The following is a 53,701-nucleotide window of genomic DNA, read 5'->3' as shown; positions in this document are numbered from 1 at the left end:
TGGGGCGCGACCAGCGGTATAGTACCATTTGATAATCTTGTATTTATTTCAATCCACGCGCCCATGAAGGGCGCGACGTTAATCTTCTTCTCATCGTGATTGCTCTCAATATTTCAATCCACGCGCCCATGAAGGGCGCGACTTGTTATTTTCTTCCTTAACTTTTTTCATGGTTGTTTTATTTCAATCCACGCGCCCATGAAGGGCGCGACAGCGTGAACACTTTCTATCCACTTCATTTACATATATTTCAATCCACGCGCCCATGAAGGGCGCGACTACTACTCTATTATCTTTTGAGCTTATGTGTCCATATTTCAATCCACGCGCCCATGAAGGGCGCGACTTGAAATACATAGTAGTTACATCATCAAGATGTAATATTTCAATCCACGCGCCCATGAAGGGCGCGACAAACATATTATTTGATGACCTTAGCAAGATAACAATTTCAATCCACGCGCCCATGAAGGGCGCGACTAAATTTTATGTTATGCCAGCCAACACAATCAAGGCTATTTCAATCCACGCGCCCATGAAGGGCGCGACGGGCAAGAACCTACCTAATGTTATAGACACAGATGATTTCAATCCACGCGCCCATGAAGGGCGCGACTACAGTCTCAATCGAGCACGAAGGATTTAGCTACAAAATTTCAATCCACGCGCCCATGAAGGGCGCGACCAAAGAAATATACAGATTTGGGATGCTATTTATAAATATTTCAATCCACGCGCCCATGAAGGGCGCGACATAGACCAAACCTGCGCAAGTATGCCAAGCAGAGATTTCAATCCACGCGCCCATGAAGGGCGCGACGTTTGTTTCGCTGTTCCGTTTTTTCAGCCACGGAAATTTCAATCCACGCGCCCATGAAGGGCGCGACATATTAAATTATAAGCTTACAAAACCGGTTACATTTATTTCAATCCACGCGCCCATGAAGGGCGCGACTAGAAGGTTAAAAAAGGGGGCGATAAAATGAATAAAATTTCAATCCACGCGCCCATGAAGGGCGCGACTGGCTGAGCAGATTTGCCAAGGGCGATGTAAATGATGAATTTCAATCCACGCGCCCATGAAGGGCGCGACTGAAAATGATAAACTTGTGCCAGCTTTAAAAGAAATTTCAATCCACGCGCCCATGAAGGGCGCGACAGAGCAAGCAAAGGCGACAGACAATGCTAAGGCCATTATTTCAATCCACGCGCCCATGAAGGGCGCGACTTCTAAAAGGCACAATGCAACAAGGCTGGTTTGGCATTTCAATCCACGCGCCCATGAAGGGCGCGACAGCTAAATGTACTAAAAATTTTTATCATTGTCATACATTTAGTGTTTATATGTGCATAAATTTTATTTTACGCACTTTTTTTGCTTATTTTTAAGCGTTTTTTCTGCGAATCCTCTAGAATTTTTATGTTCATATGAGGTTCGCACTAATTTATTATAAATGGAGGATAGGCCTCTAGGTCTCCTCTGATGGTTCTAGCCAAAAGCATTGCTTGAACATATGGTAGCAATCCGACTTCTATTTTTTCTTCTAAGAATGGATGTGTAATTGTATCTTGTAATCTTTTATTCCATATATCCAGATACTTTCTTTTTCCTTCTTCTGTAAATTCATATGAAGCATTATCTTTTGCGATAAAATCTTTCTCTTCGATTTGAAATCTGTTTATTAAGCTTAATACAAATCTATCTGCCATATATGCTCTCATCTCTTCTGATAGGTCTAGTGCTAATGATTGTCTCCCTGGTCTGTCTTTATGATAAAAACCGACATATGGATCAAGGCCTACTGTTTCAAGAGCGTTTTGCACAAGCACTCTAAGCATTCCGTATGAGAATGAAAGCATTGCATTTACAGGGTCTTTCGGTGGTCTTCTATTTCTATCTGTAAACTTAAAGTATTCTTTATTGTTTAATATTAGGTAGTCAAAATTTTTAAAGTATTCTCTTGCTGCATCTCCCTCTATGCCCAAGAGCTCTGTATAGTCTTTTGCATTAAATGCATTTATTTTGCTTTCTTTTAATTTGATTATAGATTCTTCTACTTCTTCTTTGTATATTGTATCTTTATAATCTCTTAGGTATCTGTCTAGCACTTTTATTGAATTATATAGCTTTGCTATTACAAATGATTTTGCATATGAAAGTGCTCTGTCTTGATTTTCAGATATTCTAAACTGTTCTTTTCTTAATAATACGTTTCCGTTGATTCTTCCTGAGACTCTTGCGCAAAAATACCCTTCTGGCGTTAAAAAGCTTATACCAACATTGTTTTTCATGCACATGTCTAATAGTTTTGGGCTCGCTCCAACATAATTAAAACAAACTATGTTTTCAAAATTTTGTATTGGTGATTGGAAGACTTTGCTATTTACCTCATCTTTAACTACTATATTGCTTCCATCTTTTGCTAAGTAGATGTTTTCATTTGTAATATATAATGTATTCAACAGCTTTCTCATTCTTCAATCACCATCCTATTGATATAGTTTATAACGCTTTTTTTCTTTTTTGTGAGTTTGGGCATGCAGTAATCAACTAAGGAACAGTTTTTACAGTTAATGTTTTTACTCGCTTTAGGTATCTTGTTTTGATTGTATATCTCATACATTTGTGTCACTATGTCTCTTACTTCCTGCCTTAATTCATCTGTAATATCTAGTTCTAATCTTTTGTTTGGACTTTTATAATAAAGCGCTGACTTTTTTACTTTAATATTATGCATCTCTTCTAAACACATTACTTCTGCAACTAGTTGATATATATCTGCCTTTGTCTTTTTTGCTCTGCCTTTTTTATATTCTACGACATAAGGTAACCACAGTCCATCATAGTTTTCTATATCGACTCCGTTATCATTTTTCTCATATATAACTAGGTCACAGACGCCCACTATCTTAAGTTCATCTGATTTAACACGCAGTGATCTTTCATATATTCTGTCTTTTCTTTTTTCGTAAAAATATGGGTCATCTACATTTTCATGTATAAGTTTGCCAAGTGTTGTGTCTTTATTTTCAAACCAAATTTGCTCTAGCTCTAAAAGTGCCCACTGTCTCTTACAAAACACAAAATGCTGTATTCTACTTATGCTTAAATAATCTTCTTCGTCCATGTATCTTGCTTTATATACCTGTTAAGTATTCTACTTTTAATCCTTTTTCTTCGTACTCTTTTAATTTTTCTTCATTTAATCCTATATTGTATGACTTATAATCTTGATCTTCTAGTTCTGGTACGTCATATTCAAGTAGTTCTTTAATCTTGCCGCTTGATACATTACCTATCTCACAGTCATGAACAAACCAGAATATATCTCTTACTATCATTGATCCGTCTGGTCTAGCTGATGAAGAATCATTAATGAATAGTTCTTGTAAACACTCTTTTAATACCGCTAAGTCATCATCGGTAAATTTGTTTTTCTTTGCAAAGTTTACGTTTACCGCACCATTAACTACGTAGATGGCATGGTTAACATAATGCTTTGAGCCCATTGTATCTGAGGATTTGCCGCCGCCTTCTTTTTCCATACTATTAACGCTCTTTGTAATTTGCATAGTTGTTATATCAACTGGAGTTAGTGATTTTGCGATTGATATACTAACTGGCCCTCTAATACCAACAGCCTTCTTGTCATATGTTATTACTTGGCCAAAGCTTCTAACGTCTAGCCATGTTTCACAGCATAAATTATATGCTTCTTCATCTGTGGCTTTTTTATCTACAACGCTGCTATATCTTTTTTCAAGTGAAGTAAATCCATCATCTGACTTTTCATTGCTCTTTACAAAGATATTATATCCTTTGTCTTGCATTCTGTTTCTTATCTTTCTTTTTATACAAACGTCAGAAATTTCTCCATAACCAAAAGAGTCAGTTCTTGGCATATTGCCCGCAAGTGGGTCTCCATTTGGATTTGCATTATTTACTTCAATTGTCATTATGAAGTCGACCTTTTTTTCAATTACCTTACTCATTATTTTTCCTCCTTATTACTTTCTTTATTTTTTAAACCATCGCGTTTTTCTGTGTAGTAGCCATACAAGAATTTGTAATTTAAAGCTTGGTTTGCTTCTTTATCTGATAAATTAAGTTTATTTAACTTTATAAATATATCTTCTTTTTCTCTATCTAATAATATTGCAAAGCCTGGACTTGTAGCCTTTAATTTATTCATATATGTTTTTGTCTTATCCTCTAAAACTTCTGTTATCTTTGCTGGATATTTTGTAAATGATGTCCAATACCTATCTGCATTAGTAAGTCTTATTGCTTCTTTCTTTTTTTCTCCGTCAGCATTCTTTGCTGAGTCAAAAGTAAGTCTTTCCGTCATTTCATACACGGCTAGTAGTCTACCATATAAGTAGGACCTATCTAAATTGTCTCTGTCAAGCATATCTTCGTTCTCCTCCTTTGATGTATCTCTTAAAACCGCAAGGGCTATCGACTGTAAAATATTCCATGTGTTTTTATAGTTTAATTTTTTCCTAATGTTCATATCGATTGCTTTCACTATATTTTTAGGCATTTCTTTGCCTTCTATGATTGAAATAATCATTTTTTGCAATTGATCTTTTTTAAAGCTATCGTTATCATTAACAAGTTTTTTTTCTCTTTCTGTTCCGTAAGCAGCATCTAATATTGAAAATATACTAGGCGTCTTCTTAATCAAGTTATCATTACTGTTAAATGTATAATAATAGTAAGTATTTGACCACTTTTCGAGATTTTCATAAAGCTGTGATGTCTGAAGCTCTTTAAAGTATCTAATAGACGACCTACCATCATTTACTTTTTCGACAATTAATGCACTATAGATTGAATCTTTTGGAACTTTGTCTACACCGGTAATAAAAGAATTAGCAACTTTTTCATTTTCGCTATAAACTGCTCTATAAGTATCTTTTGTATCACTTTTTGTTTCAATATTATCGATATCGAACTCATCTGCCTCGTCTACACCGGCTAAATTTGGATTCGCAGATGTAATAAAGAGCTTCTTCTCATTTTTAACATCATCTGAAAACCAGTTAACTATATATTGCTGACCACCAAGCCATTTGGATGAATTTTTATTATCCATTAAATACTTCAACATCAGATGAGCTTTTTCGGATGTTTCATAACCTATGCTAATTACATCGCTACCTTCTTTAAATCTTCCTATATACGATTGTTTAACCGAAGAAATCAATTTGGAATTACCTAAAATGCCACGGTGTTTATCAACAATATAATCTTCTTTTCCTGTTATATTGCAAACTCCATTCTTTGTCATAAACTTTCTTACATTATTAATATGAACTTGATGAAGCTTGGTATAATTTGTTACTGAATAGTCTTTATGGTTTTTGAAATCTATAATTTCAAACTCTAAATATATCTTATCTAGTTCAAGTTTCTTTCTTGTCTCTTTGTTTTTATCATTAAGAAATGTATATTCTAAGATAGAGGCTTTATCAGTCAAATTTAAAACATCAACACCTAATGCATATCTCAAAGCTTCGTATATAAAGTTTTCTTTCTTTATATAATTGTAAATAATTCTTATAAATTCTTTTATTTCTTCCTCTTTTTCATCACTAAGCCAATTCTCTAGCGCATCCATATAATCTTTATGTCTTTTTTCATTATAAGAAGCAATATATGAGCAATTATCTACTAGCATATGTGGCATAGAATTGCTTGTTCTATTGACTGAATCTAAGCTAACTGGAAAAATTATTTTATCATCTTTAGCTAAGAATGAACTCATAACAAAATTAGAATCTTTATCGATACTTATCTTTAATATATTTTCACCTGTAGATACTATTGAGTTGTGATATAAAGGAAGGATTACTGAGTCTTTGCCGTTATAATTATCAACTAAACCTGCCTCTAGAGATTTATCATATGTTTTTACAAGCGAATTAATCAGTGTCATTTAATCATCTCCCTTCTAATTTTGCATATTCTTCGTCAACTGAAAGCTCTTGCTCTGGATACTTAAAGTCATATGTTGAAAGCTCATTTTTAACTTCGCAGTCTTCTTGATCTTTAAAATTAATTATGCCATCCTTCATAATTACATTTCCAAAGTAAGAATAAAGTTTTTCTCCAGGCTTATTTGGATACTTAAAACTGTTAAACATTAAGCCAAAGGATAATGTTTGTCCTTCGTAGTAACTTATTTTGCTTTCGTATTCCTCTTTAGTAATCGCATTAACGTAGCCTTGGCACTCACTTGCTCCAATAAAGATAGATCTCCTTCCACCTCTTTCAATAGAGCGCTGCATAATTGCCTCATGTTTTTTCATGTTTCTGTCTTTTTTCAAGTCGTCTCTAAATAAATTCCATTCAAAATGGTACTTAATTAAATACTCTGGATTGACTAAGTATGTTATGTTGCTTCTGTCTTGCTTGTAATCATCTTTCGGCACTCTAACTCCCATAGTATGAGTCCTTATTGGATTAATTACTTTTACTTCGTCTACGACATTTTTTAAAACAGGTTTAAAGTAGCATGCATCAAGTATACCTAAGACAGCTTGCTTAGTTATAACTGGATATGTTGCTTTTTCTCCGCCGCCCTTTGTTTCAGGTGATGTTATTAAACCATAATCTCCTGTCAATCTAATGTAAAAATATTTAGATTTTTCATTTGGACCATCCATATTATTACCTCCTTCTTTTTATTCTTCACTTATTATTATATTATTCAAATTTACTTTGTCAAGTTCTTTTTTAAAATATTTTTAATTTAAATAAATTATATGACTATCTTTGTGGTATAATATGTTTATCGTAGTATTAACTACGCGGATTGAAAAACTTACTATTACATTATAATAAAGGGCATTAGCTCTTTATTTTTTTCTTGATCAATGTTAAAACCATTAGCACTGTAATATTCTTTTTTAAGTAAAAGTATATCTCCATCCATATAAGAATAAACAAAATCATTGAGCTTATCATTTTCATATACATTTATAGTGTAACTTTGCATTTCTCTCAATAGGCTTTTTATCTTTGATAAATTATAAATTATATTATCTTCATTTTCTAAAAGTTTTTTTAGTGTATCATATTTTTTCTCATTTGATTTGCCTGTCTTAGGGTTTTTGTAGCATACTATCATTGCCTTTGTATCATTTTTAATTAAATTAATATTATCAGCAGCCGTTTTGAAGCTTTGCCTTATAACTGGAAATTCTTTTGTTTTTATACTAATACTATCAAGATTATCACTTAACAAATCAAAAGCACTTGGCATATCTTTTCCAAGAGGATATGTCATTAAGCTTTCGTACTTTGTGTAATAACGTGCAAAGAATTCATCATTTAGTTCATCTATATCAATTTCTCCAGATTTATTATTGAGTATAATCTCGGTGATGTCTTTTTTATATCCAATCGATTCCAAGTAATTAAGATTTTCTTCAAAACCCACGTTGACTAAATTAACTATACCTTCTTTCTGTAAGCCATATCTATTGCATCTTCCAATTGCTTGTATAATGGAGTCAATGCCTGCATAAGACCTAATAAGTCTCTTAAAATCAACATTAACTCCCGCCTCTATAAGCTGTGTAGCTACTAGCTTCACAGCAGTTCCTTCTGAAAGTTTTAATTTTATTTCATCAAGTATATCTTTTCTATGCTCTGGGCAAAAATCTGTATTTAATAAATATATGTCCTCTGCATTTCCTGTATCTTCGATTAGCATTTCGTATAATTTTCTTGCTGCTTTTTTCGTATTTAATATTGTAAGAAATGAATCATTCTTATATGATAATATTTCTAATTTAATATCTTTTAAACTACTTTTTTTACCTTCATTAAAATTATATACCTTAGTTCTTTTAAAAGGTTTTGCTTGATTCTGACTAAGTTTTACAAGATTGGCTTTATCTGCATAGTTAATTCTATATTTTATGTTGTTTTCATCATATTTAGGTTGAGTAGCTGTTGATAAAACTATGTTAGCCTTCATTACAGATGATATAAAATTCATCGCAAGATTAAATAAATAAGTCATCTCTATAGGAAGAGACTGAACCTCATCAAGAATAATTACAGAATTAATTAACGAAGAGAATCTCCTTATATTTGCAGACTTGCCTTTAAATAAAGTGTTTACGAATTGTACTAAAGTTGTCAAAACTACAGGCGCATCAAAACTCTGTATTAAGTATTCTCTACACATCTTATCTTTACTCTCATCAGTGCTCTCATTGTTAGCATTGTTAAATGATGATTGATCAAGTATATTTGAGTGGTATTCTAGTATACTTTTATCTTTTAGTACCTCCTTGACCTCATTTGCATTTTGTTCTAAGACGGATAAAAATGCAGTTATGTAGAAAAATCTCTTTTTCGATTTATACTTCATTTGATTTGTAGCATATAGCATACTTAATAAAGTTTTTCCAGCTCCTGTCGCAAGATCAAGCTTATATATACCGCTTTCATCCACGCGTCCCCTATCATCAATAACAAGCTTCAACTCGTTTTTTACTCTATCTAAATCATTTTTCGGCTCAGGAAAACTAGAATATTTTTCTTTTAAATTTTTGCTATATAATACAGCCTTTTTATGAGCATCATAAGTAACGTTGTCATCTATGATTAAATCATATGCATTTACAGTATCAACAATGTCTGCATTTTTTAGAATCGATAAGAAAAGTCTCATATATAAATATAAATAATAGTAATTAGCTTTATTATCAATATATTTTAATCTATCTTTAGAAGTCTTATATTCAAAATATCCTTCCATAAATATATCTAATAAATCTATATTTAGTTTTTCTTCGAGCTCTTCAATATAAGGTACTACTTCATTTTTGAAACAACTCTTTTCATCTTCATCAAATCTAAGCCTATCTTTTAATCTGTTAGATAAATTATTATCAATATCATAATAAGGAACGTCATAAATACCGTGATGAGCGCTTATAACGTATACCATGATATAAAAGTACTCTTGCAGTATATTTATATCGACTGAGCTTTTCTTAGCGCATTTATTATATAATGATAATAAATACATTGCTCCTGCTGATGAGTGATTTACTCTCTCATCTGTGTTATTTATTATTTTGTGCTGAAACGCTTTACTAGCTTTGCCGGCATCATGAAGTATACCTAAAAGGTACGATGTATTTTCAAAATCTATCTCACTCGCTAAAGATTTAGCTTTATCAGCTGTATTTTTTAAATGAGTTATAAGCTCTTGCTTTTTAATTTTACCTTCAGCATGGTCAATATGCGCGTATTTCATTGCTTCCTCCTAAAATATAAAAGTATCTTCTTCTGGGTTAAAGCTTGTACTTCTGCCCATCATTTCTACTTTTGTTTTCCATTTACTTCCAAGATGATAAAATCTTATGCTGTCTTTTTCTTCATCTATCTCTTTCTTTAATTTATACTTAAGTTCTTCAAACTCTGCAGGTGTCACTATACACTCAAAAACAGAATTTTGCACTCTTTGTCCATAGTCTTTACATACATTAGCTACTCTTCTTAATCTCGTTCTTCCTTCACTATCCATAGTCTCAACATCATATGTCGCAAGTATCAACATAAAATCACCTCTATATATTAATGCAAATATTATATCTTTAATAATATTATACCACATTAATACGCATCTAGCACATTAAAGCTGTTTATACAAAGACTATTAGCTATAGATAAAAACATAAGCTTCTCTTAATCAAGAGTAAGGATTAATTCTCTTATGCTTTCAGCAATATAAAAGGCTATAATATAGAAAATAACTATATTATAGCCTTTATTTTTTATTTAATTGATATAAATTATTTATATGCTAGGCAGAATTTTCTCTATTTTTATATCTGTGAAATCGTTTGGAATGCCTAATGCAAGTAAAAATTGTTTATAGTTTTGTGCTTGTACCGATTTATAGAAGTTTAATATTTGAACTACCTGCTCTCTAAGTAAAAGATAATTGTTTTTATCTAGATAATATATGCTTGCTATAAATGCAAAAGCGTTTGTACGGCATATATTATTTTTGTGTGCTGCTTTGTCTATATTGAAAGGCATGTAAAATGCCTCACTATATGGCAAGAAACTATTTGATGCTTTTATTTCAAAATTATATGTTCGATTAGCGTGTGCGGTTCTATTCCTAAATTGTAATATTAATAGTATTATATCAGAAAAAACTTGTTTACTTAAATTATCTATACAATCTGGACTTACTTTTAACATGCTTGAAATGACTTTCGTCTTTATGTCTCCTTTACACAATTTATATAAATAGTAAACGTTGCTCTTGTAAATAATATCCAAGGTGGTACGTTATTATATTTTTTCCTATAATGGGTTATTGGTTCTATGTTTTCGGATATTAAATTTTTGAATATATCTATAGTTTTATCAATTTGCCATACGTTTTTTTCAATATTTCTTCCTGTTATATAGTTTTTTGTATTTAAATATTCCTCTTCTTTTTCTCCAAATTTTTCTGATAAAAAGTAAGCTAAATTAGTCTTAAACATCCTTTCTATATCTAGTGATGATGAAAAAAATGCTTTGCTAAGAAGTTTATCTACTTGAAACAATGTGTCAAGATCATAAAATCTTGTTCCTGATATAAATTTATTATCATCTTCCAAAAAGAAATCTTTATAACCATTGATTACATTATAGTAACCGTTTCTCATTAAAGAATCTTTTGCTTTGTCATGGTCTACTATCATTCCTCTAGACTCAAGAATATTAATTTGTTCATCAATTGTTTTAAAAGGTTTGCTATTCATATTAACTCCTATAAAATAAAAAAGCTCCACCATAAAATGACAGAGCTCCTTTATAAGCGAAAACCTCGCTTGCTTTCCTTGTACATAAATTATACCCCATTTTATGATATATTGTCAAGTTTTTTATATATTCTTTTATATTTTATAAAATATTTTACTTCTTATTATTTAATTTAAAACTTAGCTCTTAGTTCAACTGCTTTTCTTATGACTTGAACGCATAAATTAACTATAGCACATACTGAAATGAATTGCAATGTATTCTTTTTGCAACATCCCCCATCCATTCCCCAAAATTATTTCGTTTGACTAAGTAATTTTTTTATTATATAATATTAATTAATACTTACTCATCTATATATAAGTAAAGTTTATACTTATGAATTGAGTGATTTATAAATTGATATTTTTTACTTAGAAGGAAGCAGATTGGAGGTATCATGGATTTTATTATTCATATTAAAGACTTCTTGTGGGACTATGTAATCATTTTCCTGCTTGTCTTTGCGGGATTATTTTTTACGATTAAATTAAAATTTCCGCAATTCACTAAGCTTGGTCTTGCTGTGAAGTCTACTTTAGGAAATGTTTTTAAAAAGGATGCTGGGCCTAAGAAGGAGGGCGAGGTTAGCTCGTTTCAAGCGCTTGCAACGGCTGTTGCAGCTCAGCTTGGTACTGGATCGGTTGGCGGTGTGGCTTCGGCTATCATGGCTGGTGGACCGGGTGCTGTATTTTGGATGTGGATCTCGGGTCTACTTGGCATGTCGACAATCTTTGCTGAGGCGATTTTGGCTCAAGTCTTCAGACAAAAGAAGGACGGCGAAGTTTATGGTGGTCCCGCGTACTACATAAGTCAAGGCGTGAAGAACAAGCGCTTTGCGAAGGTCTTGTCTATAGTTTTTGCTATATTTTTAATTCTAGCTCTAGGTTTTGCGGGCAACATGGTCCAATCGAACTCTATCGCTCTATCGATGCAAGAGGGCTTCGGCATCAAACCTGCTTACACTGGCATTATCCTTGCGGTTCTTGTCAGTATGATAGTTATGGGTGGTGTGCAAAGAATTTCTAAGATCGCTGAGATGATAGTGCCTGTCATGGCTGCTGTCTTTATCTTATCTGGTCTTGTTATTCTTGTTATGTTTAGACAAAATATCATCCCTGTATTTAAACTAATATTTAAAAGTGCTTTTAGTACCTCGGCTGTATTTGGCGGCGCTGTTGGGATCAGTGTTCAGCATGCGATCAAGATGGGTCTTGCGCGCGGGCTATTCGCGAATGAAGCTGGGATGGGCTCTACGCCTCATGCTCACGCTGTAGCAACTGTTGATAAACCAGCGGACCAAGGTCTATCTGCCATCTTCGGTGTTTTAACTGGTATCATCATATGTACTGTAACTGCTATGATTATCTTGTTAACTAACGCTCATATATATTCTTTTGAAAATGGTCTTGACTCGGTTGCTGTTACGCAAAAGGGTTTCGAGATTGCTTTTGGCAAGCCGGGCGTAATATTCTTAGCGATAAGTCTCTTCTTCTTCGCTTTTTCAACCATTGTCGGTTGGTACTACTTTGGTGAGTCGAACATTGTTTACTTGTTTGGGCAAAAGGCTGTTTTGGTTTATAGACTTCTTGTCGTAATCGCTGTAATCGTAGGTACTGTCGTATCTGTTGACTTCGTTTGGGTGCTTTCAGACACGTTTAACGCACTCATGGTTATACCGAATGTTATAGGTCTAGTTTTACTATCGAATATAGTTTCGAAGGAAGCTCGCAGCTTGAACGAGCCAAAGCTTAAGTAAGGAGGAAATATGGATACAATATTATTGATCAAAGATTTTATATGGGACTATTTATTAGTTTTCTTACTTGTCTTTGCTGGTCTTTACTTAACTGTAAAGCTTGGCTTTATTCAATTTACTAAGCTTGGACAAGGTTTTAAAGAGCTTAAGAAGTCTAAAAGAGATGCTGCGAGTGGCCTAGTAACACCTCTTGAAGCGTTCTACACTTCGCTTGCCGCACAAATAGGTACTGGTAACATCGCAGGTGTTGCTGCTGCCATCATGCTTGGCGGCTCTGGAAGTATATTTTGGATGTGGGTTTCGGGCTTTTTAGGTATGGCAATCATTTATTCGGAAACAGTTTTAGCTATTCTATATAGAGAGAAAAAAGGTGACGACTACTTCGGCGGACCTGCCTACTATTTATCAAGAGGCATCAAGAACAAGGCTCTCGGCAAATTTTTAGCAGCTGTCTTTGCCATATTCATCATCATTGCACTAGCCTTCGCTGGCAACATGGTTCAATCAAACTCGGTTGCGAGCGTTATTGAAAGCTCATTTAATATCGCGCCTGTATATACTGGTGCCTTCATCGCAGTACTTTTGTCATTTATAATTATAGGTGGAGCAAAATCCATCGCAAAGGTAGCGACTAAAGTCGTTCCATTCATGATAGCGATGTTCCTGATTCATGGTCTAGTAATTTTACTAAAGTACTCGGCAAATATTGGACCGGTATTTAAAAGTATATTCGCAAATGCATTCACATGGAAGGCGGCGGCTGGCGGTGCTGTCGGTTTCAGCATCAAAGAGGCTCTTAAGCATGGTATGGCGCGCGGACTATTCTCAAATGAAGCGGGCATGGGCTCAACTCCTCATGCAAATGCCATCGCTGACGTGGATCACGCGTCTAAGCAAGGCTACATCTCGATGATAACTGTTATAATCGACACTTTCGTCGTATGCACTGTATCGGCGCTAATCATCTTAGTGACTGGCGCAAATGAGATTGAGGGAGCGCACTTCGCAGGCGTTTTGCAAAACGGCTTTGACATCGCTCTAGGCGGATCGGGCTCGGTCTTCTACGCGATATCGGTCTTCTTCTTCGGCTTCACAACTATACTTGGCTGGTACTACTACGGCGAATCGAACGTTATGTACCTATTCGGTGAGGACGCAATCAACTACTACAAAATCTTCGCCATCATCGCTGTGGTTGGAGGAACTATAGTAAGTGTCGACGCTATATACAATGTAAGTGACCTTTTGAATGGTCTTATGGTTATACCGAACATAATTGGTATCTTGATCTTAAGTACTGTGGTTAAGAAGAATAAAAACGAAATTAATAAATTGTAACACTTTCTTTACATTTAATTAATAATTATATGATATAATAAATTCATAGGAGTGATGCTATATGAATAAAAGTTCAAAGAGCAAAATTTTCATAATTCTATCTTTAATTGTTTTAGTTTTGCTAGCATTTTACTTAATGAATTCTAAACATGAAGAACTTATTACACTTACAATCAAAAATGAAAGTACAGAAAAAGTAAATGATTTAAATTTATTTTTATCAAATGAAGAGACATTTTATGAAGTTAGTTTAGAAGCTAATGAAAAGAAAACTATAAAGATAAGCTATAATGATACATTTCATGAGGGAAGTTTAATGATGAAATACAATGACTTTGATGGCAACGAACATGAGGAAACAATTATTGGATATGTAGAAAAGGGTCAAAGTATTAAGACTACGCTTATAATTAAAGCCGTTGATGCTCAAGGCGTCATTGAATTTGAAGTAAAGTAAATAAAGCAATAAAAAAGTTTTAGCCTCGGGTCAATTGATCTAAGGCTAAAACTTTTTTTATTGCAAATGTATTATATATATATTTCTTTTATAAATCATACAAAAAAGAAGTAGAGTCCCCTACTTCTTTTTTGTATGATTTACTTCCAAGTCATTTTTAAGCTTTTATTATTTGTGACACAATCTTCAAGATATAAATTGATTAAAGTTTGATATGGTATGCCCGTACTTTTCGCTTGGTCTTTAAAATAACTTATAACTGTTTCATTTAGATTGATCGTTATTTGTTTTTTTGCAATTTGTTCAGCATAAATGTTTTCTCTTGGATTTAATTTTTTTATATCGTATTCTTCTCTCATTCTATACCTCCTAAATACCATTGATATATATCATTCGTTCATTCTTTGTAGCTTTTCTTGCGGATATAATTATATTATAATTGTTTTATATTTATTTATCAAGCCCACCACCATAAAAATGGGCTCTGCATCGCGCAAAGCCCATCATAATTTTCCTAATAATTTATTTAAATTTATCTAGTCTCTTGAATATCTTTTCCTTACCTAATAAGTAAAGTATCCTATCCATTTCTGGTCCGTGTACTGAGAAGGAAATCATCGCTCTAACTGGCATATAAAGGTTTTTGCCTTTGATGCCTGTCTTCTTTTGTATGCTCTTCATGAATGTCTTTGCGTAATCAAGTGTAATTTCGTCTACTGATGAAAGCTCTTCTTCGATAGCGTTTGCAAGCACTTTAGCGTTTTCCGCATTGTCGCCTTCTAAGAATTCTTTTGTTTCGTCTGCAAGTGGAAGCTCTTCGAAGATGAATCTTGCCTTTTCTGGCAATTCTGTCATTAAAGATATATTATCCTTAAGTGTGTCGATTAAAACTTCCATGTACTCTTTATTATCTTTTGCAAAATCTTCTGTGATTAGTCCTGCCTTAATTAGTTCTTCGCTTGCTTCTTCTCTTAATACATTTATATCTTGATTTCTTAAGAATTGTGCGTTTACCCAATCAAGTTTGTCTTTGTCGAAGATGCCGCCTGTCTTAGAAACTCTTTCAAAGGAGAATTCTTTGATTAGCTCATCCATGGTAAATATTTCTTTATTATCTTCTGGTGACCAGCCAACTAGTGCTAAGTAGTTATTTAACGCTTCTGGCAAATAGCCTTTGTCTTTGAAGTCTTCTACTGATACGTCGCCTTGTCTCTTTGATAATTTCTTTCTATCTTTGTTAAGTACTGTTGGTAAGTGAACGTACTCTGGTTTTTCCCAGCCAAGTGCTTCGTATAAAAATACGTGCTTTGGTGTAGATGGTAGCCACTCTTCCCCTCTAACGATGTGTGTGATGCCCATTAGGTGGTCGTCGACTACGACTGCCATGTGATATGTTGGGAAGCCGTCAGACTTTAGTAGTACTTGATCATCGATATCTTCTGTGTTGATGGTGATGTCGCCTCTAACTACGTCGTGGAATGTTATGTCTGTATCCTTTGGTAATTTTAGTCTAACTACGTATGGCTCGCCATTTGCAACTCTTTTCTTTGCTTCGTCAAGAGGAATATTTCTACAGAAGCCATCATACTTTGGTATAAGGCCCTTGATTTGTCTTTCTTCTCTGATTCTGTCAAGTCTTTCCTTGTCGCAGAAGCAGTAGTATGCCTTGCCTTCTTCGATTAGCTGATCAACATATTTTCTATATATATCAAGTCTTTCTGATTGTATATATGGGCCGTAGTCACCTTTTTGAACTACCTTGCCATCTTCAATGAAAACGCCTTCGCTGTAGTGTATGCCAGCCCAGTGAAGTGAGTTTATCAAGTTTTCTATAGCGCCTTCGACAAAACGTGTTCTGTCTGTGTCTTCGATTCTTAAGATGAAGTCGCCGCCCATCTTTTCAGCGAATAAGTAGTTATATAGCGCTGTTCTTAATGAGCCTATGTGCACAAAACCTGTTGGCGATGGTGCAAATCTTACTCTAACTTTTTTATCCACGATTATTCTTCCTTTCCTTTATATAAGCAATTATCTTGTTAATAGCTTCGCTAGCATCTATCTCTTCATTTTCCATCTCACGACGAGTCGAGTACTCAACTTTGCCTTCGCTAGCAAGCTTACCTACTGTAATTCTAAGAGGTATACCGATTAAGTCTCTGTCATTGAATTTAACGCCGGCTCTTTCCGCTCTGTCATCAAGAAGCACTTCGACCTTCTCTGCCAATAGCTTTTGGTAAATTTCTTCAGCAAGCTTATTTTGCTCTTCGTCTTTTACATTGACTATTGTTACGATGGCTTCGTATGGACATGATGATATTGGCCAGATGATACCCTTTTCATCGTTGTTTTGCTCAACTATGGCAGATACTGTTCTTGATATACCAACGCCGTAGCAGCCCATCCAGAAGTATTCGTCCTTGCCATTTTCATCCAAGAATGTTGCCTTCATTGATTTTGAGTACTTTTGACCAAGTTGGAAGATGTTTCCGACTTCGATGCCTCTCTTGAACTCAAGTTTGCCACCGCACTTAGGGCAAACATCGCCCTCAGCTATCATTAGTAAATCGTCTACGAATTCAAATTTTTCGTCTTCACTTATATTATAGTTCATATAGTGATAATTTTCTTCGTTAGCGCCTATGACCATGTTTTTGATATTCTTAACTCTTTCATCAGCGATAAGTCTATCAGCCTTTAAGCCGATAGGACCAGTATAGCCTGGGAAGGAGCCCATAGCCTTGATGTCTTCGTCGCCCATCATCTCAATCTCATGCTCTGCGCAGCCAAGATGCTTTATTAATTTTGTTAGGTTTAGCTCTCTTGATCCTGGTATGAAGACAACGATCTTTTGTCCCTTAACCATTAGGTCAACTGCCTTAAGGCATCTATCTTTATCTACTTTTAACAGTTCTGCTAGGTCGTCAATAGTTTTAACGCCCTTAGTCTCAACTTTTTCAAGCTCTTTTATATCTTCGCTACTATTGTCATATTTATAAGCTACTTCTGCTTTTTCATCAGTCGCAGAAAAATCGCAGCTATCGCAATATGTGATCACGCCTTCACCAACATCTGAAAGTGCAGTGAACTCGTGTGACTCGTTACCACCGATGGCTCCAGAGTCGCCTCTAACTATCCTGTAATCAAGTTCAAGTCTATCGTAGATGTTTTCGTACGCTTCCCACATGTTCTTGTAGCTGGCTACCATGTCCTCTTGAGTCTTGTCAAAAGAGTAAGCGTCCTTCATCAAAAACTCTCTCGCTCTATTGATACCAAATCTTGGTCTCTTCTCGTCTCTGTACTTAGTTTTGATTTGGTAGATATTTATTGGCAGCTTCTTATATGAGTTCACATCGCTTCTTACAAGGTCTGTGAAAAACTCTTCGGCTGTTGGCGCAAGACAAAATTCTCTGTCGTTTCTGTCCTTTAACTTAAACATCTCTGGTCCGAAGGTATCCCATCTACCCGACTCTTCCCAAAGCTCTCTTGGCTGAACAGCACTCATGTTGATCTCTTGAGCGTCGTGTGAGTCCATCTCTTCTCTAACTATAGCCTCGATCTTTCTGATTACTCTGTAGCCAAGGTTCATGTATGAATAAATTCCTGAGGCGCTCTTCTTGATAAAGCCGCCTCTTAATAGTAGTTTATGTGATGCAATCTCTGCTTCGCTAGGATCCTCTCTCAATGTTTTAAAAAACATTTTACTCATTCTCATAGCTTTCTTCCTCCTCTTGGTACTCGTAGTTTTCTTTTTGCGCGTTGAACATCTTGTAGTAAAGGCTGTCAGTCTTTTGCATTAGATTGTGATGCGTGTCAAAGTCCTCTACAGTACCGTTATTTATTAACAAAATTCTATCGCAGAATATCGACGAACTCATTCTGTGTGAGATGTATATCGATGTCTTCTCTTTAACAAGATAGTTGAAGTTCTCGTAAATCTCTGCCTCGCTCTTCGGATCAAGAGCCGATGTTGGCTCGTCAAGTATAACAAGCTCGCTGTCCTTGTACAAGCTTCTTGCAATTGCTAGCTTTTGGAACTGTCCTTGCGATAGTTTTTCTCCCGTTTCAGAGTAGCCCATGGAAACCTTTGTGTCCATGCCGCTGCTTAACGAATTTATTTTATCATATATATCAATATCTTTCAATACTTTAGTAACTTTTTCTCTGTCGTAGTCAGTCGTTGATGCAACAGTCTCTGCCACAGGGAAGTTATATATATTGTAGTCTTGGAAAACAACCGAGATAAATTTTTGGTACTCGTCCATCTTTATCTTGGATATGTCAAGACCGTTAAGAAGTATCTCGCCCTTTGTTGGCTCGTATAGCCTTGTCATTAACTTGATGATGGTAGTCTTACCAGCTCCATTCAGACCTACTATAGAAATTTTTTCGCCCTTATTGATCTTAAAGGATAAATTCTTTAGTACATAATCTTCAGAGCTTGGGTACTTGAACCAAACGTCTTTAAACTCAATCGTGTCAATGGACTTAGGCATATCGTACTCGTATGCTTTTGCTTTTTCTTCAGGTAACATCATAAATCTATAGTACGGCTCTGTCATGTTTCTCATCATAATCATGTTGACATAGTTTTGCGAGATGATTCTAACTCTTTGGTTGAAGTTAACAAAGGCCGATGTGTATAGAGCGAAGGAACCGATTGAAATTTGCGGGCCAAAAACGCTCGATACAGCTCTTACTGATATATAGATGTAACTTAAAGCTCTTGATACACCGTCTAAGATACCGCTAAAGAAAAATGAAAGTGAGTTTATGGTATACATATTCGCTATACCTGCGCTTATGTCCTTCATCAGCTTATATATTGAGCCATTGACCAAGTCATGCATGGAGAATAGCTTTACATCCATCATCTTACTATTGTCATAAATAATATTCATGTAAGCAGAGAATTTTCTGTTTATATCTTCAAGTGAAGCTAAGAAGTCTCCCATCTTCTTGTTCGCCCAAGCGCCTATGACAAAGTTTAGGCACGCTACTAAAAGAAGTATTACACCTAAAACCCAGGAGAAGCTAAAAGCGATTACCGCTAAAAATATTACTACTACAAATGAAACAAATACTTCCGCAGCTATTTGAACGAAGTTTGCTAGAGGTGATTGAGTGCTCATGATGAAGTCTGCTTGGTCCTTAAGATTCATGTAATCTTTGTTCTCAAGCATAGAGTAATCAAGTTTCATAGTCTTTTCGCATATATTATAACGAATTCTTTGTTGCACGCCAGGAAGGTCTACGTTGTTGATGTAGTTGTTGACATAGCCAGGTATCTTAGCTAAGACAACGTTTGCAAGCACCATAAGTACTACATAAGTCACTATCTCGAAACCTCCGCCATTCATTATTGAGTCAATAACTAGTTTTGGCAAGAATACATTTATTAGTAAAAGTCCTGCTGATGACAGTGAGGCTAGTAAGATTAAAAATACTGTTTTCTTGGAGTATTCCCAAATTGATTTGATCATGAAGCCATATATCTTCATGTGTTCTTTAAAGTTCTTCATATTTAGGCCTCCTTAGTATAGTACTTACCTTGTATAGTGAACATTTCGTAATATTCACCCTTCTTCTTCATAAGATCATCGTGAGTACCCTCTTCGAAGATCTTTCCGCCCTTAAGAAGTATAATTCTATCGCAGAACTTTGTCGATGAAAGTCTGTGTGAGATGTATATCGAGGTTCTATCCTCTCTTAAGTCATTTAGCTTAGAATATATCTCGTGCTCAGCAAGTGCATCTAAGTTTGCTGTCGGCTCATCAAGTATAAGTATAGGTGAGTCCTTGTACACAGCTCTCGAGATGGCAAGTTTTTGTTCTTGTCCGCCCGATAGTTCAAGAGCGTCCTTAGCAACTTCATGAGACATGTTTCTTTCGTAAGCGTTTTTCTCTTCTTCGATACGCTCCTTAAGTCCCACGTCCTCTATGGCTCTCTTGGCTCTTTCCAAGTCATAAGTTTCATGCATAGAAATATTATTACCAAGTGTATATGGATATATATTTACCTGTTGGAATATGCAGGCAAACATCTTATACAGCTCCTCTTCCTTAAACTCGTTGATGTTTATGCCATTAAGAAGTATCTCGCCTTCGTCCGGTCTAAATAGTCTTACTAATAAATTGATTATGGTTGACTTGCCCTCACCATTGTTACCAACTAGGGCAATGGTTTCATTCTTAGCTATCTTAAAGCTTAAGTTGTCAAGTACTTTCTTATCTGTATTTGGATAAGCGAAAGTAACATTTTTAAACTCAATATCAACGGCGCCACTAAGTCTATCTCTAGTACCATGGTCTGAGCTTAACTTATCTGTTTCAAGTAAATCATACATATTTTCTACGTAAATAGTTTGATTAACAACAAAAAACTCGTAGTCTTCTATAGCTCTGTCTGCCAATAATACAAATTGTAGCATAAGTGTTAGATACATCAAAAAGCTACCTGTATCAACTGAGCCATTCTTAAAGCTAAGTATAAGTGTATAAGCAAAAATGCCTTGCGCAAGAATTAAGATTAAAACTGATAAAAGGCTCTTTCTAAATGTTTTGTTAACAGCTCTTAGGCTAAAACTCTTTCTCTTATTGATAACGTTTTTGTAAGCATTAAGTATCATGTCTTTTAAGTTAAAAAGCCTAATCTCTTTGCCAGATTTAAAATCGCCAGCAGTTTTATTGTAATATCTAATCTCATCAGTTATTTTATTAATCTCGGCATCATTATCTCTTACTTCTTTGTTTGCTTGTCTTTGTGCGTAGGCATAAGTAATTGCATATAAAAGTAATAATAAACCTGTTAATGGTGATAAAGCCGTAATTACTCCGCCAATAAGTATTAGTGAGAGAATTATAGGTGCGGTTCTTGCAAACTCTCTAAGCATACCAACAACGCCGCCCCAGTCACCACTTGTTGCTTCAAAGGCCATGCCATACATCTTAAAGATGGATCTATCACTTATGTATTTAAAGTCAGTAGTCGCAATCTTTTTATTTTGCTCATGCATTAACTCAAATCTAGTTTTATTAGCTACTGTTAGTACTTGATTTGAGCAGTAAAGGCTTACGCCCTCAACTAAGAACTCCAAGGCAAAAAAGCCAAGTGAGATTAGTAAAATCCTTCTAATCGCGTCTGTACCAGGATTTTCTACGACTCCAACTATTAGCTTAGGCATTAGTGATAAAACTAGTGGAGCAAAGGCCCCTAAGATGCAGGCAAATAAGATGTATAAAATCATCTTTTTGTCAGCTTTGATCGCGTCCCCAAGCAGGCGCTTCAGTGTTTTTGTGTACTTCATTTTTCTCCTCCTACGAGTTAAGTTCTTTATTGACGTTAACTAGGGCAAGCTCTGCCTCGTCAAGTGCGTCCTTAAGCTTCTTACTCTTCTTTAAATTTTCCTTCGTATATAATTTATTTGAGCTTTTAACTATGTTTGAGAAAGCGGCTAATAGATTGTCGAAGCTCTTCTTAAGCTCTTCTTCACCAGCGAGCTTGTTCTTATGAACCTCAATCCTTGCGCTTTCGCCAGTAGCTAGGTCAATTGTTTCGCCAAGCTTTGGTGCGTATACCTCAAGACCTTGGTCTCTAGCTATCTTTTGCTTTAAAATTTCTTGTGCATCGCTCTCGCCATGAACCAAGAATACTTTTTTAGGCTTTCTTTCATAAGCATCTAGCCACTTTAGTAGCATATTTTGATCGGCATGTGCAGAAAAGCCTTGTAAGTCATAAACTTCTAGACCCACGTCCACCATTTGACCAAAAAGCTTGACTCTTCTTACGCCGCTAAGAATGATGCGGCCTAAAGAGCCTTCTGCTTGGTAACCAACTATAACAAGCGAGTTTCTCTTATCCCAAAGACAGTTCTTTAAGTGATGCCTTATTCTGCCTGCTGTCATCATGCCTGACGATGCGATGATGACCTTTGGCGCCTCGTCTGCATTAAGTGCCTTTGAGTCCTCTGTTTCGCGAATGTACTTTAAGTGCTTAAACATAAGTGGATCATCGCCCGACTTTAATAGCTTTTGTGTTTCTTCGTCTAAAATATCGTAGTTACGCATAAATACTTCTGTCGCGTCGACCGCCATCGGCGAATCAAGAAAAACTCTTACGTTTTGATTCTTTCTCTTCTCGAACTCTTTGTTTAATAAGTATATAAGCTCTTGGCTCCTACCAACTGCAAAGCTTGGTATTAGAACGGTTCCGCCTCTGGCAACAGTCTTGTCTATGATATCAATAAGCTTTTGAGTGCTGTCCGTAATTTTCTCGTGATTGCGATTGCCATAAGTTGACTCCATGATGACATAGTCAGCGTCCTTGATGAAAGTCGGATCCTTTAGTAGAGGCCTGTCCGGCATACCAAGGTCGCCAGAAAATACAAGTTTAGTCTCTTTGCCATCTTCATTTATGTAAATTTCCAAAATGGCTGAGCCAAGTATATGACCTGCATCTCTAAAGATGATTTTGATCCCATCAAAGAGCTCTACTTCTTCACCATAAGCATAGCCCCTTAAAAGCTTAAGAGTATCATCAACGTCAACATCTGTGTAAAGAGGCTCAACTGGGTCAAGGCCTTGACGAAGATTCTTCTTAGTCTCAGTCTCAGCGTCTTGCATACCAATCTTTGCCGAGTCGTAGAGCATGACTGGAGCTAGGTCCATAGTCGCCTTAGTCATGATGACTTCGCCGTCGTAGCCGTCCTTGACCATCTTCGGAAGCCTTCCTATGTGATCGATGTGTGCGTGAGTGATTAAAACCTTGTCAATGTCCCTTACATTGTAGTCAAATGGCCTTTTGTTGAGCTCTTCAAGGTCCTTACTGCCTTGAAACATGCCGCAGTCTATGACTATCTTCTTGCCACAGGCTTCAAGCAAATAGTTGGAGCCAGTTACTTCTTGTGCCGCGCCTAAAAAACTTAGTTTCATAGTAATTCTCCTTTTTTATATATATCCTCTACAATTGCATCGATATCAATTTTTTCTTCTTCGCATTTAACATCAGCGATTAGTGGTCTCGTTTGTGGATGGTCTGGCGAAAATACTGAGCAGCAGTCATCAAATGGCTCTATGGACTTATCATAAGTGCCTATCTTTTTCGCTATGTCAATGATGTCAAGCTTATCGAAGGCTATGAGCGGTCTAAAGATGACCATGTCTGTCGCATCCTCTATCGCTTTAATTCCGTACATTGTCTGTGAAGCGACTTGGCCGATATTCTCCCCTGTGATGATGGCGTCGTAGCCCTTGTCATGAGCTAGCTTTTTCGCAACGCGCATCATTATCCTTCTTGAAACAACCGTTGTGTACGAAACATTCATATTTTGATTGATGGCTGTGTATGCGTCAAGCATATTATATGAATATAGCTTGATGTCACCTGTGTAAGCAGCGACTATGTCTCTAAGGCCTTTAACCTTCTCAAGTGCTTGCAGCGAGGTAAATGGATATGAGTGAAAATGTATCGCGTCGACCTTAACGCCGCGCTTCGCCATCATATATAGAGCGACTGGACTGTCTATACCGCCTGATAAAAGACAAAGCGCCTTACCATTAGTCGCCTTTGGCATACCGCCTAGTGCCTTGTACTTCTCTACTGAAACGTAGGCAAACTTCCTTATATCAACATAAACTTCATGTTCGGGCGTATGCACGTCAACTTTTAGTCCGTCCGTATTTGTGAGTATGGCAGCTCCTATATCCCTTGATAGCTCCATCGAGTTAAGTGGGAACTTCTTATCCGCTCTTGTTGATGATGCCTTGAATGTGCCTTTTAAATTCTTTTCCTTAACTAAGTCAATAGCGAGGCGCCTGATCACTTCAATATCTTTTTCACATCTATAAGCCTTTCTGATCCAAACTATGCCGAAGACTTTTTTTAGTGCTTCAATCGCTTTTTCAGATTTTGCATCGTCCACTTCTATAATAATTTTGCCGATATCGTTATAAAGGCTATCGTAACCGATATCTTTTAAGTTTTTGTCGATGTTTGAAATAAGTTTTTGCTCGAAGTACCTTCTGTTGCCGCCCTTTAGGTGCATCTCACCCTCACTTATGATTAAATACACTTTATCCATCATCATTTTTTAACACTCCTAATAAATTTAACCGCTTTTTTAATAAGTTCCGCCGCTTTTAAGACCTCTTCTTCAGTGTTCATCTCAGAAAATGAAATTCTAACCGTCTCTTCAGCTTCTTTTTCGCCGTATCCATAGCCCTCAAGTACGCGCATGTGCTTTTTTTGCTTCGATGAGCAAGCAGAAGACGTTGAAATGTAGACCTCATCTTGCTCCAAGATATGAACTAGTACCTCTGCCTTGATATTATCAAAAGCTACCGACATAACGTATGGCGAATAGCCCTCGCCCTCTGAGTGAACGTTAACGCCATCAAGCTCTTTTAGGCTAGCTATCATTTTATTTTTTAAATCATTTACATATTTATAATTATTTTCAAGATTTTTATCCAAAATTTTAACCGCTTCGGCAAGAGCTAAAACACCCGGAACATTTTCAGTACCTGCTCTTAGAGAAAATTCTTGCTCGCCGCCATAGATAAGCGGCTTAACTAAGTTCATATCGAGTGTGTAAAGGCAGCCAATGCCCTTAGGCGCGTGAACCTTGTGACCCGACATCGAAAGAAAATCAATGTTTCCTTCGCTTAGATCAATACGAAGCTTGCCAAAGGCTTGAACCGCGTCAGTCGCAAAAATTATATCTGGGTAAAGCTTCTTTACTTCACGAGAAATGCTTTCTACGTCTATAATGCTGCCCACTTCGTTATTCACATGCATAAGCGAAACGAAGCCAAAACCATCATCAAGCTTAGCTAAGACATCATCTAAAGTGATTTGTCCGTCCTTAGGATGAATTTTTGTCACTTCAAAGCCATTGGCCACAAGATTGTCAATAGGCTTGTTCATCGCTTGATGCTCGACCGCCGTCGTCAAAATTTTCTTTTTCTTTATATCCTTAATTGAATTTACAATAATGTTGTTCGCCTCACTCGCGCAAGACGTAAAAATGATTTCGCCAGACTTTATATTAAGGAAATTTTTGATAGTCTCCCTAGCCTCTTCAAAGTCATTCCTTAGTAAAAAGCCTGCCTTATGTATGCTCGATGGATTCGCATAAGTTTCTTCAAACGCATGAAGCGCCGCATCCATCGCCTCTTTATATACTTTTGTTGTCGCACAATTATCTAAATAAATCATAAACCTCACCACTTCTATTATATTATAAAGCCGTGAAAATAGCAATGAAAAACGCATTCTCACGGGAAAATTTAAATATTTATATCGTGACTGCCATAAACGTAAAATATTATTTGAATAATCGTAATATTTGCATAATTAGCTTGAAAAAAATCAATACTTGTGATAAAATATCTTTATATATGAGGAGGGAAGAAAATGGATATCAGACAAATAGAAACTTTTGTTGAAGTCGTTAGGCTAGAAAGTTTCTCGAAAGCTGCAGAAAAGCTCTTTATAACTCAGCCAACTGTGTCAAATCACATAACCGCTCTTGAAAAAGAGGTCGGCAGTGAACTTATTGACAGAAGCGGTAGGCTGTTTCGAATTACGCCGACAGGCCAAATTTTGTACGAGCATGCGGAGAAGATCATCGATCAGATCAACAATGCTAAGTATGAGATTGACGCCTACGACCAAGGTCTGCAGGGTAAGATAAGCATTTTGTCGAGCTCCATCCCTAGAGAGTACATCCTTCCTGATTTGATTAAGTCTTTCCTTGAAGAGCATCCGAAAATCAGTTTTTCGCTGCAAGGTAGTGACTCGAAGGAAGCTATCAAGTGTATTCTTACATATGAGAATGACTTTGCCATCGTTGGCAAGATGAATGACAACCCCAAGCTTGATTTTGTTAAACTCGTTAAGGACTCAAGTGTACTTATAGTGCCAAATGACAAGTTTGAAAACCTTGAGAATGGTGATACAGTTAAGTTTGAAGACATACTCGATGAAAACTTTATTCTTAGGGAGTATGGTTCTGCCTCGCTCGAAACCATAATCAACGCTATATATCAAAGCTCGAAAGACGCTAGAAAGCTTAGGATAGTTGGCACATGCGATGACAATGAAGCAATCAAGTCCTTAGTAAGCAAAGGCGTTGGCCTTAGCTTTATGAATAAGATTGCGGTCGAAAGAGATATCAAGGAAAAGAGATTTAAGTACCTTAACATAAAAGGTGTGGATTTCTCAAGAGACTTTTACTTCTTGTATCACAGAGAAAAGCCTCTAAGCCCACTTGGTAAGAGATTTAAGGACTTTGTCCTAGATTATGTAAAGAAAAATAAATAGATAATGTTTTTTATGGAGTTAGTTTTTTCTAGCTCCTTTTTTGTGCTCTAAGACATAAAGAAGCAGATGCACCTAAGATGCATCTGCTTTTGTAGTCACTAATTTATTTAAATTAGATCTTAAATTTTATTTTTTAGATAAAACAAGATAAATATGCAATTTAAACACATTTACAATATCAACTTAACTTTATCCACAAATTTCGAAGAGAAAAGAAGAACCTCGTCCTAAAGTCCGAGAACCTTTACGCTATGATGGATAAGACTAATATATCAATCCGTAAGCTAAATCCTCTTTATTCACTAATTTTTTAGATAAAACAAGATGATTATGCGAAGTGGAGAATTTATCAAGCGATCTCGTACTTTGTCGTACGTGGAGCGAAGATAGATTCGAACGAGCATAAGGGCTTGTTTTAGCAAAAAATTTTTTATTTAACTAAGTGACAGGCTACAAAATGTCCCGGTTCTACTTCTTTTAGAGTAGGATGAGGACCATTGCAAACGCCTTCATCTCTCATCGGACATCTGCCGTAGAAAACGCATCTGTCTGGTGGATCTATTGGGCTCGGTACGTCGCCTTTTAGTATGATTCTTTCTTGTTTGTAGTTATACTCAGGTACTGGTATTGCTGATAGTAGTGCCTTTGTGTATGGATGTAATGTGTTTTCAAATATTTGCTTGTAATCTGCTAGTTCAACCATACGGCCAAGATACATTACTGCGACTCTGTCTGAAAGGTGACGAACAACTGAAAGGTCATGTGATATAAATAAGTATGTTAGTCCCTTTTCTTTTTGTATGTCTTGAAGAAGATTTAGTACTTGGGCTTGAATTGATACGTCAAGTGCTGATACTGGTTCATCAAGTACTATAAACTCAGGTCTCATTACTAAGGCTCTTGCGATACCAATTCTTTGTCTTCTACCACCATCTAGTTCGTGTGGGTAGGAGTTCATAAGTCTTTTTTCAAGACCTACTGTTTCCATCATTTCAAGAACAACTTTTTCTATCTCTTTCTTACTATCGTAAATTTTGTTTACATAAAGTGCGTCCGCAATCAAGTCAAATGTGTTAAGTCTTGGGTTTAGTGATGAATATGGATCTTGGAAGACGATTTGCATTTCGCGTCTTAATTGGTGCATTTCCTTTTTAGTCTTACGGTTCATGATGTCTTCGCCGTTAAACCATATTTCTCCGCTTGTTGGCTCATGTAATCTGATGATTGCACGACCAGCTGTTGACTTACCACAGCCTGATTCGCCTACTAGGCCAAGTGTTTCGCCCTTTTTTATCTCAAAGTTAAGGTCTTCAACTGCATGTAGAACGCCCTTCTTAGTCGGAAAGTACTTACATAAATGTTTTACTTCAATGAAATTTTCGCTCATAACTTTCCTCCTCTACTTTTCTTCTGATTCAGAAGCTGTTTCTTCACTAGCTTCATTCTTAGAGCCGTCTATATCCATAGCTCCGTCCTTGTATAAGAAGCACTTAACAAAGTGACCTGGGCTTACTTCATAAACCGGTGGTTCGTTTGTTTTGCACATTTCCATGCACTTAGTGCATCTTGGATGGAACTTACATCCAGTAGGTAAATTTGTTGGGTCTGGTGTCATTCCTGGAATAACTTGAAGTCTTTCAACGTCACCAGTTAATTTTGGTATTGACGAGAAAAGTCCAACTGTGTATGGATGCTTCTTGTCTGTGTATATATCCTTAGTAGTACCGCTTTCAACAACTTCGCCAGCGTAAACAACCGCTACCTTATCAGCAATTTCAGCTATAACACCTAAGTCGTGAGTAATCATGATGATGGATGTATCAAACTTGCTCTTAAGCTCCTTCATTAGCTCCATAACTTGAGCTTGAATAGTAACGTCTAGAGCAGTTGTTGGCTCATCCGCAATGATTATCTCTGGGTTACAAGCAAGAGCCATCGCAATAACGATTCTTTGCTTCATACCACCAGAAAGTTGATGAGGGTAGTCATTAACTCTTTCGCGTCTGATACCTACTAGGTCAAGCATTTCAAGAGTCTTTTCTTTTCTGCCGTTCTTATCAAGTTTAGTGTGAAGAGCAAGAACTTCTTCTATTTGCTTACCTATAGTCATAACGGGGTTAAGACTTGTCATTGGGTCTTGGAAGATCATGGAGATCTTTTCCCCTCTAATCTTTCTCATATCTTTTTCTTTAGTTTTTAATATATCCTTACCATCGAACTCAATCTCACCTGAGCTAATAATTCCAGGTGGATCAGGTACTAGGTTAAGTATTGCAAGAGCAGTAGTAGTCTTGCCGGCACCTGTTTCTCCAACAAGGCCAAGTGTCTCTTTCTTGTTTAGAGACAAGTTCATGCCATTAACGGCTTTAACAACACCCGAATCTGTATTGAACTCAACAGATAGGTCTCTTATATTAAGTAAATTTCCTTTTTCCATAGTAACCTCCTACCTCTTAAGCTTAGGGTCAAGTGCATCTCTAAGACCATCGCCCATAACGTTAAGAGCAAAGATGGTGATAACGATGGCTAAACCTGGGAACAATGTGATGTGTGGGAAGTCCATGATATATGAACGACCATCCGATAGCATAGCGCCCCACTCTGGTGTAGGTGGTTCAAGTCCAAGTCCTATGAAGGATAGACCTGCCGCGTTAATGATTGCGTAAGCAACACCTAGAGTCGCTTGAACGATGATAGGTGCCATACAGTTTGGAATTATATGTTTAAAGATAATTCTAAAGTCACTTGAACCATTGGCCTTTGCTGCTTCAACAAATTCGTTATCTTTTATAGTTAAAACAGAGCTTCTAACGATTCTGGCATATGCTGGAACCGAGGCTATACCAACGGCTATCATTAAGTTACCAAGGCCAGTACCTAGTGCGCTCATGATTGCTATAGCTAAAAGTATATCTGGTATAGCTTGAAGCACGTCTATGAATCTCATGATTATAGTGTCGACCTTACCGCCGTAGTAACCAGTTACAGCGCCTAGTGTTACACCGAATACCAAGGCGATGGATACGGATATGAATCCGACTTTCAAACTGATTCTAGAACCATAAACGACACGAGAGAATATATCACGGCCTAAGTGGTCTGTACCGAAGATAAATTCAGAGTTTGGTGTTTGATATGTTGGACCAACCATGTCATTGAAAGTATATGGGGCAACAACGTCTGCGAATATCGCTACCAAAACTAGCAAGATAAGTATAAATAGACCTACCATAGCTAGTTTGTTTCTCTTCATTCTTTTTAAAACTTCACTAAGACCTGTTTGTCTTTTTGATTTTCTTATTGATTGCTCTTTTTTCATATTTTTTTCTGCCATATCATTCACCTACATATATTGACTCTTAACTCTTGGGTCTATGAATGTATATAGTATGTCGACAATTAGATTTACAAGAGCAAATGTAACTGCAACGAATAATACACATCCCATAACAAGAGGTATGTCTCTCATCTTGATTGAATCTACCATAAGTCTGCCTATGCCAGGTATACTAAATATAACTTCAGTCATTAGAGCACCGCCCATAAGTTGTCCGAATTGTGTACCGATAACAGTAGTGATAGGGATTAAAGCGTTTGCCAAAGCGTGCTTCCTAGTGATGACCTTTTGTTCTTGACCTTTTGCCTTAGCAGTTCTGATGTAGTCTTGTCTAATTACTTCAAGCATGGAGCTTCTTGTTTGTCTAGTAATAACTGAAACAGATTGAGCTCCTAGTGCTATTGCTGGTAAAACCCATTGATTAGGCATATCAAAGCCTGATGCAGGTAGCCAGCCTAGTTGCACACTAAATAGCATGATTAGTAGTAAACCTAACCAGAATACTGGCATTGATATACCTATTAGGGCGAATATCATTGTCAAGTTATCGAATATACTATATTGTTTTACAGCTGAGATAATACCTATAGGTATACCTAAGATAACTGCGAATGTTATAGCTAAAAATGCTAGTCTAATTGTTGCGCCTGCTCTGTTGCCAATTTCTTGCACAACAGGCATTCTTGTTCTGTAACTACGACCTAAGTCACCTTTAAACACTAGGTTAGATATGTATCTACCAAATTGCGTGAAGAATGGATCGTTTAAGCCAAGTTCTTCTCTAAGTTCTGCTACTTGCTCTTCTGTGGCTGATGGGCCTAAGATGTTACGAGCAGGGTCTCCAGGTGTTATGTATAATAACCAGAAAACGAAGAGACTTACAAGCAAGATAACAGGTATTAAATAGAGGATTCTCTTAATAACGTATTTTATCATAATGCCTCCGATATAATTGAACTATGTTAGGGGGAAGATATCCTCCTCCCCCTTCACTATTTGTAATATTCTTATATTTTACTACTTTGTCTTAACTTCTACTTTGTTTAATTTGTAGTAACCAAAGCAGTTCATTTCAAAACCTTCAACATTCTTAGATGTTGCTACAGTTAATTCTGACCAGTATTCAGGGATCCAAATTTGATTGTCAAGAATGTACTCTTGAGCTTTTCTATAGATTTCGCCTCTCTTTGTTTCGTCAAGTTCTTGTCTAGCGTCATCAAGTAGTTTATCCATTTCTGGGTCTTCTAACCAGCAGTAGTTACCGCCTTCGCCCTTTGCACTTGAGTGGAAGCAAGGGAATAAGAATGCGTCTGGGTCTGGTGTATCAGAATTCCAAGCGATTTCAAACATATCTTGTTTAGCATTCTTTAATACATCGTTGAATGCAGACCATTCCATAACGTTGATAGTTACGTTGATACCAACTTCTTTAAGTTGTTCTTTGATGATAGTTGCCATGTCAACACGTTGTTTTCTTTCGTTAGTAGAGATAGTTGTATCAAAACCGTTAGGATATCCTGCTTCAGCAAGAAGTGCCTTAGCCTTTTCAACATCTCTTGCTCTAGCCTTAGTTTCTCCACCTATAGAGTATTTTAATGATGGTGGCATTGAGTTAGATGCAGTTTTTCCTAGACCTAACCAAACCTTTGGAATTAAGTCGTCCATATCGATAGCGTATGCTACAGCTTGACGAACCTTTGGATTATCGAAAGGTGCCTTTTGAGTGTTGAATCCTAGGTAAGTTGTACCATAGTCAGCTGATCTTAACATAACAAGATTTTCATCTTTTTCAACTTTTTCAACATCAAGTGGTTGTAGTTCATAAATGATATCTGCTCCACCAGTTTGAAGTTCAACTAGTCTGTTAGTTGGTTCAGGGATAATCTTGTATTCAACCTTAGCCATCTTAGCTTTTTCTCCGTAATAATCTTCGAATCTGCTTAACTTGATAGCATTAGCTTTAGACCATTCATCAAGCTTAAATGGACCTGTACCACAAACTTTATCAGTAGAAGTACCGTAGCTATCTCCAGCTGCTTCAACTTCTTTTTGGCAAAGGATTGATCCACCTGGGTGCATTAAAGATGCAATGATACCAGGATAAGGGAACTTAAGATTGAATCTTACAGTGTAATCATCGTCAGCCTTGATAGAGTCTTCATCGATAGTGTTAAATAAGTGCTTAACGTTAGGTGCTTCACACGCACGCTTCAATGAGAATACAACGTCTGATGCCTTCATTTCGTCTCCGTTATGGAATTTAACTCCCTTTCTTAAGTGGAAAACGTATTCAGTATCAGAAACCTTGTCGTAGCTTTCAGCTAGTAAAGGAACTTCTTCAGCCTTATCATTTAGTTCGAATAGACCTTCATAGATTTGAACTAATACTTTTGATGATGCGTTATCGTTAGTGCCCATTGGGTCTAGAGATATAGCATCTGAGTCGTTAGCGATTACAAGAGTGTCCTTGTCGCCTTTCTTTTCGCCAGTTGATTTGTTGCCACCAGCGCAGCCAGTAAGTACTGTCATAATAAGTGCTAGTGCCAAGATAAGTGAAATAAACTTCTTCATAAAAACCTCCTTGCATTTCTGCGTGTGCTTAGGGCCAAAGTAGTCCTAGCTATAGTTTAAGAGCTGCTATGTATGATACCTTCGTACACTTAGTAATATAGAATCGGTCTATTAATTCTATGTGCGCTCGTGTTAACGGCGATATACTCTACCTGATTAAAGCTCTTTTATATATTATACCACTAGTAGTTTAATAATACAAGCATTTTGATAAAAAATACCTCTTTGGTATGAATTTTTTCGAAAACAGAAATACTTATGCCAATGGAAATGCACTCGCCATGCCTATGGCATAGCATATGACGGGCGTTAGGCACATGACGGGCGTTAGGCACATGACGAGCACTAGGCGTATGTCGGACGTTAGGCATATAACGAGCATTAGGCGTATGTCGGGCGTTAGGCATATGGCGGGCGGCAGCTAAACTATTTTAATAGTAATGGGCTCAAATGCATAATCACAAAAATTGTGTCGCTCGCAAATCCATTTCCATAAAAATAGTTTTACACGCCAATCCATTCACATAAAATCGTTTTACACGCAAAAAAGATGCACCCATATACATAGGTGCATCCTAAAAAAAGAAGTTTAAAATGACTTTACGCAAAGTTTTTCCGCTCATTTATGCTTAACGTAAATTAATTAAATTTATTGTTTATTTGTATTTTTTTGCAAGTTTAATAATTGTATGAAATAAAATTATCTTTATTCACTAATTTATTAGATCCGTTTAACTTTATTCACAAATTTCGAAGAGAAAAGAAGAACCTCGTCCTTTCGTCCGAGAACCTTTGCGCTAGGATGGATAAGGCGATGTGGAACGAAGTTAATCAATCTTCAAAATCAATTTATCTTTATTCACAAGTTTTGCAGAGCAAGCGTGATGATTGTGCGAAGAAAATCAATTGATAAAATCAAATTAACTTTATTCACAAATTTATTAGATAAAATTGATGAGATTTGATTTGCGTAGAATTTTTTCTAGCGAGCTCGTACAGAGCGTACTTGGAGCGACGAAAAAATTCGAAGCATTCAAAGATCGCAATTTTAGCAATAAATTTAATTTAAGAATTTAATTGCTTGGGACCTCGACTTAACTCCCAACTTTTTATACAAATTTCTCGTATGCGTTTTGGTAGTCGATAAAGTGATGTAAAACCTGTCGGCTATCTCTTGGTTGCTTAAACCCTCTTTGATGCTTAGTAGGATTTGCTTCTCACGTGAGCTTAGTGTGTCGTAGAGCTCCTTGCGGTCCAAAAAATCCCCCAATTTTTGTTCCGTCTTAACGCTGAAGTTCTTTTTCTTCGACACGACTACTACCCCTTTTCTCATGTCAAGAAGTGCCTTTCTAAGTTCATCTCTTTTAAGCTCTTTGTCCATGATGCCGTCTAGGTGAAAGTCTTTTGGTGAGATAATCATCTCGAGGCTTGGTCTGTTTGTCATAAAGAGTATTCTGTAGCGCCTGTCCTTAAAGGCTAGCCTTTGCAAGTCGGCTATCCTTTTACTTTCATCCAGCTCATCATCGACGTATATAACAAAGTCTACGCTCTTCCTTGTTAAGTAGTCTTGAGCATCAGATGCATCTCTAAAGCTCTCAACGACATGCATATCGTTAAAAGCTGATAGAGAGGCATCTACGCCTAGGGCGTATATATCTGAACCGCCAACTATTAATACTCTAAATGATTTAAGCGCCATAAACTATTTTTCCGCTCTTAATCACTTTATAAGTGTGGTTTATACCGAAGTGATATACGAAGTAATCAATATTTTCACAGTTAAAGATGGCGATGTCGGCCTTCTTACCTACTTCAAGCGAACCTATGGATTCCGTTCTAAGTACGCTTGCTGCAGCGTTTATAGTTGCTGCATTGAATACTTCTTCTGCTGTCATTCTCATTTTGATTGAGGCTATTTGCATAGCTAGTTGAATGTTTTCAGATGGGCATGAGCCAGGATTGTAGTCTGTTGAGATACTTACTGGGCAGCCTTCTTCTATCATCTTTCTAGCTCTTGCGTATTTGCCTGTGTTAAGGTTAAATGCTGTCGATGGAAGTACGTTTGCTACGACTCCATTAGCTGCCATGGCCTTGATGCCTTCATCTGAGGCGCCTATCAAGTGATCTGCTGAAACACATTTTAGTTCGGCACTTAGTTCTGCTCCACCGAAGCTAATTAGTTCGTCAGCGTGTATCTTAAGCTTGAAGCCAGCATCTCTTGATGCCTGAAGCACTCTTCTTGACTCGTCTATAGTGTAAACACCGTCTTCACAGAAGATGTCAGCAAATTCTGCGAGGCCCTTTTCCATAACTTTTGGATTGTATTCATTTATAACCTTATTAATAAAGGCTTCTCTGTCATTTTTGTACTCATCAGGCATTGCGTGACATGGCATGAATGTTGATACTAAGTCGATTGGATGATCTTCGTTTAATTTTTTCACTACTTCTAATTGCTTTAGCTCTGTATCGAAGTCTTCTATGCCATAGCCTGATTTGGCTTCAACTGTTGTAACGCCATAGCTTAGCATGATGTCTAGTGATTTTTTCGCCTTTTCATAAAGCTCTTCGAAGCTTGCTTCTTTAGTATGCCTTTGTGTAGCGTGTATACCGCCACCCGCGTTCATTATGTCCATGTATGTCTTGCCATGAAGTTTCATGGAGAGCTCATTTTCTCTTGAGCCCCCATGAACAAGGTGTGTGTGTGAGTCTACTAGGCCTGGTGTAACTAATTTGCCTGTCGCATCGATGACTGTAGCCTTACTTTCATCGACGCCCATTGCCTTGTACTCATCCATAGTACCTAATGCTTTTATCTTATCGTCTTCTGTTATTATATATGCGTTTTTGATTATTTCTACTTCGCCTTGTGCTTTACCGGCTCTGACTGTGCCATGTGCCTTTGTTGCTAAAAGCGAAGATATATTTTTAATTATGACGCTTTGCTTCATATTCATCCACCTTTGCCATTTCTTTTTCTATAATCTTGTCGTCTACTAGATAAGGAATAGTAATGTGGTCAGTGTCTTTGTGATCCTTGTTATATTGTATTGCTGTTTCAATTGAGTGGTCGTTTCTAGCCCAGCTTCTTCTTGCTACACCGCTCATAACGTCCCATGGCATTGCTGCCTTTAAGATAGTATCTACTCTGTCTGATCCGTCTAGAACCATACCGAAGCCGCCGTTGATTGATTTACCTATACCAACACCGCCGCCGTTGTGTAGAGCTACCATGGACATACCTCTTGCGCAGTTACCTGCGAAGCATTGTGTAGCCATGTCTGCCATGATGTTTGAGCCGTCTTTGATGTTTGATGTTTCTCTAAATGGTGAGTCAGTTCCTGATACGTCGTGGTGGTCACGGCCTAGCATTATTGGGCCTACTTCGCCCTTTCTAACCATGTCATTGAACTTAAGAGCAATCTTTAATCTACCGATTTCGTCTTGGTATAAAATTCTTGCTTGTGAGCCAACTACTAATTGGTTCTTTTCAGCGTCTCTGATCCAGATGTAGTTATCAAGGTCTTGGCCTCTTCTGTCCTTGTCTATGCATTCCATAGCTGCGTGGTCAGTCTTAATTAGGTCTTCTTCCTTATTTGATAAGCAAACCCATCTGAATGGTCCGTAACCATAGTCAAATAGCATTGGTCCCATGATATCTTCAACATAGCTTGGGAAGATGAATCCTTCTGATTCGTCAACGCCGTTCTTTGCTATTTCCTTAACGCCTGCATCAAAAACTGATTTCATGAAGGAGTTACCATAGTCAAAGAAATATGTTCCTCTATCTACAAGTGTTTTGATTAATTCAAAGTGATGCTTTAATGTCTTGTCAACTAATTTGCAGAAGCCTTCTTTATCTTCAGCAAGCATCTTTGTTCTTTCTTCAAATGTTAAGCCTTGTGGGCAATAGCCGCCGTCGTATTGAGCGTGGCATGATGTTTGGTCAGAAAGTAGTTCTACATGAACGTTGTTTTTAACGCAGTATTCTAGTAGATCTACGATATTACCATGGTAAGCGATTGCTCTAGGAGTTTTGCTTTCTTTTGCTTCGTTAGCCCATTTGAATACTTGGTCAAGGTCGTCTGAACATTCATCTATCCAGCCTTGTTCAAGTCTTGTGTTGATTCTTGAGATATCAACTTCAGCGATAACGCCAACACCGTTAGCAATTTTAGCTGCCTTACCTTGAGCACCACTCATTCCTCCTAAACCTGATGAAATGAAGATGTGGCCTCTTAAGTCGCCATCGTGTGGAACGCCTAATTTTAGACGAGCTGCGTTAAGAACTGTATTGTATGTGCCGTGAACTATACCTTGTGGTCCAATGTACATCCAGCCGCCAGCAGTCATTTGTCCGTAGTTTGCAACGCCCATAGCAACTGCTTTGTGCCAATGTTTTTGATCGTCGAACTCACCTATCATTAATGAGTTTGTAATTATAACTCTTGGTGAAGTCTTGTGGCTTCTGAATAAGCCTAGTGGGTGACCTGATTCCATAACCAATGTTTGTTCATCAGTTAGATTTTCTAGGTACTTCTTAACTAGTCTGTATTGCATCCAGTTTTGCATAACTTGTCCTGTTTCACCGTAAGTAACAAGTTCATATGGGTATAGAGCTACGTCAAAGTCAAGGTTATTGTCAATCATTAATTGTATTGCCTTACCTTCGATGCATTTACCCTTGTATTCGTCAATGGATTTAGCCTTGATATTGCCCTCAGGTCTAAATCTGTAACCATAAATTCTTCCTCTAGTCATTAGCTCTTCCATAAATTCTGGAGCTAATTCTTCGTGTAATTCTTCTGGAATGTATCTAAGTGCATTCCTTAAAGCTAGCTCGATCTCATGCTTTGATAGAGTTAAATCTCTAACTGGTGCTCTTCTAACCTTTGGATCAATCTTATGCATTTCAGGTAAAACTGGATCAAGCTTGATTGTCATAGCATCTTTAACATCAAATTTCATAAGTAACCTCCTTACTTAATATCTATTTAAGTGCTCCTACAGCTTCTTCAACAGCGTTAAGAACCTTGTCATCAGCTAATAATTCTTCAGCTTTGTTGATTTCAAAGTACATAACCTTGTCTTTGTCGATGTAGTCTATTACTTTTCTTACTTCGTCGTAAGCAGCCTTAGTACCCTTACCAAGACCCTTGTCTCCTCTTATGTCAATAGCTTGGCATGCAGCAAACATTTCCATAGCTACAACTTTTCTTGCGTTTAGATAGATTTCTCTAGCTTTTCTAGCAGCTATAGTACCCATAGATACTAAGTCTTCTTGGTTAGCTGAACTTGGTATTGAGTCAACACTTGCTGGGTGAGCTAAAACCTTATTTTCGCTAACAAGAGCTGCAGCAGCGTATTGAACTATCATGTAGCCTGAATTTACTCCGCCTTCCTTAACTAAGAAAGCTGGTAGACCTTCTGATAATGCTGGGTTTACTAGTCTTTCTAGTCTTCTTTCAGATACGTTAGCTATTTCGCTTATACCAATGCCTAAAAAGTCAAATGGTAGAGCCATTGGTTCGCCGTGGAAGTTACCAGCACTGATAACTGCTTCATCATCAGGGAAGATGATTGGGTTGTCAGTAACAGAGTTGATTTCGATATCAACTTTATTCTTTACAAAATTAAATGTATCCTTTGATGCGCAGTGAATTTGTGGAACGCATCTTAGTGAGTAAGCATCTTGTACTCTTAAGTCGCCTTGGCGAGTGATGTTCTTTGATCCTTCAAGGATAGCTCTTACATTGTATGAAGTGTCATACATGCCTTGGTGCTTTCTAACGTCAGCGATTCTTTCATCAAATGCATCGATGATGCCGCCCATAGCTTCCATTGTAAGAGATGTAGCAACGTCAGCTAATTTAGCAAGCTTCATAGCATCATATAAAGTTAATGTACCAACAGCAGTTAAAACTTGTGTACCATTGATAAGAGCTAGACCTTCCTTGCTAGTTAATTCAATAGTTTGAATGCCAGCCTTGTCCATAGCTTCCTTACCAGTCATCTTCTTACCTTCATAGAAAGCTTCGCCTAGACCAAGCATAGGTAAAACCATGTGAGCAAGTGGAGCTAAGTCACCAGATGCACCTAGTGAACCCTTTTCAGGTATACATGGTGTAACACCCTTGTTTAGCATAGCAACTAGTGTTTCGATAGTTTCAAGTCTTGCACCAGAATAACCCTTTGATAAAGAGTTAGCTCTTAATAAGATGATGGCTCTAACGATGTCTTCGTCAAATAATTCGCCAACACCACATGAGTGAGACATAATTAAATTCTTTTGTAAATTCTTAGTCATATCCTTAGAGATATGTACTTCAGAGAATTTACCGAAACCAGTTGTGATTCCGTAGATAACCCTTTCTTCTTCAACAAACTTGTCAACAAGTTTTCTTGATGCAATGATTCTATCCTTTGCATCCTTAGAGATTTCAACCTCTGCGTGACATCTTGCTACCTTTACAACATCTTCGATAGTAAGGTCATTTCCATTGATAACGATCTTGTCCATAATATCCTCCTTTTACTAAGTTAGTACTCTGATAAAGTAAAAAGGAACGCACGTGGCGTTCCTCTTATCTATTATTATTAAAATTGTGAGCAATAAAATTAAAATGTATGTACATCATACCTCTCACCTCATCCTTAAGTATTATATCATAGAAATTATTTATAGTCAAGGATTAAAATTCCAAATTCGAAATATTGGGTATGAATAAATAGGTGATATATATGGAATACGTTAATCTTTACACAAGACAACATGAGAATAGCCTCTACGAATTAAAAAATAAAGGCGTCATACAAAACAAAAGGCTCTATGTCGGCTTGCATATGAAAGACATTTCGGACTTCTTCTTGGAAAAATATGATTACTTCGTGAAGATGGCTTCGCAAATAGTCGCTAAGCCAGACGAGATCAGCTACCCAATATGGTGCAGCGTCTCTAAAGACAACTGCCTCAAGCCCATTCACAAAGAAGTCGTTTATGCGATGACAGTGCCTAAGAGCGAAGTCATCTACTTCGATGGAGCTAAGTGGGACCTCGTTTTAAATAATCAGTACGTGCCACTTGATGCGGACGATGCAAAACGCTTCGAAAAAGAACTCAAGGCGCGCGGCGCGGGCCACAGCTTTAATATATTTGATAGGAAATATAATGAGATGTATGACGATATAAGAGAGACAATTGTCGCTAGCTGGGAGAGGATCTTCGAGATTACCGATAGAAGCGAGTTTGTCGTTCAGGCAAATCTTTGGCAGATTAAGGAAGAATGGATAAAACATATAATTTATCCAGACGATGACTTTTTTGAAATAGTGAAGGATATGGAAGAGACTTGGAAAAGTAAATAGCATTAAAAAAGGGAGCTTTCGCTCCCAATTTTTTTGATTAATTATTTATTTAAAAAAGCTTGTTAATAGACCATCTAATTCAGGATTATATATGATTGCAAACATTTCATATTCATTTGAAAATTTTGCCATAAATGACTTATCTACTTTTTTTGCTTCATATTTATAATTTTCTATATCAAGCGCGCCTTTAAGTGCTTTAGCATTTTTAGCTCTAAGCTCAATAAGCTCCTTAACATTCTTTTCATTAGATTCATAACCTAGCTCATATAGAGCAGCTGCTGCTTTCTTGTAATCTTTTTTCATTGCTTCATCATAAAATTCTTTAAACTTTGTCTTTATTAGTTCAGAATTGTTAAGTAAATCTTTTTTAGCATCTTTTCTAAATGGTATAATGTAAGCATTAATTATTTTAGCGTTAAATTTTTCATTTTTAAAAGAACCGTCTACATCCGCCGTAACAATTGCTTCTTGTAAAAGAGTTGATCCAGATGGATATTCAAATTCAACTACAGTGTATCTACCATCTTTTCTTTCATCTATATAAATAGAAGCTGTATACTCACGGCTTAATGGTCTACCGCCAGCTTCAAATATATTTTTTAGGTAACTATAATAATTTGCAATTGATCTTGACTCTTCTGGCACTTCATCGACATTATGAGTTTCAAGATATTCTAACCATGCATCGTAAAGACTTATAAGTTTATTTAAATATGCTGTTTCAGCGTCTGTAAAATCAAGACTCTTATTTTCATCTTTCTTTTCATCAGTTTTTTCTTCTTTTTTATCATCTTTCTTTTCTTCATTCTTTTCTACTTTTTCTTCTTTTTCTTCAGCATCGCTCTTTAGCATGATAACTTTATTCACTTTATCATATTTAACGTCTAGTCCTACTAATGAACCAAGGTCTCTTAATTGCATGTAGTTATATTCATTAATAAGTGCTGTTTTTATTTCTTTTTCTTCGCCATTTACAAGAATTTTCTTAACTGAAACGATTGCTTTTGCTTTTTCATCTTTAATTTCTGCTAGATCGCCTTCAACTTTTTCGTAGCCTTTTGCTAATTCTACTGTGATTAGCTTTGTTGGCTTATCAAAACCAACGTTGAATTGGCATTTTTTAGTATTTAAAATTGCTGCTACGTCTCTAAGTTTTAGGTAGTTGTAGCCTTCTACGTCGTATGCTCCGACCATTACTTCTTCTCCGTCAAGTGTCACTTTTTTAGTGTTTTTAACTGCATCTACTGTTTTTGATTCAGCAAATGCTGTTGGGATAAGTGTTACAAGCATTAAAATTGCAAGTAACAATGAAATTTTCTTCTTCATAATATAATTCCTCCTTAATTTGATTGAGTAATTTCATTATACTACTAAAGAAATATAAAATCAACATAAAAAAAGGGAGCTTTCGCTCCCAATTTTTTGATTAAATTATTTATTTACGTGTTGCTGCTAAAATACCAGTAGAGTTTGTTCCGATATATGCTACTTCAAAAACAGTGTTGTCGCTATATTGGAAAAATACATGTGGGTCGCCATTTTCGTCTGTCTTAAATACTGTTGTATAATCTTTTCTAAATATTTCTACTCCATTAGCATATTCTTTCATTCTTTCTTCAAACAACTTAACGCTTTCAACAGTCGCATTTATCTTAAGTTCTTTTATTTCTTTGACAGCCTTTTCATAATCTTTATTAACTATAGCATCGTAGAACTTAACTATTTGTTCACAAACAGCATTTTTATCATTCATATACTTTTCAGGTAATTTGTCTGCAATAGTTAATATTACAGTGTTGTAGAAATTTGTTCTCCAGAATTCATTTTCTTGTCCAATGTTTTGTCCTTCATATACTACAGTTGCTCCACTTTCGTAGACTAAAGTGGCTATAGCATATCTAATTCCATCTCTAATCTCAACCCTATTACTTTGGTCTGTTATTGAGCCTTGAAAAAGCTTTCTTCCTCCAAGAACACTTAATCCTAGGTTGTCAAGGTATTTTTGTTTTATTTGTTCAATATTAGGGCTGTCTGAACTTGCAAAACCAAATATAACTAGAACCATGTTGCTTAAATAAGTTTTTTGATTCTTAAACCATTCTTTTTCAGCCTCAGTCCACTCAGATTCAGGAACTTTATTCTTATTATCATCTACATAGTTTTCGTTATTATTTACAGTGTTTATTAAAATAGTTTTGTTCTTAGCATCATAGCTTACTTCGAAACCAATGAGCTTTGCTAAATCTCTTAGTTGAACATAGTTGAAACCGTCAATCAATGCAGTTTTAAGGTCTTTAAGCTCTCCAAATATATCAACTTTTGTTATTCCGAGGCTAGCTTTAGCTTTTTCTTTTGTTATTTCTTGCAAGTCACTATCTAAAATATCATAAGAGCTAGTAGGGTCAATCACTAATATTGACTTATCTTCAATTGTACGTCCTACATTAAATTGACTTGATGTTCCTTTTAATATAGCAGCGACGTCACGTAATTTGATGTAGTTGTAATCTTCAACTAAGTAAGATCCTACCTTAACTTCTTCTCCGTCAAGAGCTATTCTTTGATTGCTTTTTCTTGCCTCAGTAGTTTTTCTCTCAGCGAATGATGTTGGTATAAATGTTACAAGCATTAATATTGCTAATAACAGTGAAATTTTCTTCTTCATAATATAATTCCTCCTCAAATAGATTTGTTAACTTTATTATACTACTAAAGAAATATAAAAGCAAGACAAAAAAGGGAGCTTTCCGCTCCCTTAACTATATATTTGAACTACTATTTTAGTTTAAATCCTAAACCAGTAAGTCCACCAACTGTTCTATTGTATCCAATAAATAACATGCTTCCATCCTTATAATTGAACATTACAGAAACATCAGTGCCGTCATCGTCTTCACCTTTTTTATATTCTTTTTCGTATTCGAAATCTTTAGTGAATATTTCTGCACCAAGATTATTAGCAATTTGTTTTTTTGTATCAAGATATTCTTTTAAATTTTCTGCATTTGCTTTTACGCCTATAGATTGAAGTATCTTTATGGCTTCATCCATCTTATTGTCAACAATTGCTTGGTGGAAGTCAATAAGTTTAGCGTATATAACTTTATTATCTGTATATTTTTCTTTAGCTCCATCTTCAAGTTCTAGTATTAATACGTTTTTGAATTTAAATTTATTATCAGGATCTTCTGATCCAGCATTTTTTGATTCAACGCAGAAAATACCGCCTGTATTATAAGTGAAGTCTAATACAGCATATCTGCCATCTGATCTTTTTTCTACTCTTTTTTCAACTTTACTAGCTTGTTCTCTAAACAATTCTCTACCTTGTATTATACTTGCTTGAGCCCAGTCTCTATAAAGTTCTACTAAGTCTTTGAATGATTGATCAGCATCTTCTTTCAAACCAGCATTTAAAAGATCTACGGCAACTTCTTGAAGAGCTTCAGCTGATTCAAAAAATTTCTTTTCTTCTTCAGTCCATTGATCTTCAGGAATTATTTCTACTTTTGCTTCTTCCTTTACTTCTTCTTTCTTTTCGTCAGTCTTCTCATCTTTCTTTTCGTCTTTCTTTTCATCTTCTTTTTCTTCTGGCTTTTCTTCTTTCACTTCTGCATCGCTCTTTAGCTGGATAACTTTATTCACTTTATCATAGCCAACGCCTAGTCCTACTAGTGTGCCAAGGTCTCTTAATTGCATGTAGTTGTTTTCGTTAATAAGAGCTGTTTTTACTTCTTTTTCTTCGCCATTAACAAGTATTTTAATCACGCGTATAATTGCTTTTGCTTTTTCATCCTTAATTTCGGCTAGGTCGCCTTCAAGTTTTTCATAGCCTTTTGCTAATTCAACTGTGATTAATTTTGTTGGCTTGTCATAGCCTACATCGAATTGACATTTCTTGCCGTTAAGTATTGCTGCTACGTCTCTTAATTTTAAGTAGTTATAGCCTTCTACGTCGTATGCGCCGACCATGACTTCTTCTCCGTCAAGTGTCACCTTTTTTGTGTTTTTTACTGCGTCTACTGTTTTTGATTCAGCAAATGCTGTTGGGATTAGTGTTACAAGCATAAGTATTGCTAATAACAGTGAAATTTTCTTCTTCATAATATAATTCCTCCTTAAATAGATTTGTTAACTTTATTATACTACTAAAGAAATATAAAAGCAATGGAAATAGTCTTATTCCTTATAAATATTTTTAATACTAAGCTTACAAATATTTAAAAAATTTAATAATTCATTTACTCACATAGATATCCACACTGCAAATCGCTATTTTACATTTATACACAAGCTTATCCACATTATCCACAGGCATTTTTCGCAAAAATAGCACTTGACAAAGCTATTTTCTTGTGATTTATAATTTATCCACAGACTTATCCACAGTTTTATACACAATGGCCCAGCCATTCGCATAGAAAAAGCCTTGTTCATGCATAAACAAAGCTTTCTAAAGTAAAATCAGTATTAAATTCTCTTAAACGTCGTCCCCATCGACAAGGTCAGATGAAACGTCTGGCAGACTCCACCTATACTTCATCGATAGAAGCCTGATGACAACTGTGGTTAAGGCGCCCATAAAGAAGGAGAAGTTCGCTCCATATGGTCTCAAAACTATAAACACGACTGCGCCCAAAAGCGAGGCAACTGCGTAAATGGTGTTTTTCGTGAATATAATCGGGATGGTGTCTGAAAGAAGATCTCTTAAGACTCCGCCGCCGCAACCGGTGATGACGCCGACAAAGATCATCAAAAAGGCGTTGTTCGAGTAGCCTCTGACCATGGCGACGCTTACGCCGCTGACTGTGAACAGGCCAAGGCCGATGGCGTCTAGCACTGACGCGACTTGTGTGTATTTAATCATAAAGTTTCTGTTAACTGTATTTAAGCTCAGAAATTTGATTTTTTTCGATAAAAATAGTATCAAAACGAGTGCAGTAACGATGGCAACTACTGTGTATGTGTTGTCTCTAAATGCCATGGGCGGCGTGATACCTAGGGTGATGTCACGAATGACACCGCCTCCAATCGCTGTGATTATCGCAAGAACCACGATGCCAAAGACGTCCATGCCCTTTCTGATTGCGACAAGCGTGCCCGATGAGGCAAAGGCCACGGTACCGATGATTTCTGCTATGTAGTAAAATTTTTCAAAATCCATTTTTCTCCTCCTCTAATGATTATACTACAAAATTCATTTTTTAGCTATGGAAATATTTATGGTAATGGACCTATGTTTATAGATATTAATTATGACGACACACGAAAGAGCCTCGCTCCCTTGATGGATTTCATAAAAACTTACTCAAGCATTTTGCCAATGGTCTTGCCACTTACCATACACTCGCTACTCGGCTTGAAACCGTGACAATTCGTCACACTTTGCCTATGGTTTTGCTCGTGCCACGCTATAATCTCATCCACAAAAAAGTGCACATCAAATCGATATGCACTTTTCTATATTATGATCTCTTTTTAATCCATGTGATTATCTCGTCAAGTCTTCTTTGTCTGTGTTTTGGCTTGCCAGAGCGGCTTAGCTCGTGGTTTTCGCCGTGGAAGATAACTATCTTCGAGTCGACTCCGAAGTACTTAAGCGCCGTAAACATTTGTACGCCTTGCTCTAAAGGGCATCTGAAGTCCTCGTCCGAGTGGATGAATAATGTTGGCGTCTTGACCTCGCTCGCATATTTTAGCGGAGAGCGCTCCCATAAGGCTTCGCTCGATGTAAATGGCTCTGCCAAATTTTGATCAGTTGCGAAATAGTAGCCTATATCCGATACGCCGAAAAAGCTTAGCCAGTTCGATATAGAGCGTTGCGACGCAGCCGATTTGAATCTATTGGTATGACCGATAATCCAGTTAGTCATGAAGCCGCCGTAGCTGCCGCCAGTCACGTGAACGTTGTCCCTGTCAATGTCCTCATACTTTTTCAAAACAGTGTCAGTGAACTTCATCAAATCGTCGTAGTCGATAGTGCCGTACTTGCCTCTGATGTTCATAAAATCATTGCCGCGGCCGTCCGAGCCCCTCGGATTAGTGAAGAAGACAAAGTAGCCTTGCTTTGCAAAATAAAGGTATTCGTGGTATAAAACCTCACCCGTAACAGTCTTTGGTCCGCCGTGAATCTCAAGTATCGCAGGATATTTCTTGCCCGGCTTGTATCCGTCCGGCTTAATCACAAAGCCCTCAAAATCAATATCGTCATTCTTAAACGTGATCTTGTCATATTTTTCAGCGCCCCAAGTCTTTTGTAAAGCCTCGTTTATGGCAGTCACTTTCTTAAATTTATCCCCTTCAAATTTATAAACTTCTTGTAAATTGTAGTCAAGCATGCCTATAGCGTAGATAGTACCATTATCATGGGCGTCGAATTCATCAACTGAACCGACTACCTTAGAAAGCCTTTCTAATTTACCAGCCTTGTCAATGGCGAATAGGTCTGCGCTATTCGCAAGAGTTGATATAAAGTAAAGCTTGTCCTTCATCACCCTAAATGAGTAGCCGCCGCCATAACGAAGGTCAGAGCCCACAGATGAGCCAATCGACATATCAAAGTCATCATTAATGCACTTAATATTTTCTTTGCTTTTATCAATTAGGTAGACCTTTGGATTTTGGTTGATACCGTGATCCACTTGGTCAGTCGCGAAGACAAAAACATCATCCCCCGCATACTTAGGTCCATAATAGCTAAGACCCATGCCATAATCAAGTTTCACAGACTTATCGTCCGCAAAACTATAAAGATAAAGCTGACTCTTTAAAGGCGCCTTGTCAGTGTAAGACTCAGAAGTGTAGACAATTTCAGACATGTCAGGGGCTATGTCGTAGCTCGATACACTAGTAAAGTCATCAGTAATAATCTCAAGTGCGCCGCTCGTCATATTGTACACTGCAAGCGAAGTACGGATCTTGTTGATGTAGCCAGCACCGTTAAGGTAGAAAGGGATTTCATCATATATAGTGTAGTCATCCTCTTCCTTAATTTCAGCCGCCTTCTTCTCGTAAGTCTCTTGATCCATGTCCTTAAAGTGCCTGATCTTCTCAGAATTGCTGATAGAGAGGATCAGCCTTTCCTCATCCATGATGCGAATACCATTAATCGGGTAATTTAGCCTAAAAAGCTCCTCCCTCTCACCGCCACTGAAGCTTAGACGGTAAACGATAGACGCATACTTCCTTTTTTCATCTGACTTTGCGAAAATGATCCCGCCATTGTCCACAGCATAAGTAGAAGAGACGTCATTAGTAGACAGTCTCTTCAAAGAATCATTTTCATCAAGCATGTAAAATGAGTGTTTGTACTCATTCGCCGCCATATCCACGTCAGTCACCATAAATACCTTGTGACGACCATCCGGCGAAATCTTCACCGAGGATATGGGTTTGTTCAATTTAAAATCATCTATATTAATATTCATTTTATTCAACTTCAATAAGGCCGTAGTTGCCATCCTTTCTCTTGTATACTACGTTGATGGCTTCAGTTTTAGCGTTTTGGTATACGAAGAAATTGTGTCTAAGTAGTTCCATTTGAAGGATAGCCTCGTCAGAAGACATAGGTACCACCTTAAATTTCTTGTTCTTTACAAGCTTAGCCTCATCCGGCTCATCCATAGGCTTAACATTTTCAAACCTGATCGACTCATTCTTTTGATATCTGTTTTGAAGCTTAGTTTTGTACTTTCTAACCTGTCTTTCCAAAACATCAACTGCTCTGTCGATAGATGTGTACATGTCGTCACTTTCTTCCTCAGCTCTAAGTATAGTCCTATCTAGGAAGATAGTTACTTCAACACATTTAGTGTTTCTAACAGCCGAGAAGACAACCTTCGCGTCCACATCCTTGCCAATAAACTTGTCAAGCTTTTGGAACTTCTTTTCAGCCACATCCTTTAAACTTTGAGTTAGTTCAATGTTCTTTCCTACAAATTCGATTCTCATAAGCTTACCTCCTTAATTGATTTTCTATTTATTATATACCCGAGAGATAGAAAAATTAAAACAACTTTATGAATTTATTAAGAGAAAGTGTGAAATAATTAATAAAAGAGTGGAATGGATGGGTTTTGGTTTTGATTATAGTATTGATTATAGTTTTGCTTATGGTTTTGATTATAGTTTTAGTTTTAGTTTTAGTTTTGGTTACACTTATGGCAATAGAAAAGGACCACATAAGCAGTCCTAATTGTAACTCATTAATATTATAAAACCACCATAAGATGGCCTCGTGATCGGCGATATTACATATCGCTTAAACGCTAATTCGATTTCACGAGTATACAGCGTATCTCTACCTGCAACTATATTATACTATATAATTCGTAAAAATGCGAGCATTTTTTATATTTTATAAAATACTTCACTTTCAAAACTTTAATTTTTTTCATTTCTTGAAAGTGGGAATGGTTTTTATACAAAGCAATCCTCACAACTAATTTTGCTTTTATTTTGCAGATAAAATCAATGAATTTTCTTTACGGAGAACTTTTATGAGCGAAATAGTACAGAGGAGCACATTGGAGCGATTAAAAGTTTGTAGTGAAGAAAAGGCGTGATTTTTGCGCAAAAGAATGCAAAATTACTACTTAAGCAAAATAAATATACATATACAAACTAAGATTCATCCCCCATAAGCCACCTAGCTATATCAATGTGCTTCACACCATCAATCAGGCTCATTGGATGCTTTGTGTTAGAAAGAATCATCTTTGGATACGCATCCCTTATTGATAATAACGGCTCAAGCTCTCTTTGCATTGTTTTTTCACTAGATACATCATCACTAACTTGTATATAGATTTTCTCATCACCCTTCATTGCCACAAAATCTATTTCTTTTTGATATAGCGTACCAACGTATATATCATAACCCCTTCTTAAAAGCTCAATAGCGACAATATTTTCATATGCCCTTCCATAATCAATATTTCTAACACCTAATATAGCATAACGAAATGAAAGATCAGATAAGTAATACTTATCATTGATTTCTAGATACTTTTTACCCTTTATATCATACCTCTTTACCTTGTAAAACATAAAAGCGTTACATAAATACTTTATATAATTGCCAATAGTGACGTGATTAGTCGCGATTTTGTTATAATTTAAGATTTTACTAATATTATTCACAGTTGTTAAATTAGAAATATTATCCATCAAAAACTCTGCTAAGTTATCAAGAAGAGCTTCATCACTTATATTGTACCTGTCAATCAAATCCCTTTTTATCAAAGTTTTATATACATCATTGATATAGGCTGCCCTATCCTCCTTATTATCATACACATAAGAACCAGAAAGCCCGCCAATAGCGAGATAATCCTGCAAATGTTCAGAATAGTCCCTATCTATATCAAAATAAGAGCAATACTCTTCAAAACTAAAAGGATAGACCGGGATCTCTATAAACCTTCCAGTGAAAAGAGTCGCCAAATCAGAACTCAATAAAAAAGCATTAGAACCAGTTAGGTAAATGTCATAGTTCTTACTATTATGAAAACTGTTTATCGCTAACTCAAATTTCTCACATAGCTGAACCTCATCAACAATTAAAACATTCTTAAGAGAATCATCATACATTTTTTCAACATAATCGTAAAGACTTTTATAATTTTTTAGAGAATCAAACTTTAAATCGCCAAAATCAATACGTATTATATTAATGTCAGTGTATGACTTATTCAAATACTTTACAAAAGATCTTAAGAGCTCAGACTTGCCAGACCTTCTTAGTCCAGTAATAATCTTGATATCAGGAGTATCAAAAAGTCTTTTTAATCTATCTAAGTACAATGGTCTCTCAATAATTTTCAATGTTTACACCTCACTTTCAAAACTTTAATTTTTTTCATTTCTTGAAAGTATTATATCACAGACTTTCAAAACTTGCAATATTTTTATTTCTTGAAAGTGTAAATAGATATGGTAAGGTAAAAAAATGTCCTCCCCTTGCACCGAATGTAAAAAACATTAAGCGTGGGAGGCTCTGTTATGATAAGAATAGATTAAATTGATTTAATTGTCAATATTTTTTATTATTATATATCCTCTAAGCTCTTTTCTACTTCATCTAAAGTATATGTCCTTCCACAATCAAAATCCTCAATCGCTTTTTGCATCTCTCGATCAAAGTCTTCTTCACTTAAATCTTCATATACTAGTGGCTTTTTGATAGGCATTTTCACTTCAGATTCAAGACTTATATAATCATTTGATTTTTTCGACATAAAATCACTTCCTTTAGGTGTATTATATCACTTAATATTGTCATCTGAAACATTGTTTTGAGATTCAGAGTTCTCTTTGTCTTCTGTGTTTTTATCCTTATTAATTACTTTGTCTTTACCTTTATTTTTATAATATTCATCCTTTGCGTTAATACAAGCGCCGCAAGAAGTCATTAATAACACAGGAAATAACACAAGATTTATTATAAGCTCTCCACTTAAGTCAATGTCAAGGGTATTTAATAGAGAATTAAACTTAGTTAAATCAAACAAGTCCCATATAATTGTATTCAATAAAATTAAATTATTAATTATTAAACTAATAATTATATTAGAAAACATACTTATATATGGGGTGCTTCTTTTATATAGATTCCCATATTTAACTAGCATTATCACACAAAAAATAGTATAAAATAACTTCCAATGACTGCTACATAATAATGTTAGTAATAACAGAGTAGATCCAAATCCAAGTGATACTGTAAAAATAAATAGTATATATTGAAAAATTCCGATATTTGCCATGTCTTTAAACCCTTTAAAATAAAAAATATTCAATATTAAATTCAATATAAATAAAATGACAATACTTAAATCGCCAGCAGACTTCCACCCTAACTTAGGTGCTAATTCTGGCAGTAGTATTCTAATTAGATATAATATTACTATTATACTAAAAATAAAGTATGCTTTTAAATAATCAAACTTTTTATCCATATTACTCCCTCCTTAAAATATCATTATAAAAACCAATAACGTGTCTTCATTGTCAATGTTATCAAGAATCACTTAAATGTTACTTCTATTGCAAATGTAATCAGCCTATTAAAAACAAATTTTTATACATATATACATGTACTTCATTACACTGAATTTACAACATAATTTTAATTATTGTTATCAACCTTTGCATAATAATGTACTTCAGCTTTTATTTTTTCAACGCCAAATATCATAGCAACTAGAGCCCTGTGGTTACCATCTAATTCTACATAATATTCATCTTTATCCTTGTAATAATTAACTATTATAGGATTAAGCTTTTCTGAAAAATATTTCTTTGCATCATCAAGTGTTCTTTTTGGATATTCGAATATCTTAAATAAATCTTCAAATCGCTTTCTTAACCTCTCATCTTTTTTAAAGGAATAAACATTATCGTATATACTTTCGTCTACAGTAAATCTACTTCCACCGATAATTTTATCTACTTCAATTTCTTCTATAGGATATACGTAGACTATATCCTTAGTATTTTTATTAACAGAATTAACCATAATTTCTTTATAATCTTTTCTTTCTCCCAAAGCAATTTTATTTTTCATCTTTTCTATGTGAGTTTCGTCAACTTTACGATCTCTTAAATATACATCTAAACTAATAGCCATAACAAATATTTCACTATCTTCTATGCACGGTATATAATGCATATACTATCCCTCCTTATATTAATAATCAAATCTTTTTATTCACTTGTACTTATACATAATACTAGTCTTTATTCTACATGATGATCATCTCCCTAACTTATTATTTTTCATATAATATATACCCTCTTCTGTTACTTTTATAACACACTAAATACATATTGCAAAATAAAGAAGCATATGAGCCATAAGCCCATATGCTTCTCTTATCATTCTTATCATTCTTATTATTCGCAATTTACTGTGAAATTGTTTATTTAACTAAAGTCCAGTCCTCTTGAACCTTTCCTTCACTTCTTCTCTTGAAACTATGAGAGTTAGTTGCTTCAATCATATCATAGTAGCCCCAGAAACTTGTTGGTAAGTCTATGAAGCCCTTGATTAGATAAGCATTCTTAGCGTCTTTTAGAGACATAGCGTCATAATTTCTTTCGAAGATCTTGTTAAGAATTACAACTGCTTCACATCTAGTGATGAATGCGTTTGGTCTGAAAGTTTGATCAGGATAACCCATGATCCTGCCAGCTTGATATTCGCTGCCTATAGGTCTTTCAGCCCAGTGACCCTTAACATCTGCGAATGGTGCAACGCCATAAGGCTTGTTGTCAATAGTTGATATCATTTGAGTAAATTCTGCTCTAGTGATAGGTGCGTTTGGTCTGAATCTTCCGTCAGGGTAACCCTTCATGATACCTCTTTGAACAGCCGCGTTGATGGCTTTGTTGTACCATGAACTTGGTGTGTCAGAGAACATTGGTTTTGCAGCTGATGCGAAAGTATCTAGACCAAGAAGTCTTGTTACTAGTGCAGCTGCTTCTGCTCTTGTAATCTTACCATTAGGTCTTACAGTTCCGTCAGTGTAACCGAACATGTAAGCGTCGTGGTCATGAACTGGTCTTAAATCTTCAGGTTCTTCTTCACGTTCGTCACGATCGTAGTCCCTATCCTTAGACCAAATTGCATATAGAGTAATTGGATAGTAAATTCTGTCGCCAGGTCTTACTTCGTCAAGACGTCTACTGTTGTAGCTCCATCCTTCAAATACATAACCTCTTCTACGAGGAACATATAGATAACGTTCAATTAATTCTCCTTCATCAACGTCATGGTGAGTAATTTCGCCACCTCTGTAGTTTTCGTCTAGAGTAAGAGTTGTATATTTGTAAGTTGGTGGAGTATATTTGCCTTTAACTATAGTTGTTGCTGGGCTTGATGGGTTTTTATCTGGTTCAGTAGCAAATGCCTTTATAGTTTCCCCTGCTTTTAACTCTGGAGTATTTACTGACCAATTACCATTACTGTCAACTGTAGCATCTTTTGTTGTTCCATTTGGAAGAGTTACTGTAACAGTAGCACCAGGTGTTACTGTACCTGTTACTGTTGTATCTCCTTCTGTTGGTTGATTAATTTCAGGTGGAGCAGATTGTTGAGCTCCATCTCTGTTTACTATAACGTTTACTGGTACTTCATCTTTTGATCCATCTGGATAAGTTACTACAACTATTCCTGGTCTTACGCCTGGAGTAGCGGTATTAGGTGTTTCATCATTCTTCCATTTATAATTTGTTCCAGCTGGTAAATCGTTTTTGTTTTTAATTCCGTCTTCAGCAACTGGAGTGCCACCTACATTTACTGTGATGTCTTTTCCTTTTGGAGTGTATTTATCTTTATCTTTAGTGCCTGGTGTTGTCTTTGCTTCGTATTGAGCTGTGTAAGTTCCTTCTGCTACTGTGCCTGTTGTTGGTACAGTTGGATTCCAATTTGTAAATTCTTTTGTTGCGTCTTTGTAAGCTGCTGTTGCTGGGATTTTTGCTGTTACGGCAGCGTCATCCCAAGTTACGTCGCTTCTTACGTCTAGATATTTGAATTGGTTTCCATCAATATTACCGTCTTTTGTTGCATCGAAAGTTACTCTTACATATCCTTCTGGTGTGTCGCCAGGTTTCTTTGGATCTGGAGTTTTAACTTTGTCTGTATCTTCGTATTGAGCTGTGTAAGTTCCTTCTGCTACTGTGCCTGTTGTTGGTACAGTTGGATTCCAATTTGTAAATTCT

Annotated in this window: 44 protein-coding genes and 1 CRISPR repeat array; of the genes, 7 read left to right on the top strand and 37 right to left on the bottom strand. The window is 36.2% G+C overall.

Annotated features, from left to right (window positions below; translation table 11 throughout):
• Positions 1-45 precede the first annotated feature (45 nt).
• Positions 46-1,295: direct repeats of the CRISPR family, unit length 32 nt; unit sequence ATTTCAATCCACGCGCCCATGAAGGGCGCGAC.
• Between the two features lie 145 nt (positions 1,296-1,440).
• The 9 genes from cas1c to AC1EJ0_RS07965 all read right to left on the bottom strand — a co-directional run bounded on the left by cas1c (position 1,441) and on the right by AC1EJ0_RS07965 (position 10,791).
• Positions 1,441-2,475, bottom strand: a complete 1,035-nt coding sequence (gene cas1c, locus AC1EJ0_RS08005) for a type I-C CRISPR-associated endonuclease Cas1c (protein WP_480023914.1) — start codon at positions 2,473-2,475, stop codon at positions 1,441-1,443.
• On the bottom strand, positions 2,472-3,128 hold the full coding sequence (cas4, locus tag AC1EJ0_RS08000; protein WP_480023915.1) for a CRISPR-associated protein Cas4: 657 nt from the start codon (positions 3,126-3,128) through the stop codon (positions 2,472-2,474). Before cas4 ends, cas1c begins: the two co-directional genes overlap by 4 nt.
• Positions 3,129-3,138: 10 nt before the next feature.
• Positions 3,139-3,993, bottom strand: a complete 855-nt coding sequence (gene cas7c / locus AC1EJ0_RS07995) for a type I-C CRISPR-associated protein Cas7/Csd2 (RefSeq protein WP_480023916.1) — start codon at positions 3,991-3,993, stop codon at positions 3,139-3,141.
• Positions 3,993-5,942 carry a type I-C CRISPR-associated protein Cas8c/Csd1 gene (gene cas8c, locus AC1EJ0_RS07990; RefSeq protein WP_480023917.1) on the bottom strand — a complete coding sequence of 650 codons (1,950 nt, stop codon included), beginning with the start codon at positions 5,940-5,942 and terminating at the stop codon, positions 3,993-3,995. Before cas8c ends, cas7c begins: the two co-directional genes overlap by 1 nt.
• A gap of 4 nt (positions 5,943-5,946) precedes the next feature.
• On the bottom strand, positions 5,947-6,672 hold the full coding sequence (cas5c, locus tag AC1EJ0_RS07985) for a type I-C CRISPR-associated protein Cas5c (RefSeq protein WP_480023918.1): 726 nt from the start codon (positions 6,670-6,672) through the stop codon (positions 5,947-5,949).
• Positions 6,673-6,836: 164 nt separating this feature from the next.
• Positions 6,837-9,284, bottom strand: a complete 2,448-nt coding sequence (cas3, locus tag AC1EJ0_RS07980; protein WP_480023919.1) for a CRISPR-associated helicase Cas3' — start codon at positions 9,282-9,284, stop codon at positions 6,837-6,839.
• A gap of 9 nt (positions 9,285-9,293) precedes the next feature.
• Positions 9,294-9,587 carry a CRISPR-associated endonuclease Cas2 gene (gene cas2 / locus AC1EJ0_RS07975; RefSeq protein WP_480023920.1) on the bottom strand — a complete coding sequence of 98 codons (294 nt, stop codon included), beginning with the start codon at positions 9,585-9,587 and terminating at the stop codon, positions 9,294-9,296.
• A 239-nt stretch (positions 9,588-9,826) separates the two neighbouring features.
• A complete protein-coding gene (locus tag AC1EJ0_RS07970; protein WP_480023921.1) occupies positions 9,827-10,240 on the bottom strand; it encodes a hypothetical protein in 414 nt (137 codons plus the stop codon).
• A gap of 20 nt (positions 10,241-10,260) precedes the next feature.
• On the bottom strand, positions 10,261-10,791 hold the full coding sequence (locus AC1EJ0_RS07965; RefSeq protein WP_480023922.1) for an Abi family protein: 531 nt from the start codon (positions 10,789-10,791) through the stop codon (positions 10,261-10,263).
• Positions 10,792-11,231: 440 nt separating this feature from the next.
• Here AC1EJ0_RS07965 and AC1EJ0_RS07960 point away from each other — a divergent pair, with 440 nt between their 5' ends.
• The 3 genes from AC1EJ0_RS07960 (at position 11,232) to AC1EJ0_RS07950 (ending at position 14,385) form a co-directional block, all read left to right on the top strand.
• Positions 11,232-12,590 (top strand): alanine/glycine:cation symporter family protein, encoded by a 1,359-nt coding sequence (locus AC1EJ0_RS07960; RefSeq protein ID WP_480023923.1) that lies wholly within the window; start codon positions 11,232-11,234, stop codon positions 12,588-12,590.
• A gap of 9 nt (positions 12,591-12,599) precedes the next feature.
• Positions 12,600-13,928 (top strand): alanine/glycine:cation symporter family protein, encoded by a 1,329-nt coding sequence (locus tag AC1EJ0_RS07955; RefSeq protein WP_480023924.1) that lies wholly within the window; start codon positions 12,600-12,602, stop codon positions 13,926-13,928.
• Between the two features lie 61 nt (positions 13,929-13,989).
• Positions 13,990-14,385, top strand: coding sequence for a hypothetical protein (locus AC1EJ0_RS07950; RefSeq protein WP_480023925.1), 396 nt, complete (start codon positions 13,990-13,992; stop codon positions 14,383-14,385).
• 140 nt (positions 14,386-14,525) lie between these two features.
• Here AC1EJ0_RS07950 and AC1EJ0_RS07945 read toward each other — a convergent pair whose 3' ends face one another.
• From AC1EJ0_RS07945 to AC1EJ0_RS07910, 8 genes are all read right to left on the bottom strand, one after another.
• Positions 14,526-14,744 (bottom strand): antitoxin, encoded by a 219-nt coding sequence (locus AC1EJ0_RS07945; protein WP_480023926.1) that lies wholly within the window; start codon positions 14,742-14,744, stop codon positions 14,526-14,528.
• Positions 14,745-14,907: 163 nt separating this feature from the next.
• Positions 14,908-16,383 carry a glutamate--tRNA ligase gene (gene gltX, locus AC1EJ0_RS07940; protein WP_480023927.1) on the bottom strand — a complete coding sequence of 492 codons (1,476 nt, stop codon included), beginning with the start codon at positions 16,381-16,383 and terminating at the stop codon, positions 14,908-14,910.
• Positions 16,376-18,097, bottom strand: a complete 1,722-nt coding sequence (locus AC1EJ0_RS07935) for a proline--tRNA ligase (protein WP_480023928.1) — start codon at positions 18,095-18,097, stop codon at positions 16,376-16,378. The genes gltX and AC1EJ0_RS07935 overlap by 8 nt, the downstream gene beginning before the upstream one ends.
• Positions 18,084-19,904, bottom strand: coding sequence for an ABC transporter ATP-binding protein (locus AC1EJ0_RS07930; RefSeq protein WP_480023929.1), 1,821 nt, complete (start codon positions 19,902-19,904; stop codon positions 18,084-18,086). Before AC1EJ0_RS07930 ends, AC1EJ0_RS07935 begins: the two co-directional genes overlap by 14 nt.
• 2 nt (positions 19,905-19,906) lie before the next feature.
• Positions 19,907-21,688 carry an ABC transporter ATP-binding protein gene (locus AC1EJ0_RS07925; RefSeq protein ID WP_480023930.1) on the bottom strand — a complete coding sequence of 594 codons (1,782 nt, stop codon included), beginning with the start codon at positions 21,686-21,688 and terminating at the stop codon, positions 19,907-19,909.
• A gap of 10 nt (positions 21,689-21,698) precedes the next feature.
• Complete coding sequence (locus tag AC1EJ0_RS07920; RefSeq protein WP_480023931.1) at positions 21,699-23,312, bottom strand: MBL fold metallo-hydrolase RNA specificity domain-containing protein; 1,614 nt, start codon at positions 23,310-23,312, stop codon at positions 21,699-21,701.
• Complete coding sequence (gene thiI / locus AC1EJ0_RS07915; RefSeq protein ID WP_480023932.1) at positions 23,309-24,466, bottom strand: tRNA uracil 4-sulfurtransferase ThiI; 1,158 nt, start codon at positions 24,464-24,466, stop codon at positions 23,309-23,311. Before thiI ends, AC1EJ0_RS07920 begins: the two co-directional genes overlap by 4 nt.
• Entirely contained in the window at positions 24,463-25,596 is a 1,134-nt protein-coding gene (locus AC1EJ0_RS07910) for a cysteine desulfurase family protein (RefSeq protein ID WP_480023933.1), read from the bottom strand. Before AC1EJ0_RS07910 ends, thiI begins: the two co-directional genes overlap by 4 nt.
• Before the next feature lie 198 nt (positions 25,597-25,794).
• On the opposite strand from AC1EJ0_RS07910, the gene AC1EJ0_RS07905 reads away from it, so the two are divergent.
• Positions 25,795-26,703, top strand: a complete 909-nt coding sequence (locus tag AC1EJ0_RS07905; RefSeq protein ID WP_480023934.1) for a selenium metabolism-associated LysR family transcriptional regulator — start codon at positions 25,795-25,797, stop codon at positions 26,701-26,703.
• A 430-nt stretch (positions 26,704-27,133) separates the two neighbouring features.
• On the opposite strand, the gene AC1EJ0_RS07900 is transcribed toward AC1EJ0_RS07905, so the two are convergent.
• The 5 genes from AC1EJ0_RS07900 to AC1EJ0_RS07880 all read right to left on the bottom strand — a co-directional run bounded on the left by AC1EJ0_RS07900 (position 27,134) and on the right by AC1EJ0_RS07880 (position 32,611).
• Positions 27,134-28,090: an ABC transporter ATP-binding protein gene (locus AC1EJ0_RS07900; protein WP_294796586.1), complete on the bottom strand. Its 957-nt coding sequence runs from the start codon at positions 28,088-28,090 to the stop codon at positions 27,134-27,136.
• Positions 28,091-28,102: 12 nt separating this feature from the next.
• On the bottom strand, positions 28,103-29,140 hold the full coding sequence (locus AC1EJ0_RS07895) for an ABC transporter ATP-binding protein (RefSeq protein ID WP_480023935.1): 1,038 nt from the start codon (positions 29,138-29,140) through the stop codon (positions 28,103-28,105).
• A 9-nt stretch (positions 29,141-29,149) separates the two neighbouring features.
• A complete protein-coding gene (locus AC1EJ0_RS07890) occupies positions 29,150-30,037 on the bottom strand; it encodes an ABC transporter permease (RefSeq protein WP_294985408.1) in 888 nt (295 codons plus the stop codon).
• A gap of 9 nt (positions 30,038-30,046) precedes the next feature.
• Entirely contained in the window at positions 30,047-30,976 is a 930-nt protein-coding gene (locus tag AC1EJ0_RS07885; RefSeq protein WP_480023936.1) for an ABC transporter permease, read from the bottom strand.
• A gap of 81 nt (positions 30,977-31,057) precedes the next feature.
• A complete protein-coding gene (locus tag AC1EJ0_RS07880) occupies positions 31,058-32,611 on the bottom strand; it encodes an ABC transporter substrate-binding protein (protein WP_480023937.1) in 1,554 nt (517 codons plus the stop codon).
• 299 nt (positions 32,612-32,910) lie between these two features.
• Here AC1EJ0_RS07880 and AC1EJ0_RS07875 point away from each other — a divergent pair, with 299 nt between their 5' ends.
• Positions 32,911-33,036, top strand: coding sequence for a hypothetical protein (locus AC1EJ0_RS07875; protein WP_480023938.1), 126 nt, complete (start codon positions 32,911-32,913; stop codon positions 33,034-33,036).
• Positions 33,037-33,671: 635 nt separating this feature from the next.
• Here the strand turns inward: AC1EJ0_RS07875 and AC1EJ0_RS07870 are convergent.
• Genes AC1EJ0_RS07870 through hutH form a run of 4 tightly spaced genes read right to left on the bottom strand, consistent with a single transcriptional unit; the run spans position 33,672 to position 39,131 of the window.
• Entirely contained in the window at positions 33,672-34,310 is a 639-nt protein-coding gene (locus tag AC1EJ0_RS07870; protein ID WP_320603954.1) for a helix-turn-helix transcriptional regulator, read from the bottom strand.
• Complete coding sequence (gene hutI, locus AC1EJ0_RS07865; RefSeq protein WP_320603951.1) at positions 34,300-35,562, bottom strand: imidazolonepropionase; 1,263 nt, start codon at positions 35,560-35,562, stop codon at positions 34,300-34,302. The genes AC1EJ0_RS07870 and hutI overlap by 11 nt, the downstream gene beginning before the upstream one ends.
• Entirely contained in the window at positions 35,540-37,579 is a 2,040-nt protein-coding gene (locus tag AC1EJ0_RS07860; protein ID WP_304018135.1) for a urocanate hydratase, read from the bottom strand. Before AC1EJ0_RS07860 ends, hutI begins: the two co-directional genes overlap by 23 nt.
• 22 nt (positions 37,580-37,601) lie before the next feature.
• Complete coding sequence (hutH, locus tag AC1EJ0_RS07855) at positions 37,602-39,131, bottom strand: histidine ammonia-lyase (RefSeq protein ID WP_480023939.1); 1,530 nt, start codon at positions 39,129-39,131, stop codon at positions 37,602-37,604.
• Between the two features lie 221 nt (positions 39,132-39,352).
• Between hutH and AC1EJ0_RS07850 the strand changes: the two genes are divergently transcribed.
• The gene (locus tag AC1EJ0_RS07850) at positions 39,353-39,976 is read left to right on the top strand and encodes a DUF3841 domain-containing protein (RefSeq protein ID WP_480023940.1); all 624 of its coding nucleotides are present in this window, start codon (positions 39,353-39,355) and stop codon (positions 39,974-39,976) included.
• Positions 39,977-40,021: 45 nt separating this feature from the next.
• On the opposite strand, the gene AC1EJ0_RS07845 is transcribed toward AC1EJ0_RS07850, so the two are convergent.
• The 6 genes from AC1EJ0_RS07845 to hpf all read right to left on the bottom strand — a co-directional run bounded on the left by AC1EJ0_RS07845 (position 40,022) and on the right by hpf (position 47,929).
• Positions 40,022-41,305 carry a hypothetical protein gene (locus tag AC1EJ0_RS07845; protein WP_480023941.1) on the bottom strand — a complete coding sequence of 428 codons (1,284 nt, stop codon included), beginning with the start codon at positions 41,303-41,305 and terminating at the stop codon, positions 40,022-40,024.
• Positions 41,306-41,414: 109 nt separating this feature from the next.
• The gene (locus AC1EJ0_RS07840) at positions 41,415-42,644 is read right to left on the bottom strand and encodes a hypothetical protein (RefSeq protein WP_480023942.1); all 1,230 of its coding nucleotides are present in this window, start codon (positions 42,642-42,644) and stop codon (positions 41,415-41,417) included.
• Between the two features lie 110 nt (positions 42,645-42,754).
• Positions 42,755-44,083, bottom strand: coding sequence for a hypothetical protein (locus AC1EJ0_RS07835; RefSeq protein WP_480023943.1), 1,329 nt, complete (start codon positions 44,081-44,083; stop codon positions 42,755-42,757).
• Positions 44,084-44,459: 376 nt separating this feature from the next.
• Entirely contained in the window at positions 44,460-45,143 is a 684-nt protein-coding gene (locus AC1EJ0_RS07830; protein ID WP_480023944.1) for a trimeric intracellular cation channel family protein, read from the bottom strand.
• 301 nt (positions 45,144-45,444) lie between these two features.
• Positions 45,445-47,406 (bottom strand): S9 family peptidase, encoded by a 1,962-nt coding sequence (locus AC1EJ0_RS07825; protein ID WP_480023945.1) that lies wholly within the window; start codon positions 47,404-47,406, stop codon positions 45,445-45,447.
• Between the two features lies 1 nt (position 47,407).
• A complete protein-coding gene (hpf, locus tag AC1EJ0_RS07820) occupies positions 47,408-47,929 on the bottom strand; it encodes a ribosome hibernation-promoting factor, HPF/YfiA family (protein ID WP_294797048.1) in 522 nt (173 codons plus the stop codon).
• A gap of 131 nt (positions 47,930-48,060) precedes the next feature.
• Between hpf and AC1EJ0_RS07815 the strand changes: the two genes are divergently transcribed.
• Positions 48,061-48,195, top strand: a complete 135-nt coding sequence (locus AC1EJ0_RS07815; protein ID WP_480023946.1) for a hypothetical protein — start codon at positions 48,061-48,063, stop codon at positions 48,193-48,195.
• Between the two features lie 406 nt (positions 48,196-48,601).
• Here the strand turns inward: AC1EJ0_RS07815 and AC1EJ0_RS07810 are convergent, their stop codons facing one another.
• The 5 genes from AC1EJ0_RS07810 to AC1EJ0_RS07790 form a co-directional block, all read right to left on the bottom strand.
• Positions 48,602-49,804: an ATP-binding protein gene (locus AC1EJ0_RS07810; RefSeq protein WP_480023947.1), complete on the bottom strand. Its 1,203-nt coding sequence runs from the start codon at positions 49,802-49,804 to the stop codon at positions 48,602-48,604.
• Between the two features lie 224 nt (positions 49,805-50,028).
• Positions 50,029-50,217, bottom strand: coding sequence for a hypothetical protein (locus AC1EJ0_RS07805; protein WP_480023948.1), 189 nt, complete (start codon positions 50,215-50,217; stop codon positions 50,029-50,031).
• Positions 50,218-50,244: 27 nt separating this feature from the next.
• Positions 50,245-50,937, bottom strand: coding sequence for a hypothetical protein (locus AC1EJ0_RS07800; RefSeq protein ID WP_480023949.1), 693 nt, complete (start codon positions 50,935-50,937; stop codon positions 50,245-50,247).
• A gap of 170 nt (positions 50,938-51,107) precedes the next feature.
• Complete coding sequence (locus AC1EJ0_RS07795; protein ID WP_480023950.1) at positions 51,108-51,650, bottom strand: hypothetical protein; 543 nt, start codon at positions 51,648-51,650, stop codon at positions 51,108-51,110.
• Between the two features lie 250 nt (positions 51,651-51,900).
• The coding region (locus AC1EJ0_RS07790; protein ID WP_480023951.1) for an S-layer homology domain-containing protein at positions 51,901-53,701 on the bottom strand (1,801 nt) is incomplete at its 5' end.

The sequence above is a fragment of the Fenollaria sp. C0166D3 genome (genome assembly GCF_056590255.1).
This window is presented reverse-complemented; position numbering and strand designations above follow the sequence as displayed.

Coding starts and splice junctions, on each gene's coding strand:
- AC1EJ0_RS07965 (WP_480023922.1), bottom strand. CDS start 10,791: ATGAATAGCAAACCTTTTAAAACAATTGATGAACAAATTAATATTCTT.
- AC1EJ0_RS07850 (WP_480023940.1), top strand. CDS start 39,353: ATGGAATACGTTAATCTTTACACAAGACAACATGAGAATAGCCTCTAC.
- AC1EJ0_RS07840 (WP_480023942.1), bottom strand. CDS start 42,644: ATGAAGAAGAAAATTTCACTGTTATTAGCAATATTAATGCTTGTAACA.
- AC1EJ0_RS07895 (WP_480023935.1), bottom strand. CDS start 29,140: ATGGAAAAAGGAAATTTACTTAATATAAGAGACCTATCTGTTGAGTTC.
- AC1EJ0_RS07905 (WP_480023934.1), top strand. CDS start 25,795: ATGGATATCAGACAAATAGAAACTTTTGTTGAAGTCGTTAGGCTAGAA.
- AC1EJ0_RS07970 (WP_480023921.1), bottom strand. CDS start 10,240: ATGTTAAAAGTAAGTCCAGATTGTATAGATAATTTAAGTAAACAAGTT.
- hutH (WP_480023939.1), bottom strand. CDS start 39,131: ATGGACAAGATCGTTATCAATGGAAATGACCTTACTATCGAAGATGTT.
- AC1EJ0_RS07845 (WP_480023941.1), bottom strand. CDS start 41,305: ATGAAGAAGAAAATTTCATTGTTACTTGCAATTTTAATGCTTGTAACA.
- cas7c (WP_480023916.1), bottom strand. CDS start 3,993: ATGAGTAAGGTAATTGAAAAAAAGGTCGACTTCATAATGACAATTGAA.
- AC1EJ0_RS07800 (WP_480023949.1), bottom strand. CDS start 50,937: ATGGATAAAAAGTTTGATTATTTAAAAGCATACTTTATTTTTAGTATA.
- hutI (WP_320603951.1), bottom strand. CDS start 35,562: ATGAAGCAAAGCGTCATAATTAAAAATATATCTTCGCTTTTAGCAACA.
- AC1EJ0_RS07805 (WP_480023948.1), bottom strand. CDS start 50,217: ATGTCGAAAAAATCAAATGATTATATAAGTCTTGAATCTGAAGTGAAA.
- hpf (WP_294797048.1), bottom strand. CDS start 47,929: ATGAGAATCGAATTTGTAGGAAAGAACATTGAACTAACTCAAAGTTTA.
- AC1EJ0_RS07835 (WP_480023943.1), bottom strand. CDS start 44,083: ATGAAGAAGAAAATTTCACTGTTATTAGCAATACTTATGCTTGTAACA.
- AC1EJ0_RS07825 (WP_480023945.1), bottom strand. CDS start 47,406: ATGAATATTAATATAGATGATTTTAAATTGAACAAACCCATATCCTCG.
- AC1EJ0_RS07925 (WP_480023930.1), bottom strand. CDS start 21,688: ATGAAGTACACAAAAACACTGAAGCGCCTGCTTGGGGACGCGATCAAA.
- AC1EJ0_RS07795 (WP_480023950.1), bottom strand. CDS start 51,650: ATGCATTATATACCGTGCATAGAAGATAGTGAAATATTTGTTATGGCT.
- cas5c (WP_480023918.1), bottom strand. CDS start 6,672: ATGGATGGTCCAAATGAAAAATCTAAATATTTTTACATTAGATTGACA.
- AC1EJ0_RS07910 (WP_480023933.1), bottom strand. CDS start 25,596: ATGATTTATTTAGATAATTGTGCGACAACAAAAGTATATAAAGAGGCG.
- AC1EJ0_RS07920 (WP_480023931.1), bottom strand. CDS start 23,312: ATGAAACTAAGTTTTTTAGGCGCGGCACAAGAAGTAACTGGCTCCAAC.
- AC1EJ0_RS07930 (WP_480023929.1), bottom strand. CDS start 19,904: ATGAAGAACTTTAAAGAACACATGAAGATATATGGCTTCATGATCAAA.
- AC1EJ0_RS07880 (WP_480023937.1), bottom strand. CDS start 32,611: ATGAAGAAGTTTATTTCACTTATCTTGGCACTAGCACTTATTATGACA.
- AC1EJ0_RS07950 (WP_480023925.1), top strand. CDS start 13,990: ATGAATAAAAGTTCAAAGAGCAAAATTTTCATAATTCTATCTTTAATT.
- AC1EJ0_RS07860 (WP_304018135.1), bottom strand. CDS start 37,579: ATGAAATTTGATGTTAAAGATGCTATGACAATCAAGCTTGATCCAGTT.
- AC1EJ0_RS07945 (WP_480023926.1), bottom strand. CDS start 14,744: ATGAGAGAAGAATACGATATAAAAAAATTAAATCCAAGAGAAAACATT.
- AC1EJ0_RS07935 (WP_480023928.1), bottom strand. CDS start 18,097: ATGAGAATGAGTAAAATGTTTTTTAAAACATTGAGAGAGGATCCTAGC.
- AC1EJ0_RS07830 (WP_480023944.1), bottom strand. CDS start 45,143: ATGGATTTTGAAAAATTTTACTACATAGCAGAAATCATCGGTACCGTG.
- cas3 (WP_480023919.1), bottom strand. CDS start 9,284: ATGAAATACGCGCATATTGACCATGCTGAAGGTAAAATTAAAAAGCAA.
- AC1EJ0_RS07960 (WP_480023923.1), top strand. CDS start 11,232: ATGGATTTTATTATTCATATTAAAGACTTCTTGTGGGACTATGTAATC.
- AC1EJ0_RS07870 (WP_320603954.1), bottom strand. CDS start 34,310: ATGGCGCTTAAATCATTTAGAGTATTAATAGTTGGCGGTTCAGATATA.
- AC1EJ0_RS07890 (WP_294985408.1), bottom strand. CDS start 30,037: ATGGCAGAAAAAAATATGAAAAAAGAGCAATCAATAAGAAAATCAAAA.
- AC1EJ0_RS07955 (WP_480023924.1), top strand. CDS start 12,600: ATGGATACAATATTATTGATCAAAGATTTTATATGGGACTATTTATTA.
- AC1EJ0_RS07885 (WP_480023936.1), bottom strand. CDS start 30,976: ATGATAAAATACGTTATTAAGAGAATCCTCTATTTAATACCTGTTATC.
- cas8c (WP_480023917.1), bottom strand. CDS start 5,942: ATGACACTGATTAATTCGCTTGTAAAAACATATGATAAATCTCTAGAG.
- AC1EJ0_RS07900 (WP_294796586.1), bottom strand. CDS start 28,090: ATGAGCGAAAATTTCATTGAAGTAAAACATTTATGTAAGTACTTTCCG.
- thiI (WP_480023932.1), bottom strand. CDS start 24,466: ATGATGATGGATAAAGTGTATTTAATCATAAGTGAGGGTGAGATGCAC.
- cas4 (WP_480023915.1), bottom strand. CDS start 3,128: ATGGACGAAGAAGATTATTTAAGCATAAGTAGAATACAGCATTTTGTG.
- AC1EJ0_RS07875 (WP_480023938.1), top strand. CDS start 32,911: ATGACGGGCGTTAGGCACATGACGGGCGTTAGGCACATGACGAGCACT.
- cas1c (WP_480023914.1), bottom strand. CDS start 2,475: ATGAGAAAGCTGTTGAATACATTATATATTACAAATGAAAACATCTAC.
- cas2 (WP_480023920.1), bottom strand. CDS start 9,587: ATGTTGATACTTGCGACATATGATGTTGAGACTATGGATAGTGAAGGA.